Genomic DNA, 55,749 nt, shown 5'->3' with positions numbered 1-55,749 from the left:
GGAGTGGGAGAAGAGCCGGATGTCCCATCACATCGCCCGGATGGTGAAGCGCGGGCTGGTGGTGCGGGACGAGTGCCCCGAGGACGGCCGCGGCGCGTTCGTGGTGATCACGGACGAGGGGCGAGCGATGATCGAGGCCGCCGCCCCGCGGCATGTGGAGGCGGTGCGCGAGCTCTTCCTCGACAACGTCACGCCGGCCGAGCTGCGGTTGCTGGCTCGGATCTCCGAGCGCGTGGTGGAGAAGCTCGACGAGGAGCCCGCCTGACCGCAGCGGGCGGCCCGGCGTGCGTGGCGGCCGGGGCGCTGCCGTGTGGAGGCCCACTGCCTCTACTCGCCGTGCGGAGGCAGTACCGGGTGCTTGCTCATGATCGACACGCGATTGAACGCGTTGATGGTGACCGCCACCCAGATCGCGGCTGAGATCTGGTCCTCGGAGAGAACCTGCCGGGCGGCCTCGTAGGCGGATGCCTGGGCATCGGTGTCGGCCGCATCGGTCGTGGCCTCGGCCAGCGCCAGGGCGGCTCGCTCCGCGGGGGTGAACAGGCCGGTGTCCTGCCACGCGCTCAGGACCCCGAGTCGCTGCGGTGTTTCACCGGCGCGCAGGGCCGCTCTGGTGTGCACGTCGAGGCAGTAGGCGCAGCCGTTGAGCTGCGACACGCGGAGGTTGATCAGCTCCACGGCGGTCCGGTCGAGCCCCGCCTCGGAAGCCGTCGCCCGGACCGCCTCCGCGGCCTGCACCAGGGCATGGAAGGCCTTGGGGCTCTGCTTGTCGATGAAGATCCTGCGGGGTGCGGAGCTGCGGGTGGTCTCGCTCACGTCGGGGACTCCTTCGGGCCACGCTCGCCGTGGCCTGGGTGCGGTCGAGTGCTGTGGCCGTCGGCCTGCCTTCGTGGCATCATAGTTGATGTGACAACCAGATTGTGTGGGAGGTGCTCCCGGTGAGCAACGTGGAAACCGACGCCGCGGCGCTGAGCTGCGGTCCGCTCGTCGAAGGCGAACGCCCGGCCGGAGCGCCCCGGGTCGACGTGCTGTCGGCACGCGAGGTCCCTCTGGGAGGACCGCGTGCGCTGCGCGTGCGGCGGACGCTGCCCCAGCGGGAGCGCACCCTGATCGGCGCCTGGTGCTTCGCCGATCACTACGGCCCGCACCAGGTCACCGCGGCGGGCGGCATGGACCTGCCCCCGCATCCGCACACCGGCCTGCAGACGGTGAGCTGGCTGTTCAGCGGCGAGATCGAGCATCGCGACACCCTCGGCACCCACGCCCTGGTCCGGCCCGGCGAGATGAACCTCATGACCGGCGGATACGGCATCGCCCACTCGGAGGTCTCCACCCCGGACACCACCGTCATCCACGGCGTCCAGCTGTGGGTCGCGCTTCCCGGGGAACACCGCGACACCGCCCGGGACTTCCAGCACCACGTGCCCGAGCCCTTGCGGGTCGACGGGGCCGAGATCAGGGTCTTCCTGGGCTCGCTCGCCGGCCGGACCTCCCCGGTCCGCACCTTCACGCCGCTGCTCGGCGCCGAGATCGTCCTCGAACCGCACGCGACGCTCACCCTCGCCGTGGACACCGCCTTCGAGCACGGCCTCCTCGTGGACAGCGGGGACGTCCGCCTGATCGACACCGTGCTGCGGCCCGCCGAACTCGGCTACGTGCCTCGCGGCGCGGACACCCTGACGCTGGTGAACGAGACCGGCGCCGCCGCGCGGACCGTTCTCCTTGGGGGACCTCCCTTCGGGGAGGAGATCGTCATGTGGTGGAACTTCATCGGCCGCAGCCACGAGGACATCGTGAAAGCCCGCGAGGACTGGGAGGCCTCCTCCGACCGCTTCGGCGTCATCGAGGACTTCCCCGGCGGCCGCCTGCCCGCGCCGGCCCTCCCGAACGCCGTCATCACCCCCCGTCGCAACCCACCCACCCGCTGACCTCCCCTGCGAAAGGCACACCATGAGCGAGTCCTCCACCACCACGGTCGTCCAGCGCGTGGACGCCGGTCGCCGGTACGACATCCTGGTCGACGGCGGACGCGCCGGCCTGACCGCCTACCGTGACCTGGGCGCACAGCGCGTCTTCTTCCATACGGAGATCGACGAGGCATTCGCCGGCCAGGGACTGGGTGCACAACTGGTGCAGCAGGCGCTCGCCGACGTGCGCGCGTCCGGAATGCGGATCGTCCCGGTCTGCCCCTACGTCGCCAAGTTCCTCAAGCGGCACGACGAGTTCGCCGACATCACCGACCCGGTCACGCCCGACGTCCTGCGGTGGCTGGAGGCACAGCTTGGCTGAGTGGTCCAGGTGAACGGGCCGTGGGCACGGCTCGGTCCGGCGGAGGCTGACGCCTGGCGCTGTCTGGTCCGGATGCAGGAGAGGCTGCACGGCCGGGTGGCTCGTCGTCTGCAGGCGGACTCCGGCCTCTCCGCCGCCGACTACATCGTGCTCGTTCACCTCGCCGAGGCGCCCGGCACCCTTGTGCGCTCCGCGGACCTGGCCAGGGCGGTGGAGTGGGAGAAGAGCCGGATGTCGCACCAGATCTCCCGCATGGTGGAACGCGGGATGGTCGTCCGGAAGCAGTGCCCCGAGGACGGGCGCGGCGCGTTCGTGGTCGTCACCCCGCTGGGACGGGAGATGATCGCGTCGGCCGCGCCCGGCCATGTGGCCACGGTGCGGGGTCTCTTCGTCGACCTTCTCACGCCGGAGGAACTCGGCGCGCTCGCCCGGGTCGCGGGCCGTGTCGTCGAGCGGCTGGACGGACGGTCCGAGTGACGCCACGCCCGACGGATGCGGAATAGGCAGCACGGTGCCCGTGTTCCGACGGTGTGGTTGATGCATCAACAACATAGAAGAGCTGAAGACGATGCAGTTCGGCCGGATCGCCGCCCGCGTCTGGGACCGTCCTTCGCACAGCACGTCGGAACGGAGGAAACGATGACCGACAACCTCAACACGTACCCGGCCACGGACGGTGTGGCGCCCGACCGGTGGGCAAGCACCCTGCACCTCTTCGACGACGGCGTCGGCGGACCGCACGAGGAGAGCACCGCCGAGCGCTGGGAGCGGGCTCAGCTGCTGTTCGGGGCCAGGGACTACATCGGCGCGGCTCGGCTGCTCTCCGACGTCGTCCAAGAGGCTCCTGAACAGACGGGCCCGAGGCTGTTGCTGGCCCGTGCCTACTACCACTCCGCACAGTTGCGGCGCGCCGAGGAACAGCTGCGCCGGATCGTCGAGCGTGATCCGGTGGAGCACTACGCCCACCTGATGCTGGGCCGGACCCTGCAACGCCAGGGCCGTCAGGACGAGGCGCAGCCGTGGCTGCGTACGGCCGCCGCGTTCGCCGGAGAGTTTCCCGACGACGACTGAGCGGCCGATCGCCGTTCATGGCGGGGTTCGGAGCACGGCCGAGCCGGTCCGGGGTGCTCGTGCCGCCGGGAGAACAGAACGATCACGCCTGTTCGTTTCTGTTCTCCCGGCGGACATCGGTGGTCTCCCTAGTCAGCGGTGGCGAGGGTCAGCGTGAAGCCGGCGTCGGGGTCGGCCCAGAGTTGTCGGGTGCGAAGGCCCGCTTCGGCCATCTCGGTCCGCAACCCGTCGACGGTGAACTTCGCGCTGCGCTCGGTGATCCATTCCTCGCCGCGTGCGAAAGGCACCGCCAGGTCGAGTCCCCGGACCTTGACGAGCTGCTCGACGCGGCTGCGCAGCCTCATCTCGATGTGACTCTCCGCGCTGTTCCACACGGATACGTGGTCGAAGGCATCGGGGTCGAAGTCCGCGTCCAGCTCGCGGTTCAGGACGTACAGCAGGTTCTTGTCGAACTCGGCCGTGATGCCCTGGGCGTCGTCGTAGGCGGCGGTCATCTCGTGTTCCGGCTTGACCAGATCGGCGCCGATCAGGAGGAAGTCCTCGGGGCGCATGATGTCCCGGAGCCCGCGCAGGAAGGGGCCGCGGGCGGGACGCCGGAAATTCCCCAGCGTGCTGCCCAGGAAGGCGATGAGCCGTGGGCCGTCCTCGGGCAGCGCCGGCAGGACGAGCGGAGTGGTGAAGTCGGCACGGAGGGCGTGCAGCCGGATCCCCGGGTAGTCCTGGACGAGTTGGGCGCTGGCCTGGTGGAGCGCGTCCGCACTGACGTCGACCGGAACGTAGCTCAGGCCGGTCGGCCCCAGCGCCTCGATGATCAGCTTGGATTTCGTGGAACTGCCGGACCCGAGCTCGACCATGGTCCGGGCTCCCGTGCACGCGGCCACGTCCTGGGCGTGCGACTGGAGCAGCCCCAGTTCCGCCCGCCACAAGGGGTACTCCGGAAGCTGGGTGATCTCCTCGAAGAGTTCGCTGCCCCGGGCGTCGTAGAACCACGTGGGCGCGGTGGACTTGGGGGTGCTGGTCAGCCCGCCGTGGATGTCGGCGCGAAGTGCCTTGGCGTAGTGCTCGGCGTCGAGGGTGTCGGTGTAGCCGTAGGGGTGAGCGCTGGTCATGATTGCCTCATTTCGGTCGACGTCCTGCCGGTGATTGCCTGGAGTCACAGCGCGAACCGGCAGTCAGGGCCGGAGCGCTGCGTGCGGCGACGCGACCGGGGACGAGTGGTCACCGCTGAGGTGACAGGACCGGTGCGGGGCGCGGTGATCGCCGCGCCTGTGGGCAGTTCGAAGGTGGCGGTGAGGCCGGTCGGGACATCGGCGCGCAGCGCGGTGTCCGTCGCGTCCTGCAGCAGGGTGCGGGTGACACGGAGGGGACTCACGTACAGGGCTCCTTAGGGGGTACCGATGCCAGGTCCTCGACCGGGGCGAGTACGACGCCCGCGCGGCTCGCGGTGAGCAGCGTGCGGTCGGGGACCTCCTGCCAGCGCGGGTCGTCGTCGTACGGCTCGGAGGCGACGGCGGTGCGCAGGCCGGGTTCCGCGAGGTAGTGGAGGCTGTCGCCCCACGCGGTGGCGGTGATGGTCTCGCCGTCGGTGAGGAGGAGGTTGAGCCGGGCCGCGGGTGCCGCCTCGGCCACCTGCTGAACCGTTTCGGCAAGAGCCGGGCCCGGCTCCGTACCGGACCGCAGCCGGTGCAGGGCCAGTGCCCAGACGAACGCCGAGTCGGTGCGGGCCTCCATCGACAGCAGGTCGGCCGGGGGCAGCAGCGGGACGAGCGGCGCCAGCGACTGCGGCCAGCCGGGCACCGCCCCGTTGTGGCTGAACAGCCAGCGGCCCGCCGCGAACGGCGCCGCCGCGGCCTCCGCGTCCGCGCCCGCCAGGGTCGCGTCCCGGACGGCGGCCAGCAGCGCGCCGGTGCGCACGACCCGGGCCAGGTCGGCGAAGGACTGGTCGGCCCAGATCGGCCCGGCGCGCCGGTAGCGGGCCGGCTGCGGATCCGCCGGGGCGTACCAGCCGACCCCGAAACCGTCCGCGTTGACCGTCCCGTACCGCTGCCGCCGGGGTGCCCAAGACTGCCGGTAGAGGGAGTGCTCGGGCTCCACGAGGAGCCGGCCGAGCGGCTCCTCGGGCCCCAGACAGGCCAGGTGACGACACATCAGGCGTCCTCCGCCGAACGGGCCGTGCGGAAACCGGAGAAGATCTGCCGCCGGATCGGGTAGTCCCAGTTGCGGAACGTCCCCCGGCACGCCACCTGGTCCACGGCGAACGAACCGCCGCGCAGCACCTTGTACTCGGGGCCGAAGAACACCTCCGAGTACTCCTTGTACGGGAAGGCGGTGAAGCCGGGGTAGGGGAGGAAGTCGCTGGACGTCCACTCCCACACGTCACCGATCAACTGCCGTACGCCCAGCGGGGACTCGCCCTCCGGGTAGCTGCCGGCCGGGGCCGGGCGCAGATGCCGCTGGCCCAGGTTGGCGTGGTGCGGCGCCGGCTCCGCGTCGCCCCACGGGTAGCGCCGGGACCGGTTCTCGCCCGGGTGGTGCCGGGCGGCCTTCTCCCACTCGGCCTCGGTGGGCAGCCGGCGCCCGGCCCAGCGGGCGTAGGCGTCCGCCTCGTACCAGCACACGTGCAGCACCGGCTCCTCGGGCGGTACGACCTCGGTCACCCCGAACCGGCGCCGCAGCCACTGACCGCCCTCCCGGTGCCAGAACTGCGGTGCCGAGATGGAGTGCTGCCGGATGTGCGCCCAGCCGTCGGGCGTCCACCAGCGCTCGTCCTCGTAGCCGCCGTCCTCGATGAACGCCAGGTACCGGCCGTTCGTCACCGGGGTGGTGTCGATCCAGTAGGGCGCCACCTCCCGCCGGTGGGCGGGGCGTTCGTTGTCCAGCGCCCACGGCTCGGTGGAGGTGCCCATGGTGAACGGGCCGCCCGGGACCAGAACTTCCGCGGGGCCGGTGAACGGCGGTGCCGGAGCCGGATCCGGGGCGGTCAAAGCCTGCGGGCCCTTGCGCAGCTGGTGCGTGATCAGCATCGTCTCGTCGTGCTGCTGTTCGTGCTGCGCGATCATCCCGAAGGCGAAGCCCGCCTCGGTCAGCCGGGTGCCGCTGAACGCCGCGCCCTCCAGCAGGTCCAGGGCCCGGCCGCGCACCTCCGCCGCGTACTGCCGTGCCTCCGCGGGCGCCAGCAGCGGCAGCGAGGGCCGCTCGGAGCGCGGATGCTCGAACGCGTCGTAGAGGCTGTCGATCTCCGGGCGCATCGCCTCCCGGCCGCCGACGTTGCGCAGCAGCCAGAGCTCCTCCTGGTTGCCGATGTGCGCGAGGTCCCAGACCAGCGGGGACATCAGCGGGGAGTGCTGGGCGGTGAGGTCGGGCCCCTCCACGCAGCTGGTCAGCAGCGTGGTGCGGTCACGGGCCGTGGTCAGGGACTTCAGTGCCCGCGCCCGCAGGGTCTCGATATCGATGTCGACGTCGGTCTCGGTCATGCGCTGATGTCCTTCCCAAGGGCGCGGCCGGCCGTGCCGCGCAGTCGGTCCAGCAGGTCGTCGGCCGGGCAGCGGCCCCGCAGCACGTACCGGTCCCGGTACGCCGCCACCGCGTCCATGACCACGGAGCTCGCGCCGATCCTCGGCAGGGCCTCCAGCGCCGCCGCGAAACAGGCGACGGCCGCCTCGTGCAGCTCCGGGTCGCGGAGCCCGGTACGGGCCGCGTCGATCCACAGCGGGTTGTTCGGTGCGGGCCGCGGCCCCGCCCGCTCGGCGAGCGGTTTCACCGTCCGGTACGCGGTCTCGGCGGCCTCCGGGTCGTCGAACAGTGCCGCCGTCACCGCCAGCGGCACGATCCACCCGTCGTCGCCGGGCTGCGCGTCGATCATCCGCAGCTCCAGATGGCCGCGCGGCCTGACCGGCGGGAACAGCGTGGTGAGGTGGTACGCGAGATCCGCGCCGGTGGGCGCCCCCGACCGGGTCCAGGCCCGGAAGGTGAGGCCCTCGGGAACCTCCCAGGGGCCGGTCTCCCGCCGCAGGCACATCACCGGCGCGTCGAGGACGTGCCGGGCCCAGGCGGTGCGCGGGTCGCCGTCCAGCGGGGGCCCGCCCGCGCGGCCCGCGCCGATCTCCATCCACAGCAGCTGCCGGGTGGAGAGCCAGCCGGTGGGCCGGTGCCCGACCAGCGGGGAGTTCGCGAACGCGGCCACCAGCACCGGGCCGAGCTGATGGGCGAGCCACCAGCGCCGGGTGTACCCGAGCGGGCCGGGCTCCTCGTGGCCGGCGTCCAGGCAGACCTGGACGGACGCGGAGGCGCACATCATGTGGCGACCCGCGGTGCCGGTGCGGTCCAGGCACGTCTCCATCGCGTCGTAGCGCGGCTCGCGCAGGTAGCGGCGGGGAGTGTGCCAGGGCTCGTGACCGACGCCCACGAGTCCGAGGTCCTGTTCGGCGAGGACCTTGCGGACGGCGTCCAGGTCGGCGGAGACGGTGCCGACGCACTCCGTGAGGGAGGCGGCGGGCGGCGAGCTGAGCTCCAGCTGGCCGCCGGGTTCGACGGTGAGCGCCGACCCCAGGGGCACCGTGCGCAGTGCGGCGTAGGCCGCTTCGAGTCGTTCGGGTGTCACCGGGAGCTGCGGCCTGCGCAGCTCGTGGACCAGCCATTCCACTTCGACCCCGAGGGTGCGGGGCGGGCCGGTCTTGAAGCAGATGCCCTTGACCAGGGCCTCCACCTCGGCTTCGGTGACAGCCGTGCGGTCGTCCGAGAAGTCGGTTCTCACCGACCCGCCGGTACAGTCGCCGCTGTCGGATATTGAGTCGGACATGTCGGGATCCTCCTGAGATTCCACCATGCCACCGTCCCGGCCGTGGATACGTCCGGGGCGGCATCGTCCGTCCCACCCAAGACCTTCACGCCCATTCGCACAAGGGCACCTATCGGCACGTTCTGGATCGGTAACCTCTGCTTCCTCGCTGCTTCGTTGCCTGTTTCCGGCCGTTTCAGGCCGTCGAAACTCCGTTGCACGGCACCACCAGCATCGCCCAGGATGCGTGCATGAGCACGACGGGGGAGGCCGCGCGGGCCGCGGCCATGGCGTCCACGGGGGTGGCGCCATGAGCGCGCGCCTGCGCGGCATCGCACGGCAGACCGAAGAGATCGTGGCGGCGGGGAGCTACCGCGCGCCCGACGGCCGGCAGGTCCTCCTGGCCGCCGACATCGCGGCCGCACGGGCGGGGACGCGGCTGTTCGGACCGGCACCGGTGCCGGTCCCGGATCCCCTCCCGCCCGCATCGGACACCGTCCTGGAGGTCACCGGCGAGAGCAGCCTGGAGGCCGCCCGCCGCCTCGCCGACGCCCCGGTGGCCGTGCTCAACTTCGCCTCGGCCCGCAATCCGGGCGGCGGCTACCTGAACGGCGCCCAGGCGCAGGAGGAGGCCCTGTGCCGCGCCTCCGCGCTGTACACGTGCGTGCGCGAGGCCGCCGCGTACTACGACCACCACCGCGCGCACCGCGACCCCTTCTACACGGACCGCGTGATCCACTCCCCGGCCGTCCCGGTCTTCCGCGACGACCGCGGCGCGCTGCTCGCCGAGCCCTACCGCGCGGGCTTCCTCACGGCCGCCGCCCCCAACGCGGGTGTGATCCGCCGTACGGTTCCGGAGCGGACCGGCGAACTGCCGGGGGCCCTGGCCGTACGGGCCGGACGGGTGCTGGAGGTGGCCGCCGCGCACGGGTACCGGCGACTGGTCCTCGGCGCCTGGGGCTGCGGGGTCTTCCAGAACGACCCCGCACAGGTCGCGGACGCCTTCCGGGGGCTGCTGGGACCCGGCGGACGGTTCGCGGGGACCTTCGAACACGTGGTGTTCGGGGTCCTGGACCGCACGCCGGGATCCGTGGTCCGGGCCGCCTTCGCCGAGGCCTTCCGGACCGCCGGGGTCTGAACGGCACCGCGCCCCGTCAGGGGCGCTGGGGGCACCCCCGGCCGGAGGCCGGGGGAGGAACTGCGCGACCAGCCCCCACCGGCCCGCGGTGCACGAACCGCGCGACCGGCGGAGCGCCCGGTTCACTGCCAGCCGTACCGCTCGTGCAGCCGGTGGCGTACGAGGTTGAAGCGGCCCCGGTCGAGCGCGCAGGCCTCGCGGCGCATGCCGTCCTCGTGCAGCCGCAGGACGCGGTCCACGTCCACCCAGGAGTCGCGCCCGGTGCGGTCCCACGGCCCGCTGCCGATCGCCACCCACTCACGGTCGTTGTCGTGCCGCTTGCTGGACAGCTGGACGGCGAGCAGGGTGCCGGCCGCCTCCCGGGCGACGACCAGCACCGGCCGGTCCTTGCCCCGCCCGTCGTTCTCCTCGAAGGGCACCCAGGTCCACACGATCTCACCGGGGTCGGGGTCGCCGTCGTGGGCGGGGGAGTACTCGGTACGCACCGTGCCGACCTGGTGGGGGTCGGCCTCGGTGGTCGCGGTGGGGCCGTACCGGCCGGGGATGTTCTCGTCGTCTGTAAACACAGTCACGGGGGCACCCTAAGGGGCCTCAGCCTGCGAGAACACGCGGGGTGCCGGTGCGGCGCAGCTCGCCCTCGATCAACTCGGCGGTGACGTCGGGGCGTTCGAGGTGCGGAAGGTGTCCGGCCTCGGGAACCGGCGCGAACCGGCCCTGCGGGAAGGCCTTCGCGTAGGCCGCGCCGTACGCGGGCGTGACGATACGGTCGCTCTCGCCCCAGATCAGCAGTGCGGGCTGCCGTACCCGCCCCAGCCGGGGGAGCAGCTTCGGGTCGGTCATCCGGCCGCCGTCCGTGAGCAGCCGCATCGTCGCCATGTTCGCCTGGCGGCGGGCGAGTTCGGCGGCGGGGAGGGTGGCGGGGTCGACGTAGAAGCGGTCCGGGTCGTGCCAGGAGTGCTCGGCCTGGGCGCGCGGGTCCAGTGCGAAGAAGTCGGTGACCTGTTCGCCGTCGATGTCCGCGCCGACCGCGTTGATCAGGACCAGGCCGGTGATCAGGCCGGCCGTGTCGCGTATCGCCATCTCCGCGGCGAGTTGGCCGCCCAGTGAGGAGCCGATGACCAGGACGTCGCTCGACTCGCTGTCCTGGAGCAGGTGGAGGTAGGCGACGGCGAGGTCGTCGACACTGGTCAGCCAGTCGGGGCGCGGTGTGCCGTCCCAGCCGGGGTGGACCGGGGTGATGGTGTGGGCCGACTCGGCGAGGCGGGCGGCGAGTCCGGCGACCGTGGCGGGGCCACCGCCCCCGTGGAGCACGAGCACCGGGCGGCCGGCACCGGCCTCGGCGAGGGAGACGGGCAGATCGGGGTACACCTGGGCGATGCGGTTCGTCGTCATGCCGTCCAATCTAACTAAGGATGTTTATATAAACAAGCTTAGTCGTGAGTTAGGATGGAGCCATGCAAGACGACCTGCAGGTTCTCGGAAGAGCGGTGAAACAGGCCCAGTACCGGCAGCACCGGGCGATGGACAGCGCGCTCTCGGCCGTCGGCACCACCCTCGCGCAGTGGGACGCGCTGCGTGCCATCGACCGGTCCCCGGGCGCCTCGGCGCGCGAGCTGGCCGCAGCCACCTTCCAGAGCGAGCAGGCCTTCGGCACGCTGGTGGGCCGGCTGGCCGCCCAGGGACTGGTGGAGCGGCGACCTGGCCACGGGCGGCGGATCCAGCACCGCCTCACCCCCGACGGGGAGCGGATGCTGGCGGCCGGGCACACGGTGGCCGGCGAGGTGCTCGCCGGCTGCTTCGCCGGGCTGTCGGCGGCGGAGCGGGCGACACTGCTGGAGCTGCTGCTCCGGCTCAACACGCAGGAGTGAGCACAGGGGTGCCCCCGGCCGCGGCCGGGGGCACCCCTGTGCTCCGGATGTTCCGGGGCTGCTTACTCGCCGCCCTCCTCCACCTGCACCTTCTGCGACTTCGGGGCCGTTACCCCGTTGAGGGCCGGCGAAGTCGCGCCCGGCGTCTGCCCGTTCTGGTTCATCGACGCGAGCAGCTGGCGGGCGAGACCGAGCCCCGTGCCGCCCATGGTGAGCGCCTTGGCGAACAACTCGGCCATGCCGTCGGCGCCGTTGAGCAGCACCATGTTGTCGACGTTGCCGAAGGCGGAAGCCCCGGCCTTGACGATCTCCGGCCAGTTCTCGGCGAGTTGCTGGGCGACGACCGCCTCCTGGTTCTCCGCGAGGGCGGCGGCACGGGCCTTGATGGCCTCCGCCTCCGCGAGGCCCTTCGCCTTGGCCGCCTCGGCCTCCGCCAGCCCCCTGGCCTGCGCGGCGGCCGCCTCGGCCTCACCGGTGGCCCGGGTCGCCGCCGCGGTGGCCGTACCCCGGGACTTGGTCGCCTCGGCCTCGGCGCCCGCGGCCGCCTTGACCCGGGTCGCCTCGGCCGCCGCCGCCAGCTCCGTCTCCTTCGCCTTCGCCTGGGCTGCCGAGATACGCGCGTCACGCTCGGCCTCGGCCAGCGTCCGCTTCTCGTAGGCTTTGGCGTCGGCCGGCTTGCGGACGTCCGCCTGGAGCTGCTGCTCGCGCCGGTGCGCCTCCAGTTCGGCCACCCGCGTCTCCTGGACCACGACCTCCTGCCGGGCGGCCGCGTCCGCGAGCGGACCCGCCTGACGGGCCTGGGCGGCCGCCTTGTCCCGCTCGGCCTGGTAGCCCGCCTGGAGGATCTCGCTGTCCCGGGTGGCCTCGGCCATCCGGGCGAACGACTGCTGCTCCGCCTCGGTGGCGAGCCGGTTCGCCTCCGCCTGTGCGATCCGCGCGTCCCGCTGCACGGCCGCCGCGTGCGGCATCGCCAGGTTCTGTATGTACCCGGTCGGGTCCTCGATCTCGTGGATCTGCAGGGAGTCCACGATGAGCCCCAGCTTCTCCATCTCCGTGCCGCAGGCGGCCCGGGTCTGCCCGGTGAGCTTGTCCCGGTCGCGGATCATGTCCTCGACCGTCAACCCGCCCACGATGGACCGCAGATGACCCGCGAACACGTTGTGCACCCGCTCGGACATCATCTTCTGCTGGTCCAGGAAGCGGCGGCCCGCGTTGGCGATCGACACGAAGTCGTCGCCCACCTTGAAGATGACCACACCCCGCACCTTCAGCGGAATGCCCTGCTGGGTCACGCAGTCCACCGACAGCTCGGTCTCGTTGAGATCCAGGGAGAGCTTGCGCACCGCCTGCACGCCCGGCAGCACCAGCGTGCCCCGCCCCGTGACGATCCGGAACCCCATGCCCTCTTCGAGCCCTTCGGTCCGATGCTTCGAACCGGAGATGATGAGCGCCTCGTTCGGCTCGGCCACCCGCCACATCATCTTGAACACACCGATCAGCACGAGAACGGCGAGAACCGCCACCCCCGCAACGACGCCGACAACCATCGGCATACGCCCCCTTTGAATGGTGCCCTTTCGGCACCGAACGAAGGGAGTGTGCGCCCGCGCGAGCGCCGGGTGAAGACGCTGGCGGATCCTTGTTGCAATCTTGACGCACAGGGCCCCTCACCTGGGGCTATGACCGCTCAACTGTCGTACGCGGGCGTGACGTAGACCGTGCGTGGCGGCAGGTACTCGACCACCATCACCACCGTGCCCCGCTCGATCCGGCCGGTGCCGTCGGCGGCGTACGCGAGGAAGTGCTCGGCGCCCCCGCGGACCCGGACGATCACCTCGCCGACGAGCCCGGGCCCGACCGTTCCGCTGACCCGCCCCACGCGCCCGACCATCGACGCATCGTCCATGGTCAGAGGGTACGGGCAGGTCAAGCGACGGGAAAGTGGCCTGCTCCTATGCCGCCGGGGCGTCGACGGCCGTGGCCTGCGGCGGCCAGAGCTCGTGCCAGCGCAGCTCGGCCTCCAGCTGGGCGGCGAGGGAGACGAGCAACGGCTCGCTGTCCTCGGGCCCGAGCAACTGCGCGCCCACCGGCAGCCCGTCCCCGACGAACCCGGCCGGCACGTTCACCCCCGGCCACCCCAGCACGTTCCACGGCCAGGCGTAGGGGCAGGCGGCGATCATCGCCCGGTCGGTGGCGAGCTGACCCAGCTTCAGCAGCGCGCCGACGCGGGGCGGGGGAGCGGCGGTGGTCGGCGCGAGGATCACGTCGTACGACGTGAAGAAGGCGCCGATCCTGGCCCGCAGGGCGGCCTCCGCGCGCCGGGCGGCTCGCAGCGGGGCGCCGCCGAGCAGCCGGCCCAGGCGGGCCGCCTCCAGGGTGCGCCGGTCCAGGAGGTCCGGATGCGGTGCCTCGCGGACGCGCTCGGCGATCCCGGCCGTGGCGCGCGGGACGAAGGTGAGCCCGATCCGGCCGTAGGGCGGGTCGGCCTCCTCGACGGTGTGGCCCGACGCGGCCAGCAGGTCGGCGAGTTCGAGGACGCGGGCGCGCACCTCCGGCTGGAGACGGGCGGGCAGCGCGGTGAACGGCGGCTTGAGGGAGAGGGCGATGCGCAGCCGCCCGGGGTCGCGGCCGACCGCGTCGAAGAGGGTCAACGGGGCGGGCCGGTGCGGGTCCTGCGGATGGTTCCCGCTCGCCGCGTCCAGCAGCAGGGCCGCGTCGGCGACCGTGCGGGCCAGGGTGCCGTTGACCGTGATGCCCTGGAAGGACTCGCCGCGCGGCCAGGTGGAGATGCGGCCGCGCTGCGGTTTGATGCCGACGAGGTGGGTCCAGGCGGCCGGGATGCGCACGGATCCGGCGCCGTCCGAGCCGAGCGCGGCGGGCACCAGTCCCGCCGCGACGGCGGCCGCCGACCCGCCCGAGGACCCGCCCGGAGTGTGGAGCGGCTGCCACGGGTTGCGGGTGGCGCCGAAGGCCGGTCCCTCGGTGAAGGGCCACTGCCCGAGCTCGCACGTGTTGGTCTTGCCGACGATCACGGCCCCGGCGGCGCGCAGCCGCCGTACCGCCTCCCCGTCCTCCGCCGCCGGCGCGAACTCGCCCGGGCAGCCGAAGGCGGTCGGCTCGCCGGCCACGTCCGTGTCGTCCTTGACCGCGACCGGTACCCCCAGCAGTGGCTGGCGAACCCCGGCGGCCAACTCCCGGTCGGCCGCGTCCGCTTCGGCGAGGGCGGCCGTACGGCGCACGATCCGGAAGGCGTTGAGGCTGCCCTGCGTGGCCTCGATGCGCGCGAGACACTCCTCGACAAGCTGACGTGAGGTCAACTCCCCGGTGGACAGGGCTCGTACGGACTCGGCGAGACCTGCGGAACGGTCGTGCGGCATACGGTGACCCACCTCCGGGGCGCAGCGTTTACCGGAGAGTAACGTCGATCTCGCTTCCTCGGGACAGGTTTCGCACAGCCGGCGTCCAGCTGCGCCCCAGTCCTGCGCACAGCATTGACGTGCACCTGCCGCGACTCCTACTTTCTGCGTCGAATTATCGAACCGAGTTCGAAATGCCGGACGCATTGCTGTGTCCGGGTCTGCACGAGCCCCCCGGAGAGCCGCCGTGACCCCACGTCCCCCCGACCCGTCCCGTCGCACCCTGCTGCGCGCGCTGGCCGCCCTGCCCGTGACATCCCTGGCCCTGGGCGAACTGCCCGGCCTGCTCGGCGCGGCCGAGGCCGCCGCCCCCACGAGCGGCTACGCCACCCGCTACACCATCGTCCCGTTCCTCAACAGCGACGACGGCACGGTGAACGTCTACCAGTCCGACGACGCCACGGACTTCCGCCTCCTGCAGGCCTCGGCCTACACCCCGCCCGGCAACCGCATCCGCGACGCGAGCATCTTCAAGCACACGGACGGCTTCTACTACGTCACCTACACCACGCACACCTGGGAGGACGAGAGCACCACGATCGGCTTCGCCCGCAGCGCCGACCGGGTCGACTGGACGTTCCTGTACGACTGCACGATCCCCCTCACGAACCTGTCCCGGGCCTGGGCGCCCGAGTGGTTCGTGGACGGCGACGGCAGTGTCAACGTCATCGTGTCCTGCTCGACCACGGACGACGAGTGGATCTTCACCCCGTACGTCCTGACGGCGACCGACTCCGCCCTCACCGCCTGGACCCCACCGGTCGCCCTGTCCGGCATCGGCCCCAACCACATCGACACGTACATCGTGAAGATCGGCTCGACCTACCACGCGTTCACGAAGAACGAGACGGCGAAGTACATCGAGTACGGCACGGCCACCAGCCTCGAGGGCCCGTACACGATCTCCAGGACCGGCGACTGGGCCGGCTGGGGCAGCTACCGCGAGGGCCCCTCCGTGATCCAGCTCGACAACGGCGCCTGGCGGATCTTCTTCGACGGCTACGGCGACGGCAACTACTACTACAGCGACAGCTACGACACGTTCGCCACGTGGTCCACGCCGACCGCCCTGCCGACCCTCTCGGGCACGGCCCGGCACTTCACGGTGATCAAGGAACCGGTGCCGGGCGGCCCCTCGTTGACGAAGAACGCGACCCGCTCCTTCCAGTCGGTCAACTACCCCACCAGGTACTGGGAGGAGGTGTCCGCCCTCCTCAACCTCCCGGTGCTGACCGGCTCCAGCGCGACCGCAGACAAGCAGGCGGCCACCTTCACGGTCGTCGCGGGCCTCGCCGACGCCGACGCCTGCTCCTTCCGCGACGCCTCCGGCAACTACCTGCGCCACTACGGCTTCCGGGGCCGCTTCGACGCGAACGACGGCACCACGACGTTCGCCCGGGACGCCACGTTCATCGCCCGCACGGGCACCACCGGCGGCTCGGTCCGCTTCGAGTCGTACAACTACCCGGGCCACTACCTGCGCCACTACGACTACCAACTCCGCGTGGACATCTCGAACGGCACCGACCTGTTCCGCCAGGACAGCTCGTTCGTGCCGGTGACGGCCTGGGCCTGAGCCGTCCCTGTGCGACGGAGTGAGCAGGTGTGAGGGGGCGGGCCCCGGGCGATCAGTTCGAACGGGGGCCTGCTCCCGAGGCCCGGTGGCGGCGTCACCCGAAAGGTCGAACGCACCACAAGTGGCAACACTGCTGTCGCTTTCGGACAGTAGGAACCATGAACCGTCACCGACGCCCATCCCGGCGTGCCCCGTGGATCGCGGGCGGTGCAGCCGTGCTCATCTTCGGTGGCATCGGAGTCTGGGCGTTGGTGACGCAGGAGCACGGCACGCCCCGGCCGACGCCGTCGGGCCTCACACTGCCCACGCCGCCCCCGACGCCGGCACCCACCCCTACGCCGTCCAGCAGCCCTCCCCGGCAACCGGCACCGTCCAGCAGGCGGCCCCAGCCGACACAGGGCGGGACGACAGCCGCCCCGCTGCCGCCACCCGAGCCGAAACCTACGCCGAAGCCGATGCCGACTCCGGCACGGTCCTCGGCAGCCGAGCCGCCGGTGACGATTCCACCGACGGCCACCCGGGTGCCGCCGGTGTCACCCGCATCGCCGGTGCCACCGGTGCCACCGGTGTCGTCGGTCCCGCCGGGGACACCGACGGGGCCTCCGAGCGCGCCTGCGACGCCGCCTCCCACGTCGCCCGCGACGCCGCTCACGAGACCGCCGTCGACGCTGTCTGCGACGCCGCCCGCGTCGCCGCTCACGAGACCGCCGTCGACGCTGTCTGCGACGCCGCTTCCGAGACCCCCGTCGGCGCCGACGCCGCCCGCGACGCGGCCGCCGGGGGTGCCCTCGACACTGCCTCCGACCTCGCCCGCGACGCCGCTGCCGAGGCCGGGGTCGACGCTGTGGTACACGAGCCCGGCGGCGACGGCCGCTGCCAGGCGTATGGCGGCCGCCGGGGTGGTCGGTGACCCTGCCTGCTCCCTGTCGGCTTTCGGCCGGCCGGATCCGGCGCTGATCCCGAGGGGCGTGACGTCGGTGGGCACCGGACAGGCCGACGGGTACTGGTGCCTGATCTGGCACCGTGACCCGTGAAGGCCGCCCCGGGCACCGGCGCCCGGCAGGGTGCCGTCCACCCGGCCGGTCCTCTTCGCTCGGTCCGGACCCGTCAGCGGCGCGGTCCGGTGACGGCGTAGGCGGTGGTGCCGGACAGCAGGAGGACCAGGGCTGTCCATGTGCCCGCCGCCGTGCCGGGAGGCAGCAGCATCCAGGCGGCCACCTCCATCGCCGTGTTCGTCGGGGCCGGTGCGAAGGACGCCAAGGACAGCCAGGCGAACGGCAGCGCCCACGCGTACGGACCGCCCGAGAGCGCCGCGGCCAGTGCGGCCAGCCCCACCAGGCCCGCACTGTCCCGGACGACGAACTCGGCGGCGGCCAGGTCCCTCCCCATGGTCTGCACCGCCAGCAGCACCGCGGCGACGGCCACGCCGGCAAGCAGCACGTGCGCGGCCCTGCGGGGCACCCAGCGGATCGCGGCGGTCCGGTCCAGTTCGGTGTCCTGCCCGCCGAGCCCGGTCGAGGCGGCCATCGCCCCCGTGGCGAGGACGAGGGCGGGCAGCCGCGGATCAGCGGGCGCCCCGCCGCCGTCGCCGGCGAGTGCCCACGGCACCACCGCGCCGGTCACCGCCGCGGCGAGCGACGCGGGTACCCGGCGCGAGCGCGCGTACAGCATCAGCCACCTCATCGGGACGCACGGCCGGTCAGCGCTCCGAGCACGTCTCCCTTGCACGAGAACGCGGCCTTACGCATCGCGTCGATCCGCGCGAGCTGCTCGGCCCGCGGCAGCGCCTCGAGTTTCCGCCACACCGGGCGGGCCGCGGTGTCGCCGTAGTGGCGCAGGCTCGGCGACGAACCGGGCAGCGACCTGAGCTCCCCGAGGACCCAGCCCACCGCGACGGTACGCGCGACGTCCTCTTCGCCCGTGCCGCTCCAGCCGACGGGGGAGCACCCCGGCACCATGCCCTCGCCGGCAAGGGCCCAGGTCAGCTCGTCGCCCTTCGCGGCGGCGATGACGTCGTCGTCGAAGTCGACGGGCACCACCCGTCTCGACCACTTCGGCGTGGCTCCCTCCGGCAGCACGGTGGTGTCTCGCGGACGGTCACCGGCGCCCGGCTGCCGAGGGCGGCGTGCAGCAGGTCCAGCGCCTTTCTGCCCGGACCCGCGACGTCGGCGAGTTGTGCCTGGTGCGTCCTGGTCACACACACCGGGCCCGCGCACACCGGTTCGGCGGCGGCCTTGTCGAGGACGTACATCCGGCTCGGGGCCGAGGGGAGGACGAGCAGGGCGATCGCCGCGCCCGCCAGGACGGGCGCCAGGGCGAGCAGCCGGGCCCGCCGGGACGCGGCGACCAGCAGTGCGAAGCCGGTCGCGGCCATGCCGAGCAGCCAGATCGTCTGCCCGAGGTGCACGGCGGGGGAGAGCGTGTGGAGAGTGTCGCGGACGTCCTGCACCGCCGGGGACAGCAGCGAGATCCGGTTCGGCTCGGTGCTCGGGACCCCCGACGCCGTGGCCGTCTGCGTCCGGCCGAGCGTGGTCTGCATCAGCGCCGTGAACGCGAAGGCGCCCACGGCCGTCAGGGGTGGGGTGAGCACGGACGGCAGGGCGCGCGCCGCCCCCATGCCGAGTACGGCTCCCGCGGCGAGGGACAGGGCTCCGACCAGCGAGATCGGCAGCCATCCGAGGTGCGTGTACTCGCGGGGCAGCAGGGGGCAGGGCAACCGCAACCTGTCAGTAGCCGACGGTGAAACGCTCGCCGATGTGCCGTGGCTGTTCGATCTCGTCGAGCAGGGCGACCGCGTAGTCCTCGGCGGAGATGCGGCTGCTGCCGTCCTCGGCGATGATCAGGTCTTCCTTGGCGATGCGGTAGACACCGGTCCGCTCGCCCGGCTCGATCGTGGCAGCGGGGCTGAGGCTGGTCCACCGCACATCGCTGACGGTGCGGCAGAAGTCCAGGGCGTCCCCGTGTGCGTGCATGATCTGGAGCAGGAACTCCGGCAGGCCTTCCGCGTCCCAGACCTGCGTGCCGTCCGGCCTGCGCAGGGAACCGGCGCCGCCGACCAGCACGAGCCGGGGTGCCGGTCCCGCCAGGCTGCGGACGCCGGCGACCAGGGATTCGACGCCGGGCCTGATGGTGGCGATGTGGCCGGGCCCGTCGCCTCCGCCGACCGCGCTGATCACGACGTCCTGCCCCTCGGCCGCCCCGGCGACGGACTCGGGATCCAGGACGTCGCCGGTGACCACGGTCAGGCCGGGGTCGTTCCGGGTGAGCTTCGCCGGGTCGCGTACGACCGCCGTGACCGTGTGGCCGCGACGGAGCGCCTCGTCCAGGATGCGGGATCCGATGGTGCCGGTGGCGCCGAACAGGGCGATCTTGGACATGCGAATGAATCTCCGGTTCCCGTTGACCGTCTCCGGGTTCGCAGACTACCGAGACCTTTCGGGACGGACGTGAGGCACCGGTCCGCTCGCCGCGATCACGACCCGTTCAGGCGACACCGTCCGGCCGGGCAGGTACCGGCCGCGTCCAGGACGCAGAGCGGCTCAGTCCATCCCGCCGAAGACGATCTGGTCCCAGTCGATGACGGATCCGGTCACCACTCCGCTGCGGTCGGAGAGCAGGAGGACGACGAAGTCGGCGATCTCGTCGACCTGGCCGAGCTTGCCCATGGGCTGGGCCGCGGCGGCCTTCTCCCGCCAGTCGTCGCCGGCGTCGTGGAAGGCCCGCTGGACGGCGTCCTCGCCCTCGGTGTCCGTCCAGCCGATGTTGAGGCCGTTGATGCGGATCCTGTCCCAGCGGTGGGCGTGGGCGGCGTTGCGGGTGAGCCCGGCAAGGCCTGCCTTGGCAGCGGAGTAGGGGGCCAGGAACGGCGGTCCGCCGTGGGCGCAGTTGGAGATGATGTTGACGATGGTGCCGGGCGCCCTGCGGGCCTTCATGTCGGCGACGGCCGCCTGCATCGAGAAGAACGGCGCCCGCAGGTTGATCGCCATGTGCTGGTCGAACAACTCGGGTGTGGTGTCCAGGAGCGAGCCGCGCGAGGTCAGCCCGGCCGCGTTGACCAGGCAGTCGATCCTGCCGTGCGCGTCCAGGGTCCGTACGACGGAGTCGCGGGCCTGCGCCGGGTCGGCGAGGTCCGCCCGTAGGAAGAGCGCGCCGGTGTCGGCGGCGAGCTTCTCGCCCACCTCGGCACGGCGGCCGGTGAGGACGACGGTCGCGCCCTCGCGTACGGCCGCCCGTACGATGCCGGCGCCGACGCCCTGGCTGCCGCCGTTGACCAGGACGACCTTGTCCTGAAGAAGTGCCATGGGTGCGGTGTTCCTTTCAGCCTCGGCGGCGCTCGGCGCCGGCCCGGAGTTCGTGCGCCAGCCGCTCGGTGGTCCAGCCCTCGTCGACGGCCTGCCGGAGGGTGTCGGCCTGGGACGGCGGGGCGAGGCCGTCGACCGGCGGATCGAGGTCCAGGTTGGTGGGGAAGGGGTAGCCCTCGGCGGTGGCGGCGACCACGCGGTGCAGCCAGTCCTCCGAGACGCCCTCGGCCTTGCGGCGCAGCAGCACCGGGAAGAGGGCGTTCGCCATCGCCTCGCGGTCCACCGACTCCATCGCGCGCCCGAAGGCGGAGGAGATCTGCAGCAGGTTCGCCATGCGGCGGATGCCGGTGGAGCGGTTGTGCCCGGCGGCGTGGAAGAGCGCCGGGTTGAAGAAGGCCGCGTCCCCCTTGTCCAGGGGGAGCTGGACGTGGTGGGCGTCGAAGTACGCGACGAACTCGGGGAGCCGCCAGGCGAGGTAGCCGGGCTCGTACTTCTGGGAGTGCGGGAGGTAGAGCGTGGGCCCTGACTCGACGGGCATGTCGCAGTGGGCGACGGCGCCCTGGAGGGTCAGGACGGGGGACAGGCGGTGGACGTGCGCGGGGTAGGCGGCCGCGCGTTCCTGCGAGAGGAAGCCGAGGTGGTAGTCACGGTGCACGCTCTGCGCGGCGCCGCCCGGGTTGACGACGTTGACCTGTGAGGTGACCTGGTAGGCGGGGCCCAGCCAGGCCTCGGCGACGAGCGCGACCATGTCGTTGGCGTAGTAGTCGGCGAACACCTCGGGCGCCCGGACGGCCACCTTGTCCAGGGCGTTCCACACGCGGTCGTTGGCGCCCGGCTTGGCGAAGTGGTCGCCGCGGGCGGCACCGCTCGCGCGCTCCGCCTCGATCAGCGCGCTGAAGGCCTCGGTGGCCCGGTCCACGACGTCGGGGTCGGCGAACGCGCCCTTGAGGACGACGATGCCGGGGCCGTCGAGCAGCGCCCGGACCAACTCGTCCCGGACCTCGCGGCGGCCGTCGGCGGTGGCGGTGAGAGTGCGGAGCCGGTCGCTGTCGTAGAGGGGCACGTTCTGCTCGACACCCTCCGCCGAGGGGTGGTCGGCGGCGTCGGTCGCCTGCTCGACGAGCGAGCGGAACGCGTCGAGGTCGCAGTCGGCCTCGATCAGCCGAGTCCGCCGTGTCGTGGTCCGGGAGGGCATCCGGGTCCTTTCGCCGTGCCTGCCTTTCTGCCAGTGTTGAGAACCCGAACCCATCATTCAATGCTCAGCAGTACATCAAAAGTCCATCACCGTCGGCTGGGATCCTTCATGCGCCATCCCTATACGATCAGGGAAATCGCCCGTCAGGCAGGGCTGAGCACGGCCACCGTCGACCGCGTGCTCCATCAGCGGGGCATGGTGCGCGAGGGCACCGTCCGTGAGGTCCACCAGGCCATCAAGGACCTGGACCGCCAGCAGGCCCAGATCCGCATCGGCGGCCGCACGTTCATGATCGACATCGTGATGCAGGCGCCGGAGCGGTTCTCCACCGCCGTGCGCGAGGCGCTGGAGGCCGAACTGCCCGCGCTGCACCCGGCCGTCGTGCGCTCCCGCTTCCACTTCCGCGAGACATGCCCGCCCGAGGACCTGGTCGCCACCCTGGAGAAGACCGCCAGGCGCGGTACGCAGGGCGTGGTCCTCAAGGCCCCCGACGTACCGGAGATCGCGGCCGCGGTCGGAGGGCTGGCCGCGGCCGGGATTCCCGTCGTCACCCTGGTGACCGACCTGCCGCACAGCGCCCGCCTCGCCTACGTCGGCATCGACAACCGCGCGGCCGGCGCCACCGCCGCCTACCTGCTCGAACAGTGGCTGGGCGACCGGCCGGGCCACGTCCTCACCACCGTCAGCCGGGGCTCCTTCCGCGGCGAGGAGGAACGCGAGATGGGTTTCCGCAGCGCGATGCGTCTCGCCGCCCCGCACCGCTCGCTGGCCGAGGTCACGGACAGCGACGGGCTGGACGTCACCCAGTACGACCTCGTCCGGGACGCTCTCCGGCGCGACGAGGACATCGTCGCCGTGTACTCCGTGGGCGGAGGCAACCGCGCCACGCTGGAGGCCTTCGACGCACTCGGACGGACGTGCGCGGTGTTCATCGCCCACGACCTCGACCACGACAACACCCGCCTGCTCCGCGAGCGCCGTCTGTCCGCGGTCCTCCACCACGACCTGCGCCAGGACATGCGCCGCGCCTGCCAGCTCGTCATGCGGGCCCACAAGGCACTGCCCGGCGACGGCCCGGTCCCGCCCTCGGCGATCCAGGTGGTCACCCCGTTCAACCTGCCGCCCGGAGGCGATGCGGGCACGGCGTGACGAACGCGGGCGGTGAGCGGGCGGCGCGCACGGCGCGCCGCCCGCTGTCCGGCGGATCAGGGCTGGACGGGCATGCTGGAGCAGTTGGAGGTGGCCGCCCGGCCGGCGAGCCGATCGGCCAGCCAGTGGACGGCGTCGGTCTGGTCGGTGAGGAGCGGCGCGAAGTGGTTGAGCAGGGCGCTGCCGACGTCGGGCAGTACGACGGCCTTGTAGGTGACGTCGCCTCCCCTGCGGCACCAGTCGACGGCGAGTTGCCGGGCCTGGGAGTGCGGAACGAGGTTGTCGCTGACCCCGGTCGCGACGCGCACGGGGCCGGACGGGGTGAGCGTGCCGATGCGCTGGCTGTTCAGGAACGACTGGAGTGCGGGCGTGCCGGCGATGATGTCGCTGATGGACTGCCCGTCGGTCGTCCACTTGGTGCTCTTCGCGTAGGCGTAGCCGAAGATCGCGTCGCCGACGCACATGGTCGACAGGTCGGCGAGGGCCGCCTTGCCGGCGGCGTTGAGGTGTGCCTCGGCGATCGGCTTCAGCGAGGGGTCGGACTGGAGGAAGCCGTTGAGCGACCAGCCCAGCGCGCCGGCCAGCTCGCTGCCGTCGATGGCCTTGGTCACTGAGGTCAGGTCGGCGGGCGGCGCGCCCGCGTAGGTGCCGGCGAGCGTGACGTCGGGGGCGTAGGACGCCTGGAGTTCGGCCGCGGCCGCGGTCGCCCCGCCGCCCTGGCTGTAGCCGAACAGCCCCACGGGGGAGCCGTCGGTGACGGAGGCCCCGTCGACCGCTCGGGCCGCGCGGGCGGCGTCCAGCACCGCGTGCCCCTCGTCGACACGGTTGACATAGGTGTGCAGCCGGTCGGTCGCGCCGAGACCGACGTAGTCGGTGACGACCACCGCGATGCCCTTCGCGAGCAGGCGGTAGATCGCCAGGTCCTCGTAACCGACGGACACCGTCCGGCCGTTGGCCGTCAGCGGGTGTTCGAGTCCAAGGGAGGCGGCGCACTGGTCGCCCTGTCCCATGGTTCCGGGCGCCACCACGACCAGGGGGCGTGGTCCGTCGCCCTGCCAGGCGGCGGACGGTTCGATGTAGGCGCCGGTGACGGCCACCGACTGGCCGCCCGAGTCCGTGGACTTGTACATCAGGCGGGTCGCGCTGCCGGGAAGCGGGCCGTCGAGGCCGGGCAGGCTGAGGGCGAGGCGGAGGGGCTCGGTGCGGATGAGTGCGCCGTCGGCCGCGGGCAGTTGGGCTGGCGGGTTGTAGAACGCGGGGATGGCGACACCCCGGGAGACCACCTCGTCCGCCGCCGTGGCGGGGGTGTCCGAGAGGGCCTGGGCGCCTAGGCAGGCGGCAGCGGTGACTGCTGCGGCCAGGAGCCGTCTGCCTGCGGGCATGGCGAACCTCCTGAGGAGCGGCTGACAGCGAGGTGCACAGGTGAACGCGGCACGGGAGCGCGACCGTCCCGTCGGCGCGCTCGTCCCGCCCGGTGGCGGTGCGCCAGACCTTACGCACGAGTAAGTTACTCGTGACAGCGTCCTGCAGGTTACGGTTCGGTAATGTGACGGCCTGTCTGACAGGGGGCTGCGATGGTCACGGACCGTGAGCCCTGTGGCCGAGGCGACGTGCGCGTGGGCTCGGCGACATCATGTCGACGAGCCCACGCACGGGGAACGGCGCGCTCAGCGCCGCCTGCGGTACGACCAGCCGGTGCCGATTCCCGCTACATGCAGAGCCAGGGCGGTCAGTCCCAGCAGCATCACGTTCGTGGAGGTGAACGTGTCATTGGTGCTGATGTCCGCCGCGTTGATCAGAAAGGCGATGAAGAACAACACTGCCGCAACGATGCCGGGCATGAACAGCTCCTCTCGAAGGGGTGAATCCCGTATGCCCGCACATCACCTCCACAAGCCCGCCGCCGGACGCCCACGCGGAACGGCCCTGCGCCGTCCGCGGAGCCGGTACCACGTGGGGGGCGACGCCGCCGCGGACATCGGCGGCTGACGACCTTTCCGGTGATACCCGGTCAATTACCTTGCAGATTTCTCAATTCGGCGCGACAGCCGTGGGAGACGGCCACAATGTGGCGGTGCGGCCGGTGGTGTGGGGCGCCGGCTGTCGCGTGCTGTGAAAAGAGAGTTCTTCCGTCTCCGGGCAACGGCGTACGCTCCGCGTCGAAGGAGGGTGCCATGGCCGCTCACGCGAAAGCGATCGGGATCTGGTGGCTGGCCGCCATGGCCGCCCTGACGACGGCGGTCATCGCGGTCGTCCTCGTCGTCCAGGCGGACTCGGGGGAGGCGTCCCCGCCGCAGCCGTCCCCCTTCACCGCACCGCCGACCGGCACGCCCGGGACGACGGGCGCGCCCTAGGCGTGCCGGGCGCATCTGCGGGCGGCGGGTGCAGGCGCTTGCCGCGCCGCCGCGCTACGACGCGCTCGGTTCCGCTGCCGGGCCGAAGCCGCGCAGTTGCCGGATCGTGCCGCCGAGCTTGTCGCGGAACCCGTCCAGCATCTGCGGCTGGGCGCTGACGATCCACCGGGTGCCGACCAGGTACTCGCCGCCGTACCCGGAGGCGGAGTCCAGCCAGGTCTCCTTGAGTTCGTCGGTGGGGAAGGTGGTGATGAGGTAGTCGACCTCCTTGGTGTGGCACAGGCCCTGGCGCAGTTCCGTGGCGTCGATGCGGATCTTGGGCTTGCAGCCGGTCAGGCCGGCGATCACCTCGACCTTGGCCGGAGCCACCACACCGTTCGCGGGGGCATCCGACACGGAGACCCTCGCCTGCTTGCGCCTCGGGTCGGCGTCGCCGTCCCCGCCGCCGCAGGCCGCGGTCAGGGGGACGATCGCCAGGGTCGCGGCCAGGGTCGCGCCGCGCATCAGGCGGCCGGTGTGCTGGGCTCGTGACTGCTGTGGCACGTTGCCTCTCCGTTTCCGGGTGGTCCTGCCCCCGGCCGGCGGCCAGGCGTACGACAGGGGGTACGGATGGACATCAGCGGCTGTTCACCCCGTATGTCACGGTGGGCCCGTGTGGCGGCAGAGACGCCGCCCCACGGCTCCGGCCCGTGCCGGGGCCGGAACCGGCCCATGCCGGGGCCGGTGGCCCCGGCCGGCTGGGAAGTGCCGCGTCAGACCGTCGACAGATCGATCGCCCGGTCCAGGTCGTGGGGCCGCAGGACGCGCAGGATCGCTTCGAGGAGGTAGTAGTCGGCGTAGGGCAGGGAGATCTCGATGCCGTCCTCGGCGGGGCGGTTGCGGGTGCAGCGGGCGACGACGGCCTCGGCGCGGGTGGAGTGGGTGGTGAGGCAGGTCTCGCACAGGGCGCCGAGGATGCGCAGCGCGGTGGTGCGGTAGGGCCGGCTCCCCGTGGCGCCGGCCAGGTCGAGCAGCCCGCAGGCCATGACGGCCCCGGCGGAGGCGTCCTTGACGTCGTACGGCTGCTGCGGTGCGCGATAGTCCCAGACGGGCACGTGGTCGGGGCCGAGGGCCTTGACGGCGTAGTCGGCGAGCGTCCGGGCGGTGGCGAGGAACCGGCGGTCGCCGGTGCGGCGGTACATCGTGGTGAAGCCGTAGATGCCCCAGGCCTGTCCTCGGGCCCAGCAGGAGGTGGGGCTGTAACCCTGGACGGTGTTCGGGCCGACGGGGGTGCCGGTGGCGGGGTCGAGGTCGTAGGCGTGCGGGGTGGATCCGTCCGGTCGGGGGAAGAGGCGCCGGGTGGTCTGCGCGTGTCCCACGGCCGCGTCCATGAACGCGCCGTCGCCGGTCTGCCGGGCGGCGAAGACGAGCAGGTCGAGGTTCATCATCGTGTCGATGATCATGCGTCCCGCGTTGTCGGGGGTGTTGAGGGCGCCCCCAGGCCCGCAGGTAGCGGCCACGGGGGTTGTAGCGCTGGAGCAGTGAGCGCGCCGCCTGTACGGCGCCGTCACGCCAGGACGGGTCGCCGGTCAGCCGCCAGGCGGTGACCCAGGACGGCGTGAACAGGAAGCCCAGGTCGTGTGTGCCGGTGTCGTACTGGCGGGGGGCGAGTTTCGCGGCCGATGCGAGGGCGAGGGCGCGCAGGCTGTCGTCGCCGCTGTGGAGCCAGCTCATCCAGAGGATGCCGGGCCAGAATCCGCCGACCCAGTCGCCGTTCTGGGAGTAGACCCACTTCTCGAACTTCGTCCCGACCGGGAAGGCGCTCACCCCGGGTGCGACGGCACGCACCTTCGCGACCGCGTAGTCGGCCGCGTCACGCAGCACCGCCTCCGTCGCCGCGGGCGCCCGGCCGGTGAGCGCCTGCGCGGACCCGGGAGCGGCGGTGCACGCCGCCGCGGCGCCGCCTGCGGTGGCCAGCACGGCCCTGCGGGACATGTGCATGGGTGCCTTCCTCTCCAACTGAGCTGATGAGTGTGGGAGTTGAAGTAGTCTCGCATGCGGCGGCGGGTGCGTACATACATGTGCGCAAGGTTCAGATATGTGGACAAGGGGCCCGGCGCGCGGAACGCCGGGCCCTCGGTGACGGACGGTCGATCGGCCTCCCTACAGGCTGCGGGCGGTGATGTCGCCGCGGGACGTGGTGGCGCGGATGTCGAGTTCGGTGGTGCCGTCGTTCTTGAGGGCGTTGCTGACGCGGCCGTACCCTGTGCCGGCGTCCAGGGCGGCCGAGACGCCGGTGGTGGCGGTGACCGAGATGTCGCCGTCCTGGGTGCGGAGTACGACCGTGCCGCGCAGGGCTTCCCCGATTCGGATGTCGCCCCGGGCGGTGCTGATCTCCGCCGGGCCGCCCAGCCGGCCGACCTCGACATCGCCGTCGGTCGCGGTGAGGCGGAGGCTCGCGGCCTCGTCGATCTTGATGTCGCGGTACGCGCCGTCGAAGACGATGTCGCCGAGGCGTCCGACACCACGCAGCTCGGCGCTCGCCGCCTTGGCCTCGACGCCGGAGCCGGCGGGCAGCCGGACGGTGACCTCCACCGAGCCGGACGGGCCGAAGAGCTGGTTGCCGGGGGCGCCGGCCGTGATCCGCAGGACGCCGTCGGCGCAGGAGACGGTGGTCTGCTCCGCCGCCTTGACGTCGCGGCTCTTGGCGGGGTCGGCGGGCAGCACCTCGACGGTGGTGTCGGCGCGGTCCGCGGCGATGAGCTGGACGCGTCCGGCGGGGATGTCCAGGACGGCGGAGATCGGGGCGGGGGTGTCGAACTTCTGCATCGTGGTCTCCCGTTGTCGTTCGTTGTTTCCGACATTGGAAACGCTACGTTGCTTTCCGTGTTACGACAACGACTTTGTTGCGTGAAGCTCGTATAACTGCAGCTCAGCATGGTTTAATCGTTGCAACGGCTCCAAAGGTAACGCAACGACGGATTGCCTTCCGTTGCAATGAGGCGAGAGTGAACGCTATGCTCGGGAAGTCGGGAACCGCCCCCAGGGCCAACGAGGAGATCACGATGCCGGGAGGCAGGCTCAGCCAGCAGGAACGCCAGCAGATCGCGCTGGGGCTGGCCGACAGCCTCCCCTACGCCGAGATCGCCCGCCGTATCGACCGGCCGACCTCGACGGTCACGCGTGAGGTGATGCGCAACGGCGGCCCCACCGCCTACCGCGCGGACCTGGCCCACCGAGCCACCGAACGCCGCGCGCACCGGCGCCGGCCCGCCTCCTCCCGGGGGCCGGGGGCGGTCCCCCAGCCGCACGGACGGGACGCCGAGGCCGTCGCCGAGTACGAGGAGACGCTCGCCACCGTCTTCATGCAGTCCGGTACGCCCAAGATGATGGCCCGGGTGCTGGCCTGTCTCTGCATCACCGACGCGGCCGGCCTCACCGCGGCCGAACTCGTCCAGCACCTCCAGGTCAGCCCGGCGTCCGTCTCCAAGGCGGTCGCGTTCCTCGAGGAGCAGGGGCTCGTCCGCCGTGAGCGTGACGAGCGCCGCCGTGAGCGCTACTTCGTCGACGACGACGTCTGGTACCAGTCGATGATGGCCAGCGCGCGCGGTACCGCACAGGTCGCCGAGACCGCACGGCAGGGCGTCGCCGTCCTCGGCCCGCGCACCCCCGCCGCCCACCGCCTGGAGAACATCGCCCGCTTCCTCGACTTCGTCGGCGAGAGCATCGTCCGCGCCGCCGAACAGGCCCGCGAGGTCCTCCACAGCAAGCCCGCGGCGACCGCCCCCGACGACACCGGCCGGCCGGGCCCGGATCGCACATAGACGGTCGGCCGGGCGGCGCGCACGGTGATTCCGCGGCCGCCCGGATCGATCTTGGCGGTTCGCTCACCGTTCATAACGCCCTCACCTGTGCGAGGACGGCCGTTCGGGCGGTGTCGGAAAGGTCCTGGCGGCCTGTCACAACGAAACCCCAGGACGGATTTCGTGACCGAATCACGTGCTCGCCGGTGGCGCCGCAGCTTCCGTGTTCTGCTCGTCGCCGTCGCCGGACCGGCGCTCGCCGCCGGCGCCCTGACGGCGTCCCCCGCCCACGCGGCGGCGGCCGACGACATCCGGATCAACGAGGTGGTCACCACCGGGGACGTCAACGACTCCGTGGAGCTCTACAACAAGGGCACGGCCACGGTGGACCTCTCCGGCTGGATCCTCCGGGACGACAGCAACAGCTCCAGGTACGCGATAGCCTCCGGGACCACCCTCGCCCCCGGCGGCTACGTCGCCTTCGACGTGCACAACGCCTTCGGGCTGGGCTCCGACGACGAGGCGCGCCTCTACCTCGCGGACGGCACCACCCTGGTCGACAGCTACGGCTGGACCCAGCACTCCGCCCCGTCGTGGTCGCGCTGCCCCGACGGCACCGGCGCCTTCGGCTCGGCCGCGCTGACCCTCGGCGCCGCCAACGACTGCGGCTCCGGCGGCATTTCGGCGACCGCGTGGCCGGGCGGGAGCTCGGTCGCCACCGCCGACACCAAGAACGCCTTCGGCTCCGACATGAGCGGCCTCTACCAGGAGGGGAACGTGCTGTGGGCGGCGCAGAACAGCGGCAAGCTGTGGCGGCTGGTGCCCAACGGCTCCACCGCCTGGACGGCCGACACCGGCAACGGCTGGACCTCCGGCAAGGCGCTCAGGTTCCCGAGCGGTTCGGGCACGCCCGACGACGAGGGCGTCACGCTCACCGGCTCCGGCTCCGGCGGCGGTGTCTACGTGGCGAGTGAGCGCAACGCGGACTCGTCCGGCACCAGCAGGCTCTCCGTCCTCAAGTACGACGTGACCGGCACCGCCACCACCCTCACCGCCGCCACCGAGTGGAACCTGACCTCCGACCTGCCGTCGGTCGGCTCCAACCTCGGTCTGGAGGGCATCACCTGGGTCCCCGACACCGCCCTGACCGCCGCCGGGTTCAAGGACGCCTCGACCGGAGCCGCCTACAACCCGGCGGACTACGGCCCGCACACCGGCGGGGTGTTCTTCGTCGGCGTCGAGGGCACCGGCATGATCTACGGCTACGTCCTCCGGGACGGCGGCGCCTTCACCCGCGTGGCGTCCCTCAGCAGCGGCATGGCCGGCGTCATGGAGCTCCAGTGGGAGCCGCAGGCCTCCCGCCTCTGGGCGGTCTGCGACGACACCTGCTCCGGCCGGCACCGCACCCTGCAGATCAACTCCTCCGGCGTCTTCGCCACCACCGCCGTCCACAACCGCCCGACCGGCATGGACAACTACAACAACGAGGGCTTCGCCGTCTCCGGCTCCGACGCGTGCAGCGGCGGTACCAAGCCCGTGTGGTGGTCCGACGACAGCAACGACGGCGGTCACGCACTGCGCAGGGGCACCATCACCTGCTGAGGCCCTGCCGGGCCGCCCGTGCCGCGCTGTATCGTACGCGCGGCACCACGCGCATCACCGGAACATGCGTCAACTCCCTTATCGGCACGTCGACTTCACCGACGTGCCGGTTCCTTTCGCCGTCCCCGGAGGAACCGTGGCAACCAGCCGCCCCCACCGTTTCCGTGTGCCTCTGACCCGACGCAGATCCCTCGCCGTGACGGCCGCACTCGCCGCCGTCTGCGGTGCCGGTCTCGTCCAGCCGGCCCCCGCCGGTGCGGACGCCGCCACCGACCGCGCCGCCCTCGCCCAGTGGTGGGCGCCGGTCAACTTCCAGGACGTCGACTCCACCGGCGAGACCGCGCTCGGCGGCAAGTCCGACTACCTCACGTCGTACGACTACGACGGCGACCTGAACGGCCGCGACAACTGGGAGAACACCGGCCAGTTCCCGCTCGCCGCCCACGTCTACTACTCGGTCGTCCAGACCCCGTCCTTCTCCTACCTGCTGTACACGTACTTCCACCCGCGCGACTGGTCGGACGGCGTCCTCGACAACTACCAGGAGGACCTCACCGAGCACGAGAACGACGCCGAGGGCGTCCTGGTCGTCGTGGCCAACGACGGCTCCGCGCACGGCAGGCTCAAGGCGGCCGTCACCGTCGCGCACAGCAACTTCTACTCCTGGGTGCCCTCCGGCAGCGACTTCACCAGCGGCCAGGAGAGTGTCGACGGCACGCTGAAGCTCCAGGGCGACCCGCACGACGACGGCCACGGCCGCCCGTTCACCACCCAGCAGCCCAACACCCACGCCGCCTGGGCCGAGGGCTACCTGTCCCAGGAGCGCAGCCAGTACGCGAGCGGCGACGGCATCGTCTACTACCCCGGCTCCACCGCGGAGGTGCCGTCGGGCTCGAACGACCGCGACGTGCAGTACACCCTGACCGACGTCTTCGCCGCGGGCGGCATGTGGGCGAACCGCACCCTGACGACGCTGTTCGCGACGCCGGACAACTTCGCCGGCGACGACAGCTCCAACCCCTACGGCGCCAAGTGCGGCGCCGGCGGGGTCCTCGGCCCGGCCAACGGGGCCTGCGACACCGACGCGGCCAACCCGCCCTGGGCCTGGGACGACGCGGACGACCTGCCCGGCCGGGGCTACCTCGCCACCGACCCCGCCGAACTCGTCTGGGACTACTTCGACTGGCCCGGCAAGCCCTCCTCGCCCGACCTCGCCTACACCTGGGACCAGTACAACGGCATCACCTCCTGATCGCCGGTCCTTTCCCCGCGGGTGCGTCGTGGTTGCTCACGCAGTTCCCCGCGCCCCTTACGGGGCGCGTGGTTGCAGCGCCCCATAAGGGTGCTGGGGGAGGAACTGCGCGACAAGCCCCCACCGGCCCGCACCCGACCGCCGGACCGGGCGACGGTGCCGGGCGGGGCTCGGCGCGCGGGATCGGTCCGGAGCTGGTGTGCTGGGTGTGGGGGCTTCGGACCGTATCCGTCGTACCCGTTCTGGGAGAGACGCATGAGTATCTACCGAGTCGCGCAGGTGACGGCCCTGGGCGGGCCCTTCGAGATCGTCGAGCGGGAGATGCCGAGACCGGGCCCCGGCCACGTGCGGATCGCCGTCGAGGCCTGCGGCGTCTGCCACAGTGACACCTTCTTCGTCACCGCCGCACTGCCCGGTGTCACGTTCCCGGTGGTACCCGGCCACGAGGTCGCCGGGCGGATCGAGGAGCTCGGCGAGGGCATCGAGCACTGGGGCTGGCAGCTCGGCGACCGGGTGGCGGTCGGCTGGTTCGGCGGCAGCTGCGGCCACTGCAAACCCTGCCGCCAGGGCGACTTCGTCGTCTGCGAGAACCTGAAGACGCCCGGCTGGACCTACGACGGCGGCTTCGGCCAGCAGGTGATCGCGCCGGTCGACGCCCTGGCCCTCATCCCCGAAGGGCTGACCTCGGCCGACGCGGCGCCCATGGGCTGCGCGGGCGTGACCACCTTCAACGGCCTGCGGCGCAGCCCGGCCCAGCCCGGTGACCTGGTCGCCGTCGTCGGCCTCGGCGGGCTCGGCCACCTCGGGGTGAAGTACGCGGTGGCCATGGGCTTCGAGACGGTGGCCGTCGCCCGCGGCGCCGAGAAGGCCGACTTCGCCAAGCAGCTCGGCGCCCACCACTACGTCGACTCCACGGCCGGGACCCCGGTCGCGGAAGCCCTCCAGTCGCTCGGCGGCGCCAAGGCCGTGCTCGCCACCGCGGGCAACTCCCAGGCGATCACGGCGGCCGTGGACGGACTGGCACCCCGCGGCGAACTGGTGGTGATCGGGGCCGACCCCGAGCCCCTCGGGATCAGCCCGCTCCAGCTGCTCCAGAGCGGCCGGGTGGTGCGCGGCCATCCGTCCGGCACCGCGCAGGACGTGCAGGACACCATGGAGTTCAGCGCACTGCACGGGATCCGCCCGACGGTCGAGACCGTACCGCTGGAGCAGGCCGGCGAGGCCTACCAGAAGATGCTCACCGGGGCCGCGCGCTTCCGCATGGTCATCACCTACGACTGAACCCAGGCGGTGTCTACCAGGCTGCCGGAGGCACGGCGGGCGGACGCTCAGCCGTGTACCGCGCGGGCCGCGAGCAGCGCGATGTCGTCCTCGGAACCGCCGGCCAGGTGCGCGAGGACCGTGTCGAGGATCTTGTCCAGCGGATCGGTGGGGCACAGCGACAGTCCCGTCAGCCGTGCCAGACCGCGGTCGATGTCCTCGCCGCGCCGCTCCACCAGCCCGTCCGTGTACAGGAGCAGCACCCCGCCGCGTTCCGGGGCGACGCCCTGCTCGTAGCGGCCGAGCCCGCTGCCCAGCGGCGGGCCGACCGGCACCGGGACCAGCTGCATCTCGCCCTCCGGGGTGAGCCAGACCGGCGGCAGGTGGCCGGCGCTCGCGTAGGTGAGCGTGGCGACGTCCGGGTCGCCGAGCGCGAGGAAACAGGTGGCCACCCGCTCGAAGCCGGAGTCGGCGACCATGCGGTCCGCGTGCCGGAGGATGCGGCGCGGCGAGAGCCCCGCGAGAGCCAGGGCGCGCAGCGTCGAACGGTAGTGGCTCATCGCCACGGCCGCGTCCACCCCGTGGCCCATCACGTCCCCGATGACCAGCATCGTGCGGCCGTCGGGCAGCGCGAGGACGTCGTACCAGTCGCCGCCGATCATCGAGCCGTCGTCGGCGGGACGGTAGCGGGCGGTGGTCTCCACACCGGCGTGCTGCTGCAACTGGCCGGGCTCGGCCAGCAGGGCCCGCTGGAGCTCCAGGGCCATGGTGTGCTCGCGTTCGAAGCGGACCGCGCGGTCCAGGGCGCGGGCGGCGCGGGCGGCGAGCTCACGGGCGACCGTGGCGTCCTCGTTCGAGAACGGCCCGGAGTCCCCGGCCCGGGCCAGCAGCAGGATGCCGAGCACCCGGCCGTCCGAGACCAGGGGGGCGAGGAGCACCGAGTGGACCCGGGCGGCCAGACACGCCCGGGCGGGCGCCCAGCGCGGGATCAGCGACCGCCACTGCGCCGTGGTGATCGCGTTGCGGCGCCAGATCCGGCCGGCCGCCAGGTTCCGCCGGGTCCCGGTGCCGCGCGGCCAGCCGACCAGCTCACCGCGCGCGTCCAGGGCCGCCAGCCCGGTGGCCAGCCCGGGACGCGTGGCGTACGCCGCGAGCCGGGTCGGTGTCCTCCGTGCCGACGCGGTGTCCGGCGGACTCAGCTCCACCCCGGCCGCGTCCGCCAGCTCCGGTACGACGAACTCCGCCAGCTCCCGGCAGGTCCCGGCGACATCGGTGCCGGTGCCGATCCGGGACGCGGCCGAGTCCAGCAGCGCCAGCCGCCGATGGGCGCGCTCCAGCTCGTAGACGTACTGCTGCGGCTCGCTGATCTCCAGTCCCACCGCGGCGACACCCACCACCCTGCCCGTGCCGTCGACGAGCCGGTGGTACACGCACCGCCACTCCCGGACCTGGTACGGCGAGTCCACCCAGGTGCGTCCGGTGACGATGGCCTCGCGCGGCCGTCCGTCGCGGATGACGTCCCGCAGCACCTGGTCGGGCCGCCTGATGTGCGGCAGCACCTCGTGCTGGGTGTGGCCCGGGTAGGCGGCGGCGGGCACGCCCGTCGCCCGCGCCATGTGCGGATTGACGTACAGGTAGCGCAGGTCGGTGTCGAGGACGGCGAAGCCCACGGCCGCGTCCTCGACGATGCCGCGCAGCATGTCCACGTAGCCCATGCCGGCGCGGGGTGCCTCCGCCGTGGCCGACGCCGGGGTGCCCCGCGCGACGGGCCCGCCCGGGGACCTGGGAGTGTCCCGTGCGGGCGCCGCCGGTGCGGTCGCCGGCGCCGGTGGGGTCGCGGGCGCCGGTGCGGCCCGCCGTCGTGAGGAGGCGTCCCTGTCCACCCGGTCCTCCTCGCCTGCCCCCTCCCTCGGCCGCCCTCATCGTGCAACAGGTCCCGGCACGGCGCATCCCGGGACGGCCCGGCCGGCGTTCCGGGCTCCTTCGCTCACACCGCCCGGAGCGGGGCTGTGCGGCGGCCTTAACCCCCGTTGATCAGGAGCGGTGACGCCGGTGTAATCAGCCGTACCTACCGTCGGGGTCGAATGGAAGAGGCTGACCAGCAGGAACAGGGGGCGCCCGTGGCCGCGCCGGACTCGCGCAGCACCGACACCGCCAGGGTGCGGACCGTCTGCTCGTACTGCGGGGTCGGCTGCGGCATGGTCCTGGACATCGGCAGGGGACCGGACGGCCGCCGTACCGTCCTGAAGGCGTCCGGCGACAAGGAGCACCCGGCGAACTTCGGCCGGCTGTGCACCAAGGGCGCCACCACCGCCGACATGCTCGCCGCGCCCGGCCGCCTGACCACCGCCCTGCTGCGGCCCGAGCGGGGCGCCGAGGCGGTGCCGTCGGCCGTGGACGCGGCGGTCGCCGAGACCGCGCGGCGGCTGCGCGCGATCGTCGACGAACACGGCCCGGACGCGGTCGCCCTCTACGTCTCCGGCCAGCTGAGCCTGGAAGCCCAGTACCTCGCCAACAAGCTCACCAAGGGCTGGCTGCGCACCAACAACATCGAGTCCAACTCCCGGCTCTGCATGGCCAGCGCCGGCACCGGCTACAAGCTCTCGCTCGGCGCCGACGGTCCGCCCGGCTCCTACCAGGACCTCGACAAGGCGGACGTCTTCCTCGTCGTCGGCGCCAACATGGCCGACTGCCACCCCATCCTCTTCCTGCGCCTGATGGACCGGGTGAAGGCGGGTGCCAAGCTGATCGTCGTCGACCCGCGCCGCACCGCCACGGCCGCGAAGGCCGACCTGTTCCTCCAGGTCAGGCCCGGCACCGACCTCGCGCTCCTGAACGGCCTGCTCCACCTGCTGTACGAGAACGGGCACACCGACCCCGGCTTCGTCGCCGCGTACACCGAGGGCTGGGAGGCGATGCCCGAGTTCCTCGCGGACTACCCGCCCGCCGCCGTCGCGGACATCACCGGGATCCCCGAGGCCGACCTGCGCGCGGCGGCCCGGCTGATCGGCGAGGCGGGGGAGTGGACCAGCTGCTGGACCATGGGCCTCAACCAGTCCACGCACGGCACCTGGAACACCAACGCCCTGGTCAACCTGCACCTCGCGACCGGGAAGATCTGCCGCCCGGGCAGCGGCCCGCTCTCCCTCACCGGCCAGCCCAACGCCATGGGCGGCCGGGAGATGGGGTACATGGGACCGGGCCTGCCCGGCCAGCGCTCGGTGCTCGCCGCCGCCGACCGCGCGTTCGTGGAGGAGCGGTGGGGGCTTGCGCCCGGCTCGATCCGCGCCGACGGCGTCGGCAAGGGCACGGTGGAGATGTTCCGGAAGATGGCCGACGGCGAGATCAAGGCCTGCTGGATCATCTGCACCAACCCGGTCGCCTCCGTCGCCAACCGCAGGACCGTCATCGAGGGCCTGGAGGCCGCCGAGTTCGTCGTCACCCAGGACGTCTTCACCGACACCGAGACCAACGCCTACGCCGACGTCGTCCTGCCAGCCGCCCTGTGGACCGAGACCGAGGGCGTCCTCGTGAACAGCGAGCGCAACCTCACCCTCGCCCGCCCCGCCGCCGACCCGCCGGGCGAGGCCACCGCCGACTGGCGGCTGATCGCCGGCGTGGCCCGCGCGATGGGGTACGAGGACGGCTTCTCCTACGACAGCGCGGAGGAGATCTTCGAGGAGATCAAGCGCTTCCACAACCCGCAGACCGGCTACGACCTGCGGGGCGTCACCTACGACCGGCTGCGCACCGCCCCCGTCCAGTGGCCGGCCGCCACCGCCGACGGCCCCGACCGCAACCCCGTCAGGTACCGGAGCCCCGACGGCTCCCTCCGCTTCGCCACCGCCTCCGGACGCGCCGTCTTCCACGCCCGGCCGCACCTGGACCCCGCCGAGATGCCGGACGACGACTACCCGTTCGTCCTGAACACCGGCCGTCTCCAGCACCAGTGGCACACCCTGACCAAGACCGCGAAGGTCGCCAAGCTGAACAAGCTCGACCCGGGCCCGTTCGTCGAGGTCCACCCCGAGGACGCGGCCGTGCTCGGGCTCACCGACGGCGACTCCGTGGAGGTCGCCTCGCGGCGCGGCCGGGCGGTGCTGCCGGCGGTCGTCACGGACCGGGTGCTGCCCGGCTGCTGCTTCGCACCCTTCCACTGGAACGACCTGTTCGGCGAGTACCTCAGCGTCAACGCGGTGACCAGCGACGCGGTCGACCCCCTGTCGTTCCAGCCCGAGCTGAAGGTGTGCGCGGTGTCGCTGACCAAGGTGTCCACACCGGTGAGCGTGCAGCTGCCCGGTGCGCAGGAGAACCCGGCCGCCGTCGTACCCGCTGCCGCCGCCGTCGTACCCGGTGCCGGCGCCGTCGCGCCCACCGCCGTGCTGCCCGCCGCCGCCTCGGTCTTCGGTCTCGACCCCGCCCCGCCGCCGGTCCTCACCGCGTCCGAACGGCAGTACCTGGTCGGCTTCCTCGCCGGCATCCCGGCCGGCGCCCCCGGCGTCCCCGTGCTGCCGCCGGGCGCGCCGTTCAGCCCCGAGCACGCCCTGTGGGTCAACGGCACCCTCGCCGGCATGTACTCCCGGTCCGCCGCGACCCCGGCACCCCTGCCCACGCCGGGCCGCCAGGTGGTGGTCCTCTGGGCGTCGCAGACCGGCAACGCCGAGGACTTCGCCGCCACCACCGCCGAGCGCCTCACCGCGGGCGGCCACACGGCCTCCCTCGTCGCCATGGACCAGGCCGATCCGGCCGCCCTGCCCACGGGCGCCGACCTGCTCCTGATCACCAGCACCTTCGGCGACGGCGACGCCCCCGACAACGGCGCGGGGTTCTGGGACGGCCTCGCCGCCCTCGACGCCGGGCGCCTCGAAGGGCGCCGGTTCGCCGTGCTGGCCTTCGGCGACTCCAGCTACGACGACTTCTGCGGGCACGGGCGACGCCTGGACAGCCGCATGGACGAACTCGGCGCGGTCCGGATCGCGCCGCGCACCGACTGCGAACCGGACTACGAGACCCAGGCGGAGGCCTGGCTGGACCAGATCCTCACCGCGCTCAAGGACGGCTCCGCGGCGCCGTCCGCCGCGCCCGCCAGGTCCCGCCGCCCCGCCCCCACCACCGCCCGCCTCGTCGGCAACCGGCTGCTCAGCCTGCCCGGCGCCGGCAAGGAGGTGCGCCGCTTCACCTTCGACATCCGCGACAGCGACACCCCCCTGGTCTACGAGGCCGGTGACGCGCTCGGCGTCCGTCCCCTCAACTCCTCCGACCTGGTGGCGGAATGGCTCGACGTCACCGGCCTCGACGCCGCGACCGGCGTGGACGTCGACGGAGTCGGTGAAGTCCCCCTCGCCGAGGCCTTCTCCCGCCACCTGGACATCACCCGCGTCACCCCGGACCTGCTCCGCTTCGCCGCCGAACGCACCCGTGACCCCCGCGAGCTGCGCAAGCTGCTGCGCCCCGACAACAAGGACGAGCTGGCCAGGTGGTCCTGGGGACGTCAGGCGGTCGACGTCGTCGCCGAGTTCGGGATCCGTGCCGACGCCCGGGAATGGGCGGGCGTCCTCGGCAGACTCCAGCCCCGCCTGTACTCCATCTCGTCCAGTCCGCTGACCGACCCGCACCGGGTCTCGCTCACCGTCTCCGTCGTCCGCTACGAGAACCTGCGCGGCAGGCCCCGGCAGGGCGTCTGCTCGCCGTTCCTCGCCGACGCCGACCCCGGCACGCCGGTCCCGGTGCACGTCCAGCGCTCGCCGAACTTCCGGCCGCCCGCCGACCCGGCGACCCCCATGGTCATGGTCGGTCCCGGCACCGGCGTGGCGCCGTTCGTCGGCTTCCTGGAGGAGCGCCGCGCCCGCGGCCACCGCGCCCCCAACTGGCTGTTCTTCGGCGAACAGCACCGGGCCACCGACTTCTACTACGAGGAGGAGCTCACCGCCCTGCTCGCCGAGGGCACCCTGAGCCGCCTCGACACGGCCTTCTCCCGCGACCAGCGTGCCAAGGTCTACGTCCAGGACCGGATGCGCGAACACGGGCCGCTGCTGTGGTCCTGGCTCCAGGACGGCGCCCACTTCTACGTCTGCGGCGACGCCTCCCGGATGGCCAGGGACGTCGACCGGGCCCTGAAGGACATCGCCACCGTGCACGGCGGACTGACCGAGGACGAGGCGACCGTGTACGTCAAGCAGCTGGCCGCGGACAAGCGTTACGTCCGGGACGTCTACTGACTGTCCAACAGATGGTGCATGGTGAGGGCGAGTTGCAGCCGGAACCGGCCCTGCGGGGTGCGCACCGACCAGCCCAGCAGATGCTCGGCGTGCGTCAACCGGTCCTGCAGCGTGGAGTGATGGACGTTGATGTCGGCGGCCGCCGCCCGCAGGCTCGCCGTCGACGCGACCGCGTGCAGCGTGGCAGCATCCACGGCGCGTCCGCCGCGGCGGCCCGCACCGCGCGGACGTCCGGCGCCGGTTCCGCACCGGGTACGACCAGATCGGCGAGCAGCGCGACCCCGCCCAGCTCGTCGGCGTGCACGACGGGCGGGCCGCCGGTCTCCTGTGCGCCGCCGTCGGAGGTGAACCGCAGCGCCGTACGGGCCGCCGCCCAGGACCGGGGGAGGTCCGCGACGGCCACGGCCGTCCCCACACCCGCGCGGCCTGCCGACAACACCGGTGTCGGGCCGTCGGCCGTGATCCGGGGTGGTCCGTCGGCCGGTGCCACCGCCCGGAAGCGCGCCGCCGGGTCGGCGGTGTCCAGGCCCAGCCTGCGGGCCGCGTGCAGCCGGGCCGGTAGCGGGGCGGCGGCGTCCAGGACCGTCTCGACCAGCGCGGGGTCGTCCACCGGCGGCCCGGGGGCCCGCCCCCGGGTGCGGTCGAGCACGGACCGCACGGCCGCCGAGGCCCGCTCCAGGATCACCGCGTCGACGACGCTCGGACCGTCGGCCCCGGCCCGCTCCAGCCACAGCGCCGGCGGCCCGCCCGGCACCAGCGGCGCGCACGGCCACCCGGGCTCGGGGGCGCCCGCCACGTCCGTCCGCCGTCCGTCCGGCCCCACCCGCAGCCGGACCCGCCGCTCCTCGTCGGCCAGCCGCGCCGGGCACCCGGCGAGCACGGCGGCACCGCGCACCAGCGCCTCCAGACCGGCCCGGGTCTCGGCCAGCCGGTCGAAGTAGGCGATGACCGCGACGGCGGCCCCGGCATCCGGGTCCACCGCGGCCAGCCGCCCCGCCAGCTCCTTCATACCGCCATGATGCGTCATCCGGCGGTACGGCGAGGAGAGCCCGGTACGGCAGGCAACCCGCGCGGGCGCCCGCCCCTCCTAGCTGTCGAGACCCGGCGGCACCCAGCCCCGGCACAGGAACCGACCGACAGGAGCCCCGCTTGGACCGCAACGAGCCCCCGGGGGCGGCCGCCGGACCGTCCCGCCGGAGATTCATGGTGTACACGGTGACCGCGGCCACCCTCACGATCGCCGCCCCGCTCGGCTGCGACGCCCCGCGGGCCGACGGCGCCACCGCGGCCCCCGGTGTCCTGGTCACCGGCACCGACGAGGAGATGCTCGTCCTGGAGGTCACCGCGGCCAACGAGGTCGTCGTACGGCTGCCCCGCGTCGAGGTCGGCCAGGGCATCACCACCGCCGTCGCCATGATGATCGCCGATGAGCTGGACGCCCGCCTCGCCGACGTCCGGATCCCGCTCGCCGACGCCCGCAGCAAGGGCAACCAGTACACCGGCGGCTCCAGTTCGGTCAGCTCGCTGTACGGCCCGGCCAGGCGGCTGGCCGCCACCGCGCGTGCCCGGCTGGTGACCGCGGCCGCCCGCCGCTGGCGGCTCCCCGCGCGCACCCTGCACACCCGGGAAACCATGGTCGTGGCCCCTGACGGCCGGACGGCGAGCTTCGGCTCCCTCACCGCGAGCGCGGCCCGGATCCGTACCCCGGACGTGTCGAGCAAGCCCAAGCCGGCCTCCCGGCACCGGGTGATCGGGAAGCCGACGACCAGGATCGACGCCCGGGACATCGTCACCGGCGCCGCGAAGTACGCCGGTGACCTGGCGGTCGCGGGCGCGAAGCCGACCGTGGTGGCCCGGCCGCCGACCCTGCGCGGCCGACTGGTCTCCCTCGACGACACGGCGGCCCGCGCCCTGCCCGGCGTCCACGCGGTCGTGAAGACACCGGGCGGGGTCGCCGTCGTGGCGGACACCTTCCACCACGCCTTCCAGGCCCGGGACGCGCTGCGGATCACCTGGGCCGACGGACCGCTCGCCCCCCTGTCCGACAAGGAGATCCGCGCCCGGCTGCGGGCCGCGGTGCCCCGGCTCGGCACCCCGCCGCGCGGAACGACGCAGATCGAGGGCGAGTTCGCGTTCGCGTTCGTCAGCCATGCCCCGATGGAGGTGCTCATGGCCGTCGCCGACGTCCGCTCCGACCGGGCAGAGCTGTGGTTCGCCACCCAGACGCCGATGGAGGCCCGCGAGGCCGTCGCCGAGCTGCTCGGGCTCGCCAAGACCGCCGTACGGGTCCATGTGATGCGCGGCGGCGGCTCGTTCGGGCGGCGGCTCAATTTCGACCAGGCGACCGAGGCGGCACTCGTCTCCAGGGCGGCCCGCCGGCCCGTGAAGCTGATGTGGAGCCGCAACGACGACATCCGGCACGGCAGGATGCGCCCCGCCGACCACCACCGGATCCGGGCCAGTGTCGCCGGGGGACGGGTGGTGGCCTTCCAGCACATGTCGGCCTCGGTGGGGGAGTCGTCCGACGAGCCGGGCCTGACCGCGCAGACCGGTGCGGTACGTCCGCTGCCCAGTGCCAGCGGGCTGTACAACTTCGGCCGGGTGAGCGGCGATTCGGGCGGCATCGAGCTGCCGGTGCCGCTCGGTGCCTGGCGCTCGGTGGATTCCGGGACCATGCGCACGGCGGAGGAGATCGTCGTCGACGACATCGCCCGCGCGCTGGGCCGGGACCCGGTCGCCTTCCGCCGTTGCACCCTGCGCAGCAGGACGGTGAAGGCCGTCCTCGCCAAGGCGGCCGCCGCCGGGCACTGGGGGCGCCGGATGCCCGCGGGTACCGCCCAGGGCGTGGCCGTCCACGAGGAGTACGGGTCCGCCGTCGCCTGCCTGGCCGAGATCGACGCCACCGACCCGGAGAACCTCCGGGTCACGAAGGTGGTGATGGCGGCCGACGTCGGTACGGCCGTCAACCCGCGCGGCCTTCAGGCGCAGCTCATGGGCACCGCCGTCGACGGCATCTCCACCGTGCTGCGGGCCGGGCTGCACATCGACCGGGGCGCGGTCCGCGAGGGCAGCTTCGCCGACTTCCACTACGCCCGCCAGCGGCACGCCCCGCTGGAGTTCGAGGCGCACATCATCCCGTCCGGCGGGGATCCGGGCGGCGCCGGCGAACTCGGCGTCCCCGCGGCCGCGGGCGCGGTCGCCAACGCCTACGCCCGCGCCACCGGCAGGAAGCCCCGCAGCTTCCCCCTCGACTTCTGACCACTGCCGTCCCCAACTCGCAGAAGGCACCGATGCGTTCGTATACCTTCGTCCTCAACGGCAGACCGGTGACGGTCGAGGCCCCCGCCGACATGCCCCTCCTGTGGGTCCTGCGCGACCTGCTCGGCGTCACCGGCCCCAAGTACGGCTGCGGGGTGGGCGTCTGCCGCGCCTGCACCAGCCACCTCGACGGCCAGGAGATCCAGCCCTGCGTCGTCCCGGTGGCCGACTGCGCGGACCGCACGGTCACCTCCATCGAGGGGCTCGCCGACGGCGACACCCTGCACCCCGTCCAACAGGCCTGGCTGGACTGCGACGTGGCCCAGTGCGGCTTCTGCCAGCCCGGCCAGATCATGGCGGCCGCCGCCCTCCTCACCCGCACCCCGCACCCGACGGACGCCGACATCGACGCCATCGAGAACGTCTGCCGCTGCGGCACCTACTCCAGGATCAGGGAGGCGATCAAGAAGGCTTCGGCGAACGGGGGCTGAGACCCGGCCCGCTTCACCTGCCCACGTGCGAACGGCGACCGAAGGCGCCGAGGCGTAGCCGATGGATGACCAGGCTTGGACGATCGGCCGACGCCCCCGAAGCCGCTCCCGCCCGACGATGGCCCCATCCGACGAGCGGGAGGTACGGGACATGGGGACAGCACGGGGGAGTACGGCCGCCGCCCTGGCCGTGGCGGCCGTACTGGCATCGACGGCCGGCGCACCGGCCCCGCACCACCCCACACCCGGCCGGCTCTACGTGGCTCCATGGGGCGACGACCGCGGACCCGGCACCCTCGACCACCCCTTCGCCACCCCGGCCCGCGCCCAGCGCGCGGTACGGGCCATCGCCCCGCGCATGACCTCGGACGTCACGGTGAACCTGCGCGGCGGCACCTACCGTCTCGGCGCCCCCCTCCGCCTGACCCCCGCCGACTCCGGCCGCCACGGCCACCGGGTGGTCTACCAGGCGTACGGCTACGGCACCGCTCACCAGGAACCGGTCACCCTCAGCGGCGGCCGGCCGGTCACCGGCTGGCGCGCCGACCCCGGCCGGCCCGGCGTCTGGCGCGCCGACGTGGGCAGCCTGGAGACCCGCCAGCTCTACGTCGACGGCCACCGGGCCGCCCGCGCGTCCCTCGGCGCGCCCCTGCCCGGAAGGCTCACCCCGACCGCCACCGGCTACACCACGACCAGCAGGCTCCCCCTCTCCTGGCACCGCCCCGCCGACCTCGAAGTCGTCTACCGCTACGACTACGTGGAAGGCCGCTGCGGGGTGCGGGCGATCTCCGCATCCGCATCCACCCCTGCCCGGACCACGATCACCATGGACCAGCCCTGCTGGCGGCTGGCCCGGGCCCTCTACGGCACGGCCGCCCTCGCCCGGACCCACGACGTCGAGAACGCCCCCGACTTCCTCACCCGGGCCGGAACCTGGTACCTGGACCGCTCCCGCCCAGGGCACCACACCCTCCTCTACCGCCCCCGCGCGGGCGAGGACATGACCCGCGCCGAGGCCGTCGCCCCCACCCTCCAGACCCTGCTCAGCGGCACCGGGAGCTCCGCCGCCCACCCGCTCCACGACCTCACCCTGCGCGGCGTGACCTTCGCCCACGCCACCTGGACGGCACCGAACGGACCGGCCGGTTTCGCCGCCGCCTGGAGCATGTACATGCGCCCGGGCCGGGGCGGCGAGATCACCGCCCTCACGGTCCCCGGCAACGTCACCTTCCGGCACAGCGACCGCATCACCCTCACCGGCAACCGCTTCGTCCACCTGGGCGCCCAGGGCCTCACCCTCACCGGCACCTCGCACACCACGGTCACCGGCAACGACTTCACGGACATCTCCGACGGCGGCATCTCCCTGGGCGTCCTGCCCCCGGCCACCCGCGGCACGAACACGGGCAACCGCGTCACGGACAACTGGATCCACCGCATCGGCACCGAGTACCGCGCCGCCTCGGCCCTCTGGAACAGCGCCACCCAGGACACCCTCATCGCTCACAACCAGGTCGACCACGTCCCCTACACCGGCATCCTCTCCGGCCCCAGCGAGGACCTGCGCGGCCTGACCCGCCGCAACCGCATCCTCGGCAACCGGGTCTTCGCCACCAACCGCCTGCTGGCCGACGGCGGCGGCATCTACCTGCGCGGCGACCAGGGCCCCTCCTACGCCGACGGCGCCCTGGTCGCCCGCAACGCCGTCACCGACAGCCCGGGCGCCGTCTGGAACGTCGGCATCTACACCGACGACTCCAGCAACCGCATCACCGTCCGGGACAACGTCGTCCACGACTACGTCGCCTCCATCGGCGGCTGCAGCGAGAACTGGGGCGGCCGCCCCGTCCGCAACGTCCGTTACACCGCCAACTACTGGGACGACAAGGTCCCCACCTGGCTCGCCCGCCGCCCCTACCTTCACGTCCAACACCCTCCTGACCCCGGCCACCCCCTGCACCGCCCACCCGGCCTGCACCGCCATCACCACCGCCGCGGGCCCACGGCCGCCGTACCGCAGGCAACCGGGCCTGGGCCCGCGCTGACCGCGGGCCCGGCGGGCACTCAGCGCGCCAGCACCCGCCGCAGCCAGTCCAGATGGGCCGCCCTGGCCGACTGGGACAGGGCGGCCTGGGGGGCGAAGCCGTCGAAGCCGTGGAAACCGCCGGGCCAGACGTGGAGTTCGGCGATGCCGCCGCACTGCCAGATGCGGGAGGCGTAGGTGACGGTCTCGTCGCGGAAGGTCTCGGCGGAGCCGACGTCGAGGAAGGCCGGGGGGAGGTTCGTGAGGTCGGTGGCACGGGCCGGGGCCGCGTAGGGGGAGACGTCGGGACCGGCCCGGTGCTCGCCCAGCAGGGCGGTCCAGCCGGTCTCGTTGGACGTCCGGTCCCAGACGCCGAGGCCCGTCATCTGGTGGCTGGAGGGGGTGTCGTTGCGGTCGTCGAGCATCGGGCACATCAGCATCTGGCCGATCACGGACGGTCCCTGACGGTCCCTCAGAAGCAGGGCCAGGGCCGCGGTGAGGCCGCCGCCCGCGCTGGCACCGGCGATCACGATCCGTTCCGGGTCGCCACCGATCTCCTTCGCGTGCTCCGCGGTCCACAGCAGGCCCGCGTAGACGTCCTCCACCGGCGCCGGGTGCGGATGCTCGGGCGCCAGCCGGTACTCCACCGACACCACGACCGCGCCCAGTTCCTTCGCCCAGGCCAGCGGGACGTCCACGCCCACGCGGTTGTTGCCGAGCACCATGCCGCCGCCGTGCACGTGGTAGATCACCGGGAGCGGCCCGGAGGCTGCCGGGGCGACCGGGCGGCAGATCAGCAGCGAGATCTCGGGGGCGTCCGCCGGGCCGGGAACCGTGCGGTCCTCCACCTCGAAGGTGCCCTCCATCGTGAGGTCCAGCTCGGCGAGGAGCTGTATCCCCGCGCCCTGCCGGATCTCGGCGATGTCCGCCATCGTGAACGACGGCGAGATCATGTCCTTGATCAGCTCCAGGGCGGCGGAGAGCTCGGGGTCGAACGGGGGCGGTACGGCGGTCATGGCGGCTCCTCGCTGTGGTGTTCTGCGGCTCGTATGCCCATGATCCGGGCGACCGTGCGCCTTCCGGGGGCCGCCGGACGGCGGAAGCTCCCCGCCATCCGGCGGGTGCCCGTCCGCAGACGTGCCCGGACGCGCCGGCCCCGGCGCCGAGGCTTGACTTCGAGCGCGCTCCAGGGCCTAGCGTCGAGGAGGCGGACGACGATCGGTGCGGAACACCGGCGCGGTACGTCGGTGCGGTACGCCGGTGAACATCAGCGTGGAAAACCAGTGTGGAACATCAGGGCGGAACGGAGAACGGTCATGCGCGTGGGCGTGCACATCAACCGGTTCAACCACCCCGGCGGCGGACCCGCCCTCGGCGCCGAACTCGCCGCCGCCGGTGCCGCGGCCGAGGCGGCGGGCGTCAGCTGGCTCTCGGTGATGGACCACTATTTCCAGATGGAGTTCAACGGCGGCGCCGAGGACCCCATGCTGGAGGCGTACACCACCCTCGGCTACCTCGCCGGCCGCACCTCCACCGTGCGGCTCGGCGCCCTGGTGACCGGCGTGACGTACCGGCACCCCGGACTCCTCGCCAAGATCGCCACCACCCTCGACGTGGTGTCGGGCGGCCGGGCCACCCTCGGCATCGGCGCCGCCTGGTACGACCGCGAGCACCACGGACTCGGCGTGCCCTACCCGCCGCTCGCGGAGCGCTTCGAGCGGCTGGAGGAGACGCTGAGGATCTGCCTGCAGATGTGGGACCCGGAGAACGACGGCCCGTTCGAGGGCAGGCACTACCGGCTCGCCGAGACGCTCTGCGTCCCCGCGCCGGTGAGCACCCCGCACCCCGAGATCATGATCGGTGGCCAGGGCGAGAAGAAGACCCTCCGCCTGGTCGCCCAGTACGCCGACGCCTGCAACCTCATCCCCTCCTCCCCGGAGGAGCTGCGGCACAAGCTGGAAGTGCTGCGCGGCCACTGCGACACCGTCGGGCGGGACTACGACACCATCCGCAAGACCATCGCGTACGGCGCCGAACCGGCCACCGCGGGCGACCTGGACGCCTTCACCCGGGACATCGAGGGCTACGCCAAGCTCGGCCTCGACACCGTCATCCTGTCCCCGCGCCTCGGCGAGACCTCGGGCTGGATGGAGAGCTTCGCCGCCCCGGCCGTCCAGCGGCTCGCCGGGATCGAGTGACCGGGGGCGGGACGGGAAAGCCGCGAAAGGGGCCGGAGCTGGTGAGCTCCGGCCCCTTTCAGGTGGTGCCTCAGGCGGCCACGCCCACGTTGCCGTGCAGGCGGGCGACGACCTCGGTCAGCTGGGCGGCGACCTCGGTGTCGTCGGCCGGGTGGGTCTCGGCGAAGCGGGTCACCGAACCGGGGATCGACAGCTTGATGTCCTCGATCACCTTGCCGCCGGCGATGCCCACGGCCTTGCGGGCCTCGTCCTGCGCCCACACGCCGCCGTACTGGCCGAAGGCGGTGCCCACGACGGCGACCGGCTTGCCGCCGAAGGCGCCGGCACCGTACGGGCGGGACAGCCAGTCGATGGCGTTCTTCAGGACGGCCGGGATGGTGCCGTTGTACTCGGGGGAGAAGAGCAGGAACGCGTCGGCGGCCTGGGCGGCCTCGCGCAGCTTCGCGGCGGCGGCCGGGACGTTGCCCGCGACGTCGATGTCCTCGTTGTAGAACGGGATGTCGGCCAGGCCCTCGAAGACCTCGACCACGGCACCCTCGGGGGCGAGCTTGACGGCCGCCTCGGCGAGCTGGCGGTTGTGCGAACCGGCGCGAAGGCTGCCGACGAGCGCAAGGATGCGGACAGACATGGGGAACTCCAGGGGGGTGAAACACTGCCGTTACGAATCCGGACCGAGGTCCGCTTAATTTCTAACACTCTAACCGGACCCCGGTCCAGTTCTGTTCCCGATGCTTTACGCTGTCTTCATGTCCAGCGTCCTGCCGCCCCTCCCGCAGCCCCAGGAGCCCTTCGACGCGCCGCAGTTGCTCGAGGTGGGACCCGCTCCCGAAGAGCCGTGCCTGCGTGCCGACGCGGCCCGCAACCGCGCCCGGCTGCTGGAGGCCGCCGCCCGGCTGATCGCCGAGCACGGGGTGGCCGGTGTGACGATGGAGGCGGTGGCCGCGGCGGCCGAGGTGGGCAAGGGCACGGTCTTCCGGCGCTTCGGCGACCGCACCGGACTGCTGATGGCGTTGCTCGACCACTCCTCGCGGCAGCTCCAGGCAGACTTCCTGGGCGGGCCGCCGCCCCTCGGCCCGGGCGCCCCGGCGGTCGAGCGGCTGCGGGCGTTCGGCGTCGCGGTGCTCTACCGCTCGGCCGAGCAGCTGGACCTCCAGCTGGCCGCGCAGCCCGAGCCCACCCGGCGCTACGCCAATCCGCCGATGCAGGCGCTGCGCACCCACGTCACGATGCTGCTGCGGCAGATCGAGCCGGGAGCCGACTGCGAACTGCTCGCCCAGACGCTCCTCGCCTACCTCGACCCCGCCCAGATCCACCATCTGACCAGGCAGTGCGGGATGTCGATGGAGCGCCTGGAGGCCGGCTGGACCGACCTGGTCGACCGCGTCACGCGGACGGCGCCGCCCCGCTGACCTCCGGACCGGTGGCGGTGAACATGTCGACCAGGCCCTGCGGCGCGTCGGCGCGGAACAGCAGGGCGCCACCGGCCGCGGAGTCCGCGGCGGACCGCTCCGCGCGCGGGAACATCTTCTCCTCGTAGGCGGCCACGGCGGCCTCCGTGTCCCCGGGGTGCGCGACGAGCGCGAGGCCCAGGTCGGCGCCGTCGATCAGCGCCAGGTTGGCACCCTCGCCGGCGAACGGCGACATCAGGTGCGCCGCGTCACCGAGCAGTGTGACCCCGGGTGTCCGGTCCCAGCGGTGGCCGACCGGCAGGGCGTGGATCCGCCGCGGCACCAGCGGGCCCTCGGCGTCCGCGACCAGTGCCCGCAGGCTCTTGTCCCAGTCGCCGAAGTGGTCGAGCACGGCCCGCTTGGCCGCCTCGGCGTCGGTGAAGTCGATCCCGTCCAGCCACTCCTCGGGCGCCTCCAGCGCCGTGTACACGTGCAGGCTGCCGTCGCTCTCCCGGTGGGCGAGGAAGCCCCGGCCCGCCCCGAGCGCGAACAGCATGCCGCCGCCGACCACCTCGGCGCTCACCGGGTGCCGTACGTCCGCGTCCGGCAGGTCCGCCTCCACGAACGAGACGCCGGTGTACGCGGGCCGTGCGTCCGAGACCAGCGACCGCACCCGGGACCAGGCACCGTCCGCGCCGACCAGAAGATCGGTCGTGAAGGAGCCGCCGTCCTCGAGCGTCACCTCGTGGCGGCCGTCACCGAGCGGGCGGGCGCCGGTGACCTTGGCGCCCCAGCGGATCGCGCCCTGCGGCAGGGAGCCGGTCAGCAGCCGGCGCAGATCGCCCCGGTCGATCTCCGGCCGCCCGCCGGCGCCGTCGTCGGGGACATCCAGCAGGACCCGGGCTTCCTTGTCCAGGACCCGGGTCGCCTGGCCGCCCGGGTGGACGTGGGCCAGGAACGCGTCGTACAGCCCGGCCGCGCGCAGCGCCGGCTGGCCGGAGTCGTCGTGGATGTCGAGCATGCCGCCCTGGGTGCGGGCCGTGGCGGAGACGTCGAGGTCGAAGACGGTCGCCTCGACGCCGTGCACCCGCAGCACCCGGGCGAGCGTGAGCCCGCCGAGACCGGCACCGACGATCGCGACGGGGTGGTGGGGAGTGGACATGAAGAGCTCCTAGTCTCGGGGTTCGGGTACGGCGGTTCTCTCGATGCCGTTGATCAGGGCCTGGAACGCCCAGGACACGCGGGCCTCGGGCGCGCCCGACAGGAGCACCCCGGAGGCGGCGGCGATGTGCGGGTGGGTGCGGTCCGACACCTGGCTCAGCGCCTGGCCGAGGGTGTCCCAGTCCTCCCGCGACGCCTCGCCCGCGTGCTCGGCGGCGGTCGCGGTGGCGCGCTGGAGCAGCAGGTCGACGCCCCAGGCGGCCCGCTCGCGCGGTACCCCGCCCTCGTCGAGCAGGCCCAGCAGGGTCTCGATCAGGTCCAGGTAGTGCGGGCCGCTCGGCCACGCGGTCAGCGCGGACCGGGCGAGGCTCGGGTACTCCAGGAGCATCCGTGTGTACGCGACGAGTACGCCCTCCAGCCGCTCCCGCCAGCCGCCCGCCGCCGGGGCCGGGCCGATCGAGCCGAGCAGCTCGTCCAGGACCGCCGCGTGCAGCTCGGCGGTGTTGCGGACGTAGACGTAGAGCGAGGCCGGCCCGGTGTCGAGTTCCTGGGCCAGGCGCCGCATGGTGACCTTCGGCAGGCCTTCGGCACGCAGGATCTCCACGGCGACGGCGACGATGCCCTCCCTGGTCAGGGCGGGCTTGGCGGGACGCTCCCGGCGGGAGCGGGGAGTTGCTGGCATGCGTCGACTGTAACGAACATGTTCGTTGCGAACAAGTTCGTGACGAACATGTTCGGACGGCGGTGTACGTGTCCCCGCGCCTGATGGTCAAGGGATCAACTCGTCGAACCGTCAACCACCTTGCCCCGCCGGTCCCCCCTCCCCGGGTCTCTGCCAAGATGCCGTACGTCATGGTGCAGATCCCGAAACCGACCTCGGCAGCGTCGCCGGTCCCGCGCTCGGTCCCCACGAGCGCCGATGTGGCCCGCCTGGCCGGCGTCTCGCGCGCGACCGTCTCCTACGTCCTCAACAACACCAGTGCCGTCCGGATCAGCGAGCCCACCCGCCGCCGGGTCCACGAGGCCGCGAAGGAACTCGGGTACGTCCCGCACGCGGCCGCCCGCAGCCTGCGCGCCGGACACAGCCGGATGGTCCTGATGCCCGCCCCGGCCATCGCGGTGGGGCCGCTCTACGGGCAGTTCATCAACGACCTGCAGTGGGCCCTCAGCCGCCTCGACTACACGGTCGTCCAGTACGGCACCGCGGGCCTCCGCGGGGACGAAGCCGCCCGCGCCTGGGCCGAGTTGAGGCCGGTGGCCGTGCTGGTGCCGGGCTCCGAACTCGGCTCCGAGGGCGTCGCGGTCCTCAAGCGGGCCGGCGCTCGCGCCGTGGTCACCCTGGGCCCCGAACGCGTCGAGGGCGCCCACGCGCTGCTGATGGACCACGACGCCGTCGGCCACTGCGCCGGACGCCACCTGTACGCACGCGGCCGGCGCCGGATCGGCGTGGTCGTCCCCGAGGAGGCCGGGCTGGAGACCTTCTCCCGGCCCCGCCTCGAAGGTGTGCGCCAGGCCCTGCGCGGCACCGACGCCGAGGTGACCGGGGTGCCGCTCGGCTACACGGAACAGTCGGCGGCCGAACTCGCCGCACGCTGGCCAGAGTTGGGGCTCGACGCGGTGTTCGCGTACAACGACGAGTACGCGATGCTGTTCATGCGCGCCCTCCAGGACGAGGGCGTGCGCATCCCCGAGGACACCGCGGTGCTCGGTGCCGACGACCTGATGCTCGGCCGGCTGTTGCGGCCCCGGCTCTCCACGATCCACATCGACCTGCCCTCCGGCCGCGACCTCGCCGAACTGGTCGACCGCGTGGTGCGCGACCCGGGCGGCGAGCTGGAGACGCACCGGGTGCTCGGTGCCTCGGTGGTGCAGCGCGAGTCCAGCTGATCCCGGCGCGGCAGCCGAATACGGCAGCCGCGCCCGGTCCGGCGGCGCGCCCCGCCTCGCGGTGGTCGTCAGCGGCCGTGACCCGGCCTACCGGGTCTCACTCGCCCTGCGCACCGTCCTGCTGTGCGGCGATGCTCTTGCGGACCTCGTCCATGTCCAGCTTGCGGGCCTGGCCGATGACGTCCGTGAGCGCGGCCTCGGGCAGGGCGCCCGGCTGGGCGAAGACGGCGACCTGGTCGCGGACGATCATGAGGGTCGGGATCGACTGGATACCGAATGCCTGCGCCAGCTCCGGCTGCGCCTCGGTGTCCACCTTGCCGAAGACCAGGTCGGGGTTGTCCTGCGCGGCCTTCTCGTAGACCGGCGCGAACATCCGGCAGGGGCCGCACCAGGACGCCCAGAAGTCGATGAGGACGAACTCGTTCTCGGTGACCGTCTGGTCGAAGTTCTCCTTGGTGAGCTCCACGGTGCTGCTCATGCGCGCTTCCCTCTTCCTGACGTGGGGGCGCCCCGGGGCGGGGCGGAACCGCTCGCGACAACATGTAGGGCCGGGCAGGTATTCCGGCTGCCTACCCGTGTGGCCCCCGCGCACACCACCCGCAAGACTGGCCCCATGACGGAAACGGAATCCATCGCTTACGACGTCGTCGTGCTCGGGGCCGGCCCCGTGGGGGAGAACGTGGCAGGCCGCACCCGTGCGGCAGGCCTCACCACCGCGGTCGTGGAGAGCGAACTCGTCGGCGGCGAATGCTCGTACTGGGCCTGCATGCCCAGCAAGGCCCTGCTGCGCCCGGTCATCGCCCAGTCCGAGGCACGCCGGCTGCCCGGCCTCGCCCAGGCGGTCCAGGGCCCCCTCGACACCCCCGCGGTCCTCGCCCGCCGCAACTACTTCGCCTCGGACTGGAAGGACGACGGCCAGGTCGCCTGGCTCGACGGCATCAGCGCCGACCTCTACCGCGGCCACGGCCGCCTCGCCGGACCCCGGACGGTCACCGTGACCGGCCCCGACGGCACCCTCACCACCCTCACCGCCCGGCACGCGGTGGCCGTCGCCACCGGCACCCGCGCCCAACTGCCCGACCTGCCCGGCCTCGCCGAGGTCAAGCCCTGGACCAGCCGCGAGGCCACCAGCGCCCAGGAGGCGCCCGGCCGGCTGATCGTCGTCGGCGGCGGTGTGGTCGCCACCGAGATGGCGACCGCCTGGCAGGCCCTCGGCTCCCGGGTCACCCTCCTGGTCCGCGGCAAGGGGCTGCTCAACCGCATGGAGCCGTTCGCCGGCGAGTTCGTCGCCGACGCGCTCAAGGAGGCCGGTGTCGACGTCCGCACCGGTACGTCCGTCCGGTCGGTCACCCGCGAGAACGGCACGGTCGTGGCCGTGACCGACAGCGGCGACCTCATCGAGGCCGACGAGATCCTCTTCGCCACCGGGCGGGTCCCGCACACGGACGACATCGGCCTCGACACGGTCGGTCTGGAGCCGGGGTCCTGGCTGTCGGTGGACGACACCCTCCTGGTCGAGGGAACCGACTGGCTGTACGGCGTCGGGGACGTCAACCACCGGGCGCTCCTCACCCACCAGGGCAAGTACCAGGCCCGGATCGCGGGCGCGGCGATCGCGGCGCGGGTCGCGGACACACCGCTCCTGGACGCGCCCTGGGGTGCGCACGTGGCCACCGCCGACCACCACGCCGTACCGCAGGTCGTCTTCACCGACCCGGAGGCGGCGGCCGTCGGACTCTCCCTCGCCGAGGCGGAGCAGGCGGGGCACCGGGTGCGGGCCGTCGACGTCGAGTTCTCCTCCGTCGCCGGGGCGGGGCTGTACGGCGACGGGTACAAAGGACGGGCCCGGATGGTCGTCGACCTGGAGACGGAGACCCTGCGCGGGGTCACCTTCGTGGGGCCGGGGGTGGGTGAGCTGATCCACGCGGCGACGGTCGCCGTGGCCGGGGAGGTGCCGATCAGCCGGTTGTGGCATGCGGTGCCGTCCTACCCGACGTTGAGTGAGGTGTGGCTGCGGCTGCTGGAGGCGTACCGCGGGTAGGGCCGGAGGGGTGCGTTCTGCTGTCGTTCGGCTGCCGCGCCGTCGTGGCTGGTCGCGCAGTTCCCCGCGCCCCTTTCGGGGCGCTGACGGGCGCCGCGCCCTGCGAGGCGCTGTCGGTCTACGGCAGGTCGAAGCGCAGTGCCTGCGCCGCCGTCGCCGGGGTCGGCTGGGTCCACCGCTCCGCCATCGCCGCGTTGGAGGACAGTGAGCGCAGCTCGGCCCGGTCGAGGTAGAGCATGCCGTCGAGGTGGTCGGTCTCGTGCTGGACGATGCGGGCCGGCCACCCCGTGAACACCTCGTCGAGTGCGTGCCCGTGCTCGTCCGCGCCGGTCAGCCGGACGCTCGCGGGCCGGACCACCACCGCCTGCCAGCCCGGCACGCTCAGGCAGCCCTCGAAGAACGCGGCGCGGCCGGTGCCGACGGGTTCGTAGACGGGGTTGACCAGCACCCGGAACGGCTGCGGGACCCGGCCCCGGGCCACCGCGACCTCCTCCGGTACCGGTGCCGGGTCCTCGATGACCGCGATGCGGAGCGGGACGCCGACCTGCGGCGCGGCCAGGCCCACGCCCGGTGCCGCGTGCATCGTGACGCGCAGTGCCTCGACGAAACGGGCCAGCAGGGCCGGCGCCAACTGGCCGTCGTACGGCTCGGTTCCGCGCCGCAGCACCGGGTCGCCGGCCGCGACGATGGGCAACGGGCCGCCGGGGGCGAGGAGTTCGTCGATCCGCTCGGCAAGGGGTGCGCGATCACTGGGAGATGCCATCGGGACAGCATGCCATGGCGAGACATGTGACTCAGGTCACTTCGGACGTGGGGAACTCCGCCCTGGAGCGGTCCGACTACTGGACCGTCCCCGCTCCGCACCAGTCCCCGGAGAAGCCCCCGATGTCCATCGCACCCCCTCCCGCCACGGACGAGGTCCCGCAACCCAGCGCCCCGGCCGCCTCCCCGAGCCGCTGGGCCCCGCTGCGCCCCCTCGTCCTGCGCCTGCACTTCTACGCCGGCGTCCTGGTCGCCCCCTTCCTGCTCGTCGCCGCCGCCACCGGCCTGCTGTACGCCTTCTCCTTCCAGGCCGAGAAGCTGGTGTACGCCCATGAGCTGACCGTCCCGGTGGGCGGGACCGCGCTGCCGATCTCGGAGCAGGTCGCCGCCGCCCGCAAGGCCCACCCCGAGGGCACGGTCTCCGCGATCCGGCCGTCGCCGGAGGCGGACGCGACCACCAGGGTGCTGCTGTCGGGAGTCAAGGGTGTGAACCCGGACCACACCCTCGCGGTGTTCATCGACCCGTACACCGGCGAAGTGCGCGGCGCGCTGGCACAGTACGGCTCGACGGGCGCGCTGCCCCTGCGCACCTGGATCGACGAACTCCACCGCGACCTCCACCTCGGCGACACCGGACGGCTCTACAGCGAGTTCGCCGCGAGCTGGCTGTGGGTGATCGCGGGCGGCGGCCTGGTGCTGTGGTTCGCCCGGCGGCGGGCGCTGCGCACGGTGCGCGGCACCAGCGGGCGGCGCCGCACCCTGGGCCTGCACGGCACCGTCGGCGTCTGGGCCGCCGCCGGGTTCGTCTTCCTCTCGGCGACCGGTCTGACCTGGTCCACGTACGCCGGCGCCCACATCGACGAGCTGCGCACCTCGCTCGGCCAGGCCACCCCGGCCGTCTCGGCGGCCGCGAGCGGCAGCGAGCATGCGGGACACGGCACGGCGGCCGGGACGGGCGGTGACGCCGAGCACGGCGTCGGCCTCGACAAGGTGCTCGCCGCCGCCCGCGCCGAGGGACTCGGGGACCCCGTCGAGATCGTCCCGCCCGCCGACGCGAACAGCGCCTACGTGGTGCGGCAGGTCCAGCGCAGCTGGCCCGAGAAGCAGGACTCCGTCGCCGTGGACCCGGGCACCGGCGAGGTGACCGACGTCCTGCGCTTCGCCGACTACCCGGTTCTCGCCAAGCTGACCCGCTGGGGCATCGACCTGCACACCGGCATCCTGTTCGGCCTGGTCAACCAGCTCGCGCTCGCCCTGCTCGCGCTCGCCCTGATCCTGCTGATCCTGTGGGG

The 55,749-nt window shown here is 72.9% G+C and carries 52 protein-coding genes and 2 pseudogenes (2 of these 54 only partly in view); 23 read left to right on the top strand and 31 right to left on the bottom strand.

Features of this window, described 5'->3' with window-relative positions; translation table 11 throughout:
• Positions 1-265 carry the 3' portion of a MarR family transcriptional regulator gene (locus JF597_RS18890; RefSeq protein ID WP_293996075.1) on the top strand. The gene continues 203 nt to the left of window position 1, outside the view, so the window shows 265 of its 468 coding nt (coding positions 204-468); its start codon lies beyond the left edge, outside the window; the stop codon is at positions 263-265.
• Positions 266-327: 62 nt separating this feature from the next.
• On the opposite strand, the gene JF597_RS18885 is transcribed toward JF597_RS18890, so the two are convergent.
• Positions 328-816 (bottom strand): carboxymuconolactone decarboxylase family protein, encoded by a 489-nt coding sequence (locus JF597_RS18885; protein ID WP_293996073.1) that lies wholly within the window; start codon positions 814-816, stop codon positions 328-330.
• Positions 817-938: 122 nt separating this feature from the next.
• On the opposite strand from JF597_RS18885, the gene JF597_RS18880 reads away from it, so the two are divergent.
• From JF597_RS18880 to JF597_RS18865, 4 genes are all read left to right on the top strand, one after another.
• Positions 939-1,928: a pirin family protein gene (locus JF597_RS18880; protein WP_293996071.1), complete on the top strand. Its 990-nt coding sequence runs from the start codon at positions 939-941 to the stop codon at positions 1,926-1,928.
• Positions 1,929-1,950: 22 nt separating this feature from the next.
• Positions 1,951-2,289 carry a GNAT family N-acetyltransferase gene (locus JF597_RS18875; protein ID WP_293996069.1) on the top strand — a complete coding sequence of 113 codons (339 nt, stop codon included), beginning with the start codon at positions 1,951-1,953 and terminating at the stop codon, positions 2,287-2,289.
• 72 nt (positions 2,290-2,361) lie between these two features.
• A complete protein-coding gene (locus JF597_RS18870; RefSeq protein WP_293996159.1) occupies positions 2,362-2,766 on the top strand; it encodes a MarR family winged helix-turn-helix transcriptional regulator in 405 nt (134 codons plus the stop codon).
• Between the two features lie 162 nt (positions 2,767-2,928).
• Entirely contained in the window at positions 2,929-3,360 is a 432-nt protein-coding gene (locus tag JF597_RS18865; RefSeq protein ID WP_293996067.1) for a tetratricopeptide repeat protein, read from the top strand.
• Positions 3,361-3,488: 128 nt separating this feature from the next.
• Here the strand turns inward: JF597_RS18865 and egtD are convergent, their stop codons facing one another.
• The 5 genes from egtD to egtA are packed head-to-tail and all read right to left on the bottom strand — an operon-like array spanning position 3,489 to position 8,158.
• Positions 3,489-4,469 carry an L-histidine N(alpha)-methyltransferase gene (gene egtD, locus JF597_RS18860; protein WP_293996065.1) on the bottom strand — a complete coding sequence of 327 codons (981 nt, stop codon included), beginning with the start codon at positions 4,467-4,469 and terminating at the stop codon, positions 3,489-3,491.
• Between the two features lie 44 nt (positions 4,470-4,513).
• Entirely contained in the window at positions 4,514-4,732 is a 219-nt protein-coding gene (locus JF597_RS18855) for a hypothetical protein (protein WP_293996063.1), read from the bottom strand.
• Positions 4,729-5,508 (bottom strand): ergothioneine biosynthesis protein EgtC, encoded by a 780-nt coding sequence (egtC, locus tag JF597_RS18850; protein WP_293996061.1) that lies wholly within the window; start codon positions 5,506-5,508, stop codon positions 4,729-4,731. The genes JF597_RS18855 and egtC overlap by 4 nt, the downstream gene beginning before the upstream one ends.
• Positions 5,508-6,833 (bottom strand): ergothioneine biosynthesis protein EgtB, encoded by a 1,326-nt coding sequence (gene egtB, locus JF597_RS18845; protein ID WP_293996059.1) that lies wholly within the window; start codon positions 6,831-6,833, stop codon positions 5,508-5,510. Before egtB ends, egtC begins: the two co-directional genes overlap by 1 nt.
• Entirely contained in the window at positions 6,830-8,158 is a 1,329-nt protein-coding gene (egtA, locus tag JF597_RS18840; RefSeq protein WP_293996057.1) for an ergothioneine biosynthesis glutamate--cysteine ligase EgtA, read from the bottom strand. The genes egtB and egtA overlap by 4 nt, the downstream gene beginning before the upstream one ends.
• A gap of 289 nt (positions 8,159-8,447) precedes the next feature.
• On the opposite strand from egtA, the gene JF597_RS18835 reads away from it, so the two are divergent.
• On the top strand, positions 8,448-9,275 hold the full coding sequence (locus JF597_RS18835) for a TIGR02452 family protein (RefSeq protein WP_293996055.1): 828 nt from the start codon (positions 8,448-8,450) through the stop codon (positions 9,273-9,275).
• A 122-nt stretch (positions 9,276-9,397) separates the two neighbouring features.
• Here the strand turns inward: JF597_RS18835 and JF597_RS18830 are convergent, their stop codons facing one another.
• On the bottom strand, positions 9,398-9,847 hold the full coding sequence (locus JF597_RS18830; protein WP_293996053.1) for a type II toxin-antitoxin system PemK/MazF family toxin: 450 nt from the start codon (positions 9,845-9,847) through the stop codon (positions 9,398-9,400).
• Between the two features lie 19 nt (positions 9,848-9,866).
• Positions 9,867-10,667, bottom strand: coding sequence for an alpha/beta hydrolase (locus JF597_RS18825; RefSeq protein WP_293996051.1), 801 nt, complete (start codon positions 10,665-10,667; stop codon positions 9,867-9,869).
• Between the two features lie 62 nt (positions 10,668-10,729).
• Here JF597_RS18825 and JF597_RS18820 point away from each other — a divergent pair, with 62 nt between their 5' ends.
• Positions 10,730-11,143 carry a MarR family winged helix-turn-helix transcriptional regulator gene (locus JF597_RS18820; RefSeq protein WP_293996049.1) on the top strand — a complete coding sequence of 138 codons (414 nt, stop codon included), beginning with the start codon at positions 10,730-10,732 and terminating at the stop codon, positions 11,141-11,143.
• Between the two features lie 62 nt (positions 11,144-11,205).
• On the opposite strand, the gene JF597_RS18815 is transcribed toward JF597_RS18820, so the two are convergent.
• The 3 genes from JF597_RS18815 to JF597_RS18805 all read right to left on the bottom strand — a co-directional run bounded on the left by JF597_RS18815 (position 11,206) and on the right by JF597_RS18805 (position 14,520).
• Positions 11,206-12,696: a flotillin family protein gene (locus JF597_RS18815; RefSeq protein ID WP_293996047.1), complete on the bottom strand. Its 1,491-nt coding sequence runs from the start codon at positions 12,694-12,696 to the stop codon at positions 11,206-11,208.
• Between the two features lie 134 nt (positions 12,697-12,830).
• Positions 12,831-13,049: a hypothetical protein gene (locus JF597_RS18810; protein ID WP_293996045.1), complete on the bottom strand. Its 219-nt coding sequence runs from the start codon at positions 13,047-13,049 to the stop codon at positions 12,831-12,833.
• A 46-nt stretch (positions 13,050-13,095) separates the two neighbouring features.
• On the bottom strand, positions 13,096-14,520 hold the full coding sequence (locus JF597_RS18805) for an amidase (RefSeq protein ID WP_293996043.1): 1,425 nt from the start codon (positions 14,518-14,520) through the stop codon (positions 13,096-13,098).
• 226 nt (positions 14,521-14,746) lie between these two features.
• Here JF597_RS18805 and JF597_RS18800 point away from each other — a divergent pair, with 226 nt between their 5' ends.
• A complete protein-coding gene (locus JF597_RS18800; RefSeq protein WP_293996041.1) occupies positions 14,747-16,135 on the top strand; it encodes a glycoside hydrolase family 43 protein in 1,389 nt (462 codons plus the stop codon).
• Between the two features lie 166 nt (positions 16,136-16,301).
• Here JF597_RS18800 and JF597_RS18795 read toward each other — a convergent pair whose 3' ends face one another.
• The 7 genes from JF597_RS18795 to JF597_RS18765 all read right to left on the bottom strand — a co-directional run bounded on the left by JF597_RS18795 (position 16,302) and on the right by JF597_RS18765 (position 21,631).
• Positions 16,302-17,120 carry a hypothetical protein gene (locus JF597_RS18795; RefSeq protein ID WP_293996039.1) on the bottom strand — a complete coding sequence of 273 codons (819 nt, stop codon included), beginning with the start codon at positions 17,118-17,120 and terminating at the stop codon, positions 16,302-16,304.
• A 122-nt stretch (positions 17,121-17,242) separates the two neighbouring features.
• Positions 17,243-17,818 (bottom strand): hypothetical protein, encoded by a 576-nt coding sequence (locus JF597_RS18790; RefSeq protein WP_293996037.1) that lies wholly within the window; start codon positions 17,816-17,818, stop codon positions 17,243-17,245.
• Positions 17,815-18,171, bottom strand: coding sequence for a hypothetical protein (locus tag JF597_RS18785; RefSeq protein WP_293996034.1), 357 nt, complete (start codon positions 18,169-18,171; stop codon positions 17,815-17,817). The genes JF597_RS18790 and JF597_RS18785 overlap by 4 nt, the downstream gene beginning before the upstream one ends.
• Complete coding sequence (locus tag JF597_RS18780) at positions 18,117-18,851, bottom strand: hypothetical protein (RefSeq protein WP_293996032.1); 735 nt, start codon at positions 18,849-18,851, stop codon at positions 18,117-18,119. Before JF597_RS18780 ends, JF597_RS18785 begins: the two co-directional genes overlap by 55 nt.
• A 10-nt stretch (positions 18,852-18,861) precedes the next feature.
• Positions 18,862-19,512 carry an NAD(P)H-binding protein gene (locus JF597_RS18775; RefSeq protein WP_293996030.1) on the bottom strand — a complete coding sequence of 217 codons (651 nt, stop codon included), beginning with the start codon at positions 19,510-19,512 and terminating at the stop codon, positions 18,862-18,864.
• A gap of 162 nt (positions 19,513-19,674) precedes the next feature.
• Complete coding sequence (locus tag JF597_RS18770) at positions 19,675-20,436, bottom strand: SDR family oxidoreductase (RefSeq protein WP_293996028.1); 762 nt, start codon at positions 20,434-20,436, stop codon at positions 19,675-19,677.
• Positions 20,437-20,452: 16 nt separating this feature from the next.
• The gene (locus JF597_RS18765) at positions 20,453-21,631 is read right to left on the bottom strand and encodes a phytanoyl-CoA dioxygenase family protein (protein WP_293996026.1); all 1,179 of its coding nucleotides are present in this window, start codon (positions 21,629-21,631) and stop codon (positions 20,453-20,455) included.
• Between the two features lie 108 nt (positions 21,632-21,739).
• On the opposite strand from JF597_RS18765, the gene JF597_RS18760 reads away from it, so the two are divergent.
• Positions 21,740-22,780: a LacI family DNA-binding transcriptional regulator gene (locus JF597_RS18760; protein WP_293996025.1), complete on the top strand. Its 1,041-nt coding sequence runs from the start codon at positions 21,740-21,742 to the stop codon at positions 22,778-22,780.
• A gap of 56 nt (positions 22,781-22,836) precedes the next feature.
• Here the strand turns inward: JF597_RS18760 and JF597_RS18755 are convergent, their stop codons facing one another.
• Together JF597_RS18755 and JF597_RS18750 are read right to left on the bottom strand one after the other, a co-directional pair.
• Positions 22,837-24,162 carry a lipase family protein gene (locus tag JF597_RS18755; protein WP_293996023.1) on the bottom strand — a complete coding sequence of 442 codons (1,326 nt, stop codon included), beginning with the start codon at positions 24,160-24,162 and terminating at the stop codon, positions 22,837-22,839.
• A gap of 285 nt (positions 24,163-24,447) precedes the next feature.
• Positions 24,448-24,621, bottom strand: a complete 174-nt coding sequence (locus JF597_RS18750) for a hypothetical protein (protein WP_293996021.1) — start codon at positions 24,619-24,621, stop codon at positions 24,448-24,450.
• A gap of 333 nt (positions 24,622-24,954) precedes the next feature.
• Here JF597_RS18750 and JF597_RS18745 point away from each other — a divergent pair, with 333 nt between their 5' ends.
• Complete coding sequence (locus JF597_RS18745; protein ID WP_293996019.1) at positions 24,955-25,134, top strand: hypothetical protein; 180 nt, start codon at positions 24,955-24,957, stop codon at positions 25,132-25,134.
• Positions 25,135-25,188: 54 nt separating this feature from the next.
• On the opposite strand, the gene JF597_RS18740 is transcribed toward JF597_RS18745, so the two are convergent.
• From JF597_RS18740 to JF597_RS18730, 3 genes are all read right to left on the bottom strand, one after another.
• The gene (locus JF597_RS18740) at positions 25,189-25,638 is read right to left on the bottom strand and encodes a hypothetical protein (RefSeq protein ID WP_293996157.1); all 450 of its coding nucleotides are present in this window, start codon (positions 25,636-25,638) and stop codon (positions 25,189-25,191) included.
• Between the two features lie 248 nt (positions 25,639-25,886).
• A complete protein-coding gene (locus tag JF597_RS18735) occupies positions 25,887-26,633 on the bottom strand; it encodes a glycoside hydrolase family 88 protein (protein WP_293996017.1) in 747 nt (248 codons plus the stop codon).
• A gap of 643 nt (positions 26,634-27,276) precedes the next feature.
• Complete coding sequence (locus JF597_RS18730; protein WP_293996015.1) at positions 27,277-27,942, bottom strand: DUF4097 family beta strand repeat-containing protein; 666 nt, start codon at positions 27,940-27,942, stop codon at positions 27,277-27,279.
• Positions 27,943-28,178: 236 nt separating this feature from the next.
• On the opposite strand from JF597_RS18730, the gene JF597_RS18725 reads away from it, so the two are divergent.
• The 4 genes from JF597_RS18725 to JF597_RS18710 all read left to right on the top strand — a co-directional run bounded on the left by JF597_RS18725 (position 28,179) and on the right by JF597_RS18710 (position 33,051).
• Positions 28,179-28,937 (top strand): helix-turn-helix domain-containing protein, encoded by a 759-nt coding sequence (locus JF597_RS18725; RefSeq protein ID WP_293996155.1) that lies wholly within the window; start codon positions 28,179-28,181, stop codon positions 28,935-28,937.
• Positions 28,938-29,099: 162 nt separating this feature from the next.
• Positions 29,100-30,518 (top strand): lamin tail domain-containing protein, encoded by a 1,419-nt coding sequence (locus JF597_RS18720; RefSeq protein ID WP_293996013.1) that lies wholly within the window; start codon positions 29,100-29,102, stop codon positions 30,516-30,518.
• A gap of 166 nt (positions 30,519-30,684) precedes the next feature.
• Positions 30,685-31,770 (top strand): hypothetical protein, encoded by a 1,086-nt coding sequence (locus JF597_RS18715; protein WP_293996011.1) that lies wholly within the window; start codon positions 30,685-30,687, stop codon positions 31,768-31,770.
• Positions 31,771-32,025: 255 nt separating this feature from the next.
• Positions 32,026-33,051 (top strand): alcohol dehydrogenase, encoded by a 1,026-nt coding sequence (locus tag JF597_RS18710; RefSeq protein WP_293996009.1) that lies wholly within the window; start codon positions 32,026-32,028, stop codon positions 33,049-33,051.
• A gap of 47 nt (positions 33,052-33,098) precedes the next feature.
• Here JF597_RS18710 and JF597_RS18705 read toward each other — a convergent pair whose 3' ends face one another.
• The gene (locus JF597_RS18705; protein WP_293996007.1) at positions 33,099-34,913 is read right to left on the bottom strand and encodes a SpoIIE family protein phosphatase; all 1,815 of its coding nucleotides are present in this window, start codon (positions 34,911-34,913) and stop codon (positions 33,099-33,101) included.
• 201 nt (positions 34,914-35,114) lie between these two features.
• On the opposite strand from JF597_RS18705, the gene JF597_RS18700 reads away from it, so the two are divergent.
• Positions 35,115-39,248: a bifunctional nitrate reductase/sulfite reductase flavoprotein subunit alpha gene (locus tag JF597_RS18700; protein ID WP_293996005.1), complete on the top strand. Its 4,134-nt coding sequence runs from the start codon at positions 35,115-35,117 to the stop codon at positions 39,246-39,248.
• On the opposite strand, the pseudogene JF597_RS18695 reads toward JF597_RS18700, so the two are convergent.
• Positions 39,242-40,257 (bottom strand): annotated as a pseudogene (locus tag JF597_RS18695) (helix-turn-helix domain-containing protein). The gene JF597_RS18700 and the pseudogene JF597_RS18695 overlap by 7 nt on opposite strands.
• 194 nt (positions 40,258-40,451) lie before the next feature.
• Between JF597_RS18695 and JF597_RS18690 the strand changes: the two are divergent.
• The 3 genes and pseudogenes from JF597_RS18690 to JF597_RS55580 all read left to right on the top strand — a co-directional run.
• Positions 40,452-42,506: a molybdopterin cofactor-binding domain-containing protein gene (locus JF597_RS18690; RefSeq protein WP_293996153.1), complete on the top strand. Its 2,055-nt coding sequence runs from the start codon at positions 40,452-40,454 to the stop codon at positions 42,504-42,506.
• A 32-nt stretch (positions 42,507-42,538) separates the two neighbouring features.
• Positions 42,539-42,997, top strand: coding sequence for a (2Fe-2S)-binding protein (locus tag JF597_RS18685; RefSeq protein ID WP_293996002.1), 459 nt, complete (start codon positions 42,539-42,541; stop codon positions 42,995-42,997).
• Between the two features lie 61 nt (positions 42,998-43,058).
• Positions 43,059-44,585, top strand: a pseudogene (locus tag JF597_RS55580) (right-handed parallel beta-helix repeat-containing protein); the annotation flags it as partial.
• Between the two features lie 476 nt (positions 44,586-45,061).
• Here the strand turns inward: JF597_RS55580 and JF597_RS18675 are convergent.
• Complete coding sequence (locus JF597_RS18675) at positions 45,062-46,036, bottom strand: alpha/beta hydrolase (protein ID WP_293996000.1); 975 nt, start codon at positions 46,034-46,036, stop codon at positions 45,062-45,064.
• 300 nt (positions 46,037-46,336) lie between these two features.
• Between JF597_RS18675 and JF597_RS18670 the strand changes: the two genes are divergently transcribed.
• A complete protein-coding gene (locus JF597_RS18670) occupies positions 46,337-47,218 on the top strand; it encodes an LLM class F420-dependent oxidoreductase (protein ID WP_293995998.1) in 882 nt (293 codons plus the stop codon).
• Between the two features lie 70 nt (positions 47,219-47,288).
• Here JF597_RS18670 and JF597_RS18665 read toward each other — a convergent pair whose 3' ends face one another.
• Positions 47,289-47,846, bottom strand: coding sequence for an NAD(P)H-dependent oxidoreductase (locus tag JF597_RS18665; protein ID WP_293995996.1), 558 nt, complete (start codon positions 47,844-47,846; stop codon positions 47,289-47,291).
• Between the two features lie 100 nt (positions 47,847-47,946).
• On the opposite strand from JF597_RS18665, the gene JF597_RS18660 reads away from it, so the two are divergent.
• Positions 47,947-48,627, top strand: a complete 681-nt coding sequence (locus JF597_RS18660; RefSeq protein ID WP_293995994.1) for a TetR/AcrR family transcriptional regulator — start codon at positions 47,947-47,949, stop codon at positions 48,625-48,627.
• On the opposite strand, the gene JF597_RS18655 is transcribed toward JF597_RS18660, so the two are convergent.
• On the bottom strand, positions 48,602-49,768 hold the full coding sequence (locus tag JF597_RS18655; protein WP_293995992.1) for an NAD(P)/FAD-dependent oxidoreductase: 1,167 nt from the start codon (positions 49,766-49,768) through the stop codon (positions 48,602-48,604). The genes JF597_RS18660 and JF597_RS18655 overlap by 26 nt on opposite strands.
• Before the next feature lie 9 nt (positions 49,769-49,777).
• A complete protein-coding gene (locus JF597_RS18650) occupies positions 49,778-50,449 on the bottom strand; it encodes a TetR/AcrR family transcriptional regulator (protein ID WP_293995990.1) in 672 nt (223 codons plus the stop codon).
• 158 nt (positions 50,450-50,607) lie between these two features.
• Here JF597_RS18650 and JF597_RS18645 point away from each other — a divergent pair, with 158 nt between their 5' ends.
• On the top strand, positions 50,608-51,654 hold the full coding sequence (locus JF597_RS18645) for a LacI family DNA-binding transcriptional regulator (protein ID WP_293995988.1): 1,047 nt from the start codon (positions 50,608-50,610) through the stop codon (positions 51,652-51,654).
• A gap of 97 nt (positions 51,655-51,751) precedes the next feature.
• Here JF597_RS18645 and trxA read toward each other — a convergent pair whose 3' ends face one another.
• On the bottom strand, positions 51,752-52,132 hold the full coding sequence (trxA, locus tag JF597_RS18640; protein WP_293995986.1) for a thioredoxin: 381 nt from the start codon (positions 52,130-52,132) through the stop codon (positions 51,752-51,754).
• A gap of 135 nt (positions 52,133-52,267) precedes the next feature.
• Between trxA and JF597_RS18635 the strand changes: the two genes are divergently transcribed.
• Positions 52,268-53,695, top strand: coding sequence for an NAD(P)/FAD-dependent oxidoreductase (locus tag JF597_RS18635; RefSeq protein WP_293995984.1), 1,428 nt, complete (start codon positions 52,268-52,270; stop codon positions 53,693-53,695).
• 118 nt (positions 53,696-53,813) lie between these two features.
• Here the strand turns inward: JF597_RS18635 and JF597_RS18630 are convergent, their stop codons facing one another.
• Positions 53,814-54,458: a peptide deformylase gene (locus JF597_RS18630; RefSeq protein ID WP_293995982.1), complete on the bottom strand. Its 645-nt coding sequence runs from the start codon at positions 54,456-54,458 to the stop codon at positions 53,814-53,816.
• A gap of 122 nt (positions 54,459-54,580) precedes the next feature.
• Here JF597_RS18630 and JF597_RS18625 point away from each other — a divergent pair, with 122 nt between their 5' ends.
• Positions 54,581-55,749, top strand: the 5' portion of a protein-coding gene (locus JF597_RS18625) for a PepSY-associated TM helix domain-containing protein (protein WP_293996151.1). 244 nt of this gene lie beyond the right edge of the window; 1,169 of the gene's 1,413 nt are visible here — the first part of the coding sequence; it begins with the start codon at positions 54,581-54,583; the stop codon falls past the right edge of the window.

The sequence above is a fragment of the Streptomyces sp. genome (assembly GCF_019510245.1).
Lineage (GTDB): Bacteria > Actinomycetota > Actinomycetes > Streptomycetales > Streptomycetaceae > Streptomyces.
The sequence above is the reverse complement of the archived record's forward strand: the minus strand, read 5'-3'. Positions and strand labels throughout refer to the sequence as shown.

Bases quoted from the DNA above. Each gene is read 5' to 3' on its own strand.
- egtB (WP_293996059.1), bottom strand. From the start codon at position 6,833: ATGACCGAGACCGACGTCGACATCGATATCGAGACCCTGCGGGCGCGG.
- JF597_RS18745 (WP_293996019.1), top strand. From the start codon at position 24,955: ATGGCCGCTCACGCGAAAGCGATCGGGATCTGGTGGCTGGCCGCCATG.
- JF597_RS18675 (WP_293996000.1), bottom strand. From the start codon at position 46,036: ATGACCGCCGTACCGCCCCCGTTCGACCCCGAGCTCTCCGCCGCCCTG.
- JF597_RS18700 (WP_293996005.1), top strand. From the start codon at position 35,115: ATGGAAGAGGCTGACCAGCAGGAACAGGGGGCGCCCGTGGCCGCGCCG.
- trxA (WP_293995986.1), bottom strand. From the start codon at position 52,132: ATGAGCAGCACCGTGGAGCTCACCAAGGAGAACTTCGACCAGACGGTC.
- JF597_RS18630 (WP_293995982.1), bottom strand. From the start codon at position 54,458: ATGGCATCTCCCAGTGATCGCGCACCCCTTGCCGAGCGGATCGACGAA.
- JF597_RS18740 (WP_293996157.1), bottom strand. From the start codon at position 25,638: ATGCGCGGCGCGACCCTGGCCGCGACCCTGGCGATCGTCCCCCTGACC.
- JF597_RS18810 (WP_293996045.1), bottom strand. From the start codon at position 13,049: ATGGACGATGCGTCGATGGTCGGGCGCGTGGGGCGGGTCAGCGGAACG.
- JF597_RS18820 (WP_293996049.1), top strand. From the start codon at position 10,730: ATGCAAGACGACCTGCAGGTTCTCGGAAGAGCGGTGAAACAGGCCCAG.
- JF597_RS18650 (WP_293995990.1), bottom strand. From the start codon at position 50,449: ATGCCAGCAACTCCCCGCTCCCGCCGGGAGCGTCCCGCCAAGCCCGCC.
- JF597_RS18660 (WP_293995994.1), top strand. From the start codon at position 47,947: ATGCTTTACGCTGTCTTCATGTCCAGCGTCCTGCCGCCCCTCCCGCAG.
- JF597_RS18805 (WP_293996043.1), bottom strand. From the start codon at position 14,520: ATGCCGCACGACCGTTCCGCAGGTCTCGCCGAGTCCGTACGAGCCCTG.
- JF597_RS18655 (WP_293995992.1), bottom strand. From the start codon at position 49,768: ATGTCCACTCCCCACCACCCCGTCGCGATCGTCGGTGCCGGTCTCGGC.
- JF597_RS18635 (WP_293995984.1), top strand. From the start codon at position 52,268: ATGACGGAAACGGAATCCATCGCTTACGACGTCGTCGTGCTCGGGGCC.
- JF597_RS18815 (WP_293996047.1), bottom strand. From the start codon at position 12,696: ATGCCGATGGTTGTCGGCGTCGTTGCGGGGGTGGCGGTTCTCGCCGTT.
- JF597_RS18725 (WP_293996155.1), top strand. From the start codon at position 28,179: ATGCCGGGAGGCAGGCTCAGCCAGCAGGAACGCCAGCAGATCGCGCTG.
- JF597_RS18770 (WP_293996028.1), bottom strand. From the start codon at position 20,436: ATGGCACTTCTTCAGGACAAGGTCGTCCTGGTCAACGGCGGCAGCCAG.
- egtC (WP_293996061.1), bottom strand. From the start codon at position 5,508: ATGTGTCGTCACCTGGCCTGTCTGGGGCCCGAGGAGCCGCTCGGCCGG.
- JF597_RS18875 (WP_293996069.1), top strand. From the start codon at position 1,951: ATGAGCGAGTCCTCCACCACCACGGTCGTCCAGCGCGTGGACGCCGGT.
- JF597_RS18730 (WP_293996015.1), bottom strand. From the start codon at position 27,942: ATGCAGAAGTTCGACACCCCCGCCCCGATCTCCGCCGTCCTGGACATC.
- JF597_RS18870 (WP_293996159.1), top strand. From the start codon at position 2,362: ATGCAGGAGAGGCTGCACGGCCGGGTGGCTCGTCGTCTGCAGGCGGAC.
- egtA (WP_293996057.1), bottom strand. From the start codon at position 8,158: ATGTCCGACTCAATATCCGACAGCGGCGACTGTACCGGCGGGTCGGTG.
- JF597_RS18760 (WP_293996025.1), top strand. From the start codon at position 21,740: ATGCGCCATCCCTATACGATCAGGGAAATCGCCCGTCAGGCAGGGCTG.
- JF597_RS18765 (WP_293996026.1), bottom strand. From the start codon at position 21,631: ATGCCCTCCCGGACCACGACACGGCGGACTCGGCTGATCGAGGCCGAC.
- JF597_RS18865 (WP_293996067.1), top strand. From the start codon at position 2,929: ATGACCGACAACCTCAACACGTACCCGGCCACGGACGGTGTGGCGCCC.
- JF597_RS18825 (WP_293996051.1), bottom strand. From the start codon at position 10,667: ATGACGACGAACCGCATCGCCCAGGTGTACCCCGATCTGCCCGTCTCC.
- JF597_RS18690 (WP_293996153.1), top strand. From the start codon at position 40,452: ATGGTGTACACGGTGACCGCGGCCACCCTCACGATCGCCGCCCCGCTC.
- egtD (WP_293996065.1), bottom strand. From the start codon at position 4,469: ATGACCAGCGCTCACCCCTACGGCTACACCGACACCCTCGACGCCGAG.
- JF597_RS18755 (WP_293996023.1), bottom strand. From the start codon at position 24,162: ATGCCCGCAGGCAGACGGCTCCTGGCCGCAGCAGTCACCGCTGCCGCC.
- JF597_RS18645 (WP_293995988.1), top strand. From the start codon at position 50,608: ATGCCGTACGTCATGGTGCAGATCCCGAAACCGACCTCGGCAGCGTCG.
- JF597_RS18670 (WP_293995998.1), top strand. From the start codon at position 46,337: ATGCGCGTGGGCGTGCACATCAACCGGTTCAACCACCCCGGCGGCGGA.
- JF597_RS18775 (WP_293996030.1), bottom strand. From the start codon at position 19,512: ATGTCCAAGATCGCCCTGTTCGGCGCCACCGGCACCATCGGATCCCGC.
- JF597_RS18750 (WP_293996021.1), bottom strand. From the start codon at position 24,621: ATGCCCGGCATCGTTGCGGCAGTGTTGTTCTTCATCGCCTTTCTGATC.
- JF597_RS18790 (WP_293996037.1), bottom strand. From the start codon at position 17,818: ATGAGGTGGCTGATGCTGTACGCGCGCTCGCGCCGGGTACCCGCGTCG.
- JF597_RS18665 (WP_293995996.1), bottom strand. From the start codon at position 47,846: ATGTCTGTCCGCATCCTTGCGCTCGTCGGCAGCCTTCGCGCCGGTTCG.
- JF597_RS18710 (WP_293996009.1), top strand. From the start codon at position 32,026: ATGAGTATCTACCGAGTCGCGCAGGTGACGGCCCTGGGCGGGCCCTTC.
- JF597_RS18835 (WP_293996055.1), top strand. From the start codon at position 8,448: ATGAGCGCGCGCCTGCGCGGCATCGCACGGCAGACCGAAGAGATCGTG.
- JF597_RS18685 (WP_293996002.1), top strand. From the start codon at position 42,539: ATGCGTTCGTATACCTTCGTCCTCAACGGCAGACCGGTGACGGTCGAG.